A 57,671-nucleotide genomic window follows, 5' to 3' on the forward strand; every position below is an offset into this window, starting at 1 on the left:
GGTTGGTCGCGCCCACGCGGCGGAGCCGCACAGTGTCACAGCCCCGCGCCCCTGGGGGTGGTCGCGGATCGTCGCCGGGCGCGGGTCCCGTGGGGTTGGTCGCGCCCACGCGGCGGAGCCGCACAGTGTCACAGCCCCGCGCCCCTGGGGGTGGTCGCGGATCGTCGCCGGGCGCGGGTCCCGCGGGGCCGGTCGCGCCCACGCGGCGGAGCCGCACAGTGTCACAGCCCCGCGCCCCTGGGGGTGGTCGCGGATCGTCGCCGGGTGCGGGTCCCGCGAGGCCGGTCGCGCCCACGCGGCGGAGCCGCACAATGTCACAGCCCCGCGCCCCTGCCGGGGCGCCTTACGCGGTGCGGCGGATCAGGGCGAGGTACATCGCGTCCGTGCCGTGGAGGTGGGGCCACAGCTGGATGTCGGGGCCCTCGCCCAGGGTGGGGACGCCGGGCAGCAGCGGGCGGGCGTCGACGAGGTCGGTGCCGGGGAACTGCTTGCGGACGTCCGTGACGACGGCGCGGGTCTCCGCGAGGTGCGGCGAGCAGGTCGCGTAGGCGACGACGCCCCCGACCCGCACGGCCTCCAGGGCACTGCGCAGCAGCCCGCGCTGGAGCGGCGCGAAGCCGTCCAGGTCCTCGGGGCGGCGCCGCCAGCGCGCCTCGGGCCGGCGCCGCAGGGCACCGAGCCCCGTGCACGGCACGTCGACCAGGACGCGGTCGAAGCTCCCGGGCCGCCATGCCGGGCGGGTGCCGTCGGCGGCGATCACCTGGTAGGGGCCGGGATTGCCGTCCAGCGCCCTGGCCACCAGCCCGGCGCGGTGCGGCTGCTTCTCGGAGGCCAGCAGGAAGGCGCCCCGCTCGGCGGCGAGCGCGGCGAGGAGCGCGGCCTTGCCGCCGGGTCCCGCGCACCCGTCCAGCCAGCGCCGGTCCGGCCCGTCCAGCGGCGCGTTGGCGAGGGCCAGGGCGACCAGCTGGCTGCCCTCGTCCTGCACACCGGCGCGGCCCTCCCGCACGGCCTCGACGGCCCCGGGTTCACCGCCCTCGCTCAGCCGCACCGCGTAGGGCGACCAGCGCCCCGGTACGGCGGCCTCCTCGCCGAGCAGTTCCTCGGGGGTGGCCCGGCCCGGCCGCGCGACGAGGGTGACCTCGGGGCGTTCGTTGTCGGCGGCCAGCAGTTCCTCGATGCCGGTGCGGCCGCCGCCCAGCGAGTCCCACAGCGCGGAGACCACCCAGCGCGGGTGCGAGTGCACGACGGCCAGGTGGTCCTCGGGGTCCTCGTCGTAGGGCGGGGCAACGCGCTCCAGCCACCCGTCGAGGTCGTCCCGGGCCACCTTGCGCAGCACGGCGTTGACGAACTTGGCCCGCCCGTCCCCGAGCACGACCCGCGCCAGCTCCACGGAGGCGGAGACGGCGGCGTGGCTCGGGATCCGCGTCCCCAGCAGCTGGTGCACGCCCAGGCTGAGGACGTCGAGGACCGGCGGATCGACCTCGCGCAGCGGCCGGTCCACGCAGTCCGCGATGATCGCGTCGTACGTCCCCTGCCGGCGCAGCGTCCCGTACACCAGCTCGGTCGCGAGCGCCGCGTCCCGGGCGTCGAACTTCTCGGGGCCCTCCTTCTCCCGCGCCTTGCGCAGCAGCGGCGGCAGGACGAGGTTGGCGTACGCGTCCCGCTCGTCCACGGCCCGGAGCGCCTCGAAGGCGAGGATGCGGACGGGGTCCTTCTGCGGCCTGCGGTAGGGCTTGCGGGGACGGCGGGGCTGCTCGCTCACGAAAAAGGTGCTCCGGGTGTGGGATGAAGTGCGCTCACCAGCGTACGCCGGGCCGGTGAACGGTGGTGCGGGGGCGCGGGTCAGTCGCCGACCTGCTCGCCCTCGGTGATCCGCGCCCCGCGCGCCCAGTCCGCCGCCCGCATCGGCTTCTTGCCCTGTGCCTGCACCCACAGCAGCTCGACGGCGTGCGAGCCGGTGCCGACGTACACGTTGTTCTTCCCGGCGGCGAGCCGCCCCGGGGCGAGGTCGGTCCGGTCGGGCAGGGGGACGGCCTGCACGAGCTTGAGCCGCTCGCCGCGGAAGGTGGTCCAGGCGCCGGGGGCCGGGGTGCAGCCGCGCACCACCCGGTCCACGCGCAGCGCGGGGGCGGTCCAGTCGACCCGGGCGTCCTCGACGGTGATCTTCGGGGCGAGGGTGACGCCCTCGTCCGGCTGCGGTACCGCCTTCAGGCTGCCGTCCTCGATGCCGTCCATGGTGGCCGCGAGCAGCCCGGCACCGGCGAAGGCCAGCCGGGTCAGCAGGTCGCCGCTGGTGTCGGTAGGGCGGATGGTCTCGGTGACCGTCCCGTACACGGGCCCGGAGTCCAGGCCCTCCTCGATCAGGAAGGTGGACGCGCCGGTGATCTCGTCGCCCGCCATCAGCGCGTGCTGCACGGGGGCCGCGCCGCGCCAGGCGGGCAGCAGCGAGAAGTGCAGGTTGACCCAGCCGCGCGCGGGCACGTCCAGGGCGACGCGGGGCAGCAGGGCGCCGTAGGCGACGACGGGGCAGCAGTCGGGCGCGATCTCGCGCAGCCGGTCCAGGAAGTCGGGGTCGCGCGGCTTCGCGGGCTTGAGCACCTCGATGCCCGCCTCCTCGGCCCGCTCGGCCACGGGCGAGGCGACCAGTCGGCGCCCGCGCCCGGCCGGCGCGTCGGGCCGCGTGACGACGGCGGCCACCTCGTGACGCCCGGAGGCGATCAGGGCGTCCAGGGCTGGGACGGCGACCTCGGGGGTACCGGCGAAGACGAGCTTCATGGGTGGGACGGGCCTCTCGGGCGGGAACGTTGGCGGGCGACGCACCAGTCTACGAGCCCTCGGATCGCGGAAAGCCGCCGACGGCGCGGCGCCCCCACGGGAGAGCTCAGCCTCTCGACCGACTGGAAACGGGTGGTGCCCGGGTGGTGCGCGGGCGGGAGACCCCCGAGGCCGATGGCCGAGGGGGCGCACGACTCACCGCCCACGCCCCCCACCCGTGACCAACCCCCGCACCCGCACGTTGGTCAAGGAAGAGTTGACCGGGCCGCCCGCGCGGCCCGATTCCTTTCAACGCCGGTTCGAGAGGCTTGTTCATGGCCGACCACGCAACCCACGACGCCCAGGCTCGGGCCAGCCTGCACTTGCTGGTGCGGGACATCGAGCGGGTCCGCCGGCAGGTGGACGCACTGCGCACCCTCACCGCCCAGTTGGGCAACGTCTACCGCCCGCGCCGCTCCGGCCCCTCCGCGGGCTTCGTCGTCTACGGGCGCGCCCCCGCCCCGACGGTCCGTCTCGCGCAGGAACTGCGGGACAGTGTCGAGACCCTGGTCACGGCCGCCGTGGACTTCGACCGTTCACTCGGCTTCTCGTGGGACGCGGTGGGCTCGGCGCTCGGCGTCACCAAGCAGGCGGTGCACCGGCGCTACGGCTCCCGCCGCGCCGCGGCCCAGACGGCGCCCGCCGCCGAGACCACCGAGCACACTCCGGAGCCGACGGGCACGCGCCCGGTCAACGTGGGCTCGGGCCTCCCCCCGGTGCCCACGGTCCCGGCGGCCCGCTCCATGCCGACCCAGCCGACGTCGGGCAGCCCGTCCCTGCGCGACGAGGTCCGCCCGACCGCCTTCCCCGCCCCGCGCAACGGCTGACCCGCACCCACTGATCCGCACCGGCCGAGCCGCGACCTCGCACCGGCCCTCCGTCCCTCCCCGACCCCGGGAGACGGAGGGCCGCGGCGTGTACGCCCCTCACCCGATGTCGGGCGGATCGATCCGCACCCACACCGCCGCGTCGCTCCCGCGTGCCGTCCGCGCCGCCTGGGCGGCCTTCAGCGCACCGGCCAGCGCCGCCCCGCGCCCCGGCGGCACCCGGACCAGCGCGCGCTCCCAGTGCTCTCCTGGCGGCGGCGCACCCACCCGCCGCGGCCGTCCCGGTGCCGTGACCGGCAGGGGCACCGGTCCGAGCACCTCCGCCTCCCGCGGCAGGTCGACCGCGTCGAGGAAGCCGGTCACCGCCTCCGCCGGCCCCGCCACGGCCGCCATCCGCGACACCGGCGGAAAGCCCAGCTCGGCCCGTTCGGCCAGCTCCCGCAGCGCGTGGCCGACGGGGTCCCAGCGCACCAGCGCCTGCACCGGCCGCAGAGTCGGCTCGGCGACCGCGACGACGGTGCCCCCGGCGCCCTGCGGGCGCACCAGGGCGGCGGCGGCCAGCCAGCGCCGCAACGCGTCCTCACCGGCGCGCAGATCGGGACGGCCGAGCATCGCCCAGCCGTCGAGCAGCAGTGCCGCCGCGTAACCGCCCTCGGCCACGGGTTCGGCCCCCGGCGTGCTCACGACCAGCGCCGGGGCCTCGGACACGGTGTCCAGCACGTGCTCCCGCCCGGAGGTGCGCACGGGCACGGCAGGAAAGGCCCGCCCCAGCTCCTCCGCGGTGCGCCGGGCGCCCACGATCTGCGCCCGCAGCCGGAAGGCCCCGCACTCCGGGCAGTGCCAGGCGCTCTCCTCGCGCCCGCACCAGCCGCACCGCAGCGCGGGTCCGGACTCCTGCCCCTCCAAGGGGCCCGAGCAGTGCCGGCACCGCGCGGGTGTCCGGCACGCCGCGCAGGCCATCCGCGGTACGTAACCCCGCCGGGGCACCTGCACGAGCACCGGCCCGTGCCGCAGCCCGTCCCTGACGGCCTGCCAGGCGAGGGTCGGCAGCCGGGCGGCGCGGGCGGCCTCGTCCCGGGCCAGGTCCTGGTCCCCCACGGTCCGCACCAGGGGCGCGGTGGCCCGTACCTGCTCCCGCGCGGCGACCAGCGGCCGGGCCCAGCCGGTCTCCACCAGCTGGGCCGCCTCCACGGTGCAGCTCCAGCCGCCCAGCAGGAAGGCGCACCGGTCCTGCGCGGCGCGCAGCAGCAGCACCTCGCGGGCGTGCGGCTGCGGGGCGTGCGGCTCGCTGTGGCTGTCGTCGCCGTCGTCCCACAGGGCGACCAGACCGAGGTCCCGCACCGGCGCGAACATGGCGGCGCGGGTCCCGATCACGGCCCGTACCGCACCCCGGCGCACCGCGAGCCACTGCGCGTACCGCTTCTCGGGACCGGCGTCGGCGGTGAGCACCGCGTGCCGCCCCTCGCCGAGCAGCGCGGTGAGCGCGGCGTCGGCGCGGGCGACCGCCCGGCCGTCCGGCAGGACCACGAGGGCGCCTCGGCCGGAGGCCAGCGTCGCCGCGACGGCCCGCGCGAGCTCCTCGGTCCACTGCGGACCCGGCAGCGCGTTCCACACCGCGCGCGGAGCGCCGCCGGACGCGAGGGCCGCCACGAACGCGGCCCCCTGCTCGTAGCGCGCCCACGATCCCGGCTCGGGGACCGGCGGCGCGGGCAGCGGTTGCGGCGAGGCCCGTTTCTCGGCGCGCGCGTTGCGCGGGGGTACGGCGAGCTGGAGGACGTCCGCGACGCTGCCCGCGTACCGGTCGGCGACCGCCCGGACGAGGCCGAGCAGCTCCTCGCCGAGGATCCGCTCGGGCGAGACGACCTGGGCCAGTGCCGCCAGCGGCCCCGGGTAGTCGGACTCGGCGAGCCGCTCGACGAGGAAGCCGTCGATGAGCCCGCCGCCCTCGCGCCGCCCGTCCCGCACCCGGTGCCGTCCGGCTCCGAAGCGCACCCGCACCCGCACACCGGGCTGGGCCTCGGCGTCCAGTTCCTCGGGCACGGCGTAGTCGAAGTACCGGTCGAGGTGGAGCACGCCCTTGTCGACCAGGACCCTGGCGACCGGCAGTTCCTTGGCGAGCGCGGCTCCGCGCCAGGTGCGCGGCTTGGCCCGTGGGGTCTTCGCCTTGCGCACGGTCTCCCGGATGAGCGCGAGCTGCTCGGGCGGCGCGTCCCGCGCGTCGCCCTGCTCCGGTCCGTCCTCGCTGCTCACGCCTGCATTCTCGCAAAGACCACTGACAGCACGGCCGGGGCAGGGAGCATGCGGCGAGGCCCGGCGCCCCCGAGGGGGCACCGGGCCTCGTCACCTACCCGTCGGGCGCACCGCGCCCGGGTGCTTACAGGCCCGCCGCCTCGCGCAGCGCGTCCACGCGGTCGGTGCGCTCCCAGGTGAAGTCGGGCAGCTCACGGCCGAAGTGCCCGTACGCCGCGGTCTGGGCGTAGATCGGGCGCAGCAGGTCGAGGTCGCGGATGATGGCGGCCGGGCGCAGGTCGAAGACCTCGTCGATCGCCTTCTCGATCTTCTCGGGCTCGACCTTGGCGGTGCCGAAGGTCTCCACGAACAGACCGACCGGCTCGGCCTTGCCGATGGCGTAGGCGACCTGGACCTCGCAGCGCGCGGCGAGACCCGCGGCCACGACGTTCTTGGCGACCCAGCGCATCGCGTACGCCGCGGAGCGGTCGACCTTCGACGGGTCCTTGCCGGAGAAGGCGCCGCCGCCGTGCCGGGCCATGCCGCCGTAGGTGTCGATGATGATCTTGCGGCCGGTCAGGCCGGCGTCGCCCATCGGGCCACCGATCTCGAAACGGCCGGTCGGGTTGACCAGGAGACGGTAGTTCTCCGTGTCGATCTTGATGCCGTCCTCCAGGAGCGCCTTCAGCTCCGGCTCGACGACGAACTCCTTGATGTCCGGGGCCAGCAGCGACTCCAGGTCGATGTCGCTCGCGTGCTGGGACGAGACGACGACCGTGTCCAGGCGGACCGCCTTGTCGCCGTCGTACTCGATGGTGACCTGGGTCTTGCCGTCCGGGCGCAGGTAGGGGATGGTGCCGTTCTTGCGGACCTCGGACAGGCGCTTGGACAGGCGGTGCGCCAGGAAGACCGGCAGCGGCATCAGCGTCGGCGTCTCGTCGGACGCGTAGCCGAACATCAGGCCCTGGTCGCCGGCGCCCTGGCGGTCCAGCTCGTCGGTGTCGTCACCTGCGGCGGCTCCCCCGACCCGGCTCTCGTACGCCGTGTCGACGCCCTGCGCGATGTCCGGGGACTGGGCGCCGATGGAGACCGAGACGCCGCAGGACGCGCCGTCGAAGCCCTTCTTGGAGGAGTCGTAACCGATCTCCAGGATCTTGCCGCGGACCAGGTTGGCGATGTCCGCGTAGGCCTTGGTGGTGACCTCGCCGGCCACGTGCACCAGACCGGTGGTGATCAGGGTTTCGACGGCGACCCGGGAGGTCGGGTCCTCACGCAGAAGCGCGTCGAGAATCGTGTCGCTGATCTGGTCAGCGATCTTGTCGGGGTGACCTTCGGTCACGGACTCCGAGGTGAACAGGCGACGGGACACAACGCTCCCTGGGGTTGCAGCGGCTGCTGGCTGATCATTGGTGGACGGCACGGGGAGCTGCACCCGGCGACGTCCGAGAACAGTTTATCGGTCGCACTCTGCCGCGGGCCCACCTGTCTCAGCTCTCGGGAGGGCTGTGACCTGCGGCACGGGCATTCTGCCCAGAAGGAAGTGCCCTTGGCCAGGGGCGCCACGCTCGAATACGTCGTCTTCGCGGCTCCTTCGAGCAAATGGGTCATTCACTCCAGCCGCCGGGTGACGAGGTCCCAGACCGTGTCGGCCAGGGCTTCCTTCGGGCCGTGGGCGACCGGCGTCTCGCTGCCGTCGGCGCCCAGGACCACCGCCTCGTTCTCCTCGGAGCCGAAGGTCTTGCGCTCCCCCACCTCGTTCACCACGAGGAGGTCGCAGCCCTTGCGCTTCAGCTTGGCGCGGCCGTTGGCCAGGACGTCGTCGGTCTCGGCGGCGAAGCCGACGATCACCTGCCCGGAGCGGGCCCGGGTCGTGGAGATCTCCGCGAGGATGTCCGGATTACGTACCAGGGTGATCGGCTCGGGTTCCCGGTCGTCCTTCTTCTTGATCTTCCCCGTGGCGTAGGTCGCCGGCCGGAAGTCGGCCACCGCGGCGGCCATGACGACGGCGTCGGCGTCCGCCGCGGCGCGCAGCATCGCCTCGCGCAGCTCCACCGCCGTACCGACCGGCACCACGTCCACGCCGGCCGGGTCCGGCATCGACGTGTTCGCCGCGACGAGCGTGACGCGGGCGCCGCGGGCGGCCGCGGTGCGGGCGAGGGCGTAGCCCTGCTTGCCGGAGGAGCGGTTGCCGAGAAAGCGGACCGGGTCGAGGGGCTCCCGGGTGCCGCCGGCGCTGACCACGACGTGCCGTCCGGCGAGGTCGGGCTCGCGCACCCCCCGGGCGAGGACCCGGCGGCAGACCTCGAAGATCTCGCCCGGGTCGGGCAGCCGGCCCTTGCCGGTGTCGACGCCGGTGAGGCGGCCGACGGCGGGCTCGACGACGACGGCACCGCGGCGGCGCAGCGTCGCCACGTTCTCCTGGGTGGCCGGGTGCTCCCACATCTCGGTGTGCATGGCGGGGGCGAAGACCACCGGGCAGCGGGCCGTGAGCAGGGTGTTCGTCAGCAGGTCGTCGGCCAGGCCGTGGGCCGCCTTGGCGAGCATGTCGGCGGTGGCCGGGGCGACGACGACCAGGTCGGCGTGCTGTCCGATGCGCACGTGCGGGACCTCGTGGACGTCGTCCCACACCTCGGTCGACACGGGGTTGCCGGACAGGGCGGACCAGGTGGCGGCGCCTACGAAGTGCAGTGCGGAGGCGGTGGGGACGACCCGGACCTCGTGCCCGGACTCGGTGAGTCTGCGCAGCAGCTCACAGGCCTTGTACGCGGCGATGCCGCCGCTGACCCCCAGAACGACCTTGGGCTTGTCCACCGTCTCTCCCCGGTTCGGATGCCGCGCTCGGACTGCGCGTACGTCCCATCACACACCACAGGCCCGACAGTCGGGCTGCCGGGCCTGTGGATAAGTCAGCGCAAGGCTGAAGATATTACCGCCGATGCTGCTGGCACTACTGCGCCGGGCCCTCGATGGCCTCGGAGGTCAGCAGCCCCGCGTTGATCTCGCGCAGGGCGATCGAGAGCGGCTTCTCGTGGACGTGGGTGTCGACGAGCGGACCGACGTACTCGAGGAGGCCCTCGCCGAGCTGCGAGTAGTACGCGTTGATCTGGCGGGCCCGCTTGGCCGCGTAGATCACGAGGCTGTACTTCGAGTCCGTGGCCTCGAGGAGCTCGTCGATCGGCGGGTTGATGATGCCCTCGGGCGCGGAGATGGAAGAGGACACGCTCTACCTTCCGATGGATGGGAAAGATTCAGTCGGGATGACCGGGACGGCCACAGGGTGACCAGTGGCGATCACACGACGTTCGTCAAGGCTAGCAGCTCGCGGGCCACGTCCTCGACCGAGGTGTTCACCAGGGTCTGGTCGAACTCCGGCTCGGCCGCCAGCTCGACCTTGGCCGCGGTGAGGCGGCGCTCGATCACCTCGGGCGGTTCGGTGCCCCGGCCGGTGAGCCTGCGCACCAGCTCGTCCCAGGAGGGCGGGGCCAGGAACACCAGCCGGGCCTCGGGCATGGACTCGCGGACCTGCCGCGCTCCCTGGAGGTCGATCTCCAGGAGGACCGGCTCACCGGCCTCCAGGCGCTCCAGTACGGCCGTGCGCGGCGTGCCGTAGCGGTTGCCGGCGAACTCGGCCCACTCCAGCAGCTCGCCGTTGGCGATCAGCTTGTCCATCTCCTCGTCGCTGACGAAGAAGTAGTGGACGCCGTGCTGCTCGCCGGGGCGGGGGCTGCGGGTCGTCGCCGAGACCGACAGCCATACCTCGGGGTGTTCCTTGCGCATATGGGCGACGACCGTGCTCTTGCCGACCCCCGAGGGGCCGGAGAGCACGGTCAGCCGCGGACGTGCGTCCGGGGGTACGGGGGACGTCCCCCGGGGTGTTGCAGCCATGCAGCGATTATTCCAGCAATCCCGGAGTGGTCCGGACTCAGCTGCCGGTGCTGCCGAACTCGCGCTCCAGGGACGCGATCTGGTTGGACCCGAGACCGCGCACGCGGCGGCTCTCGGAGATGCCCAGTCGCTCCATGATCTGCTTGGCGCGGACTTTGCCCACGCCCGGCAGGGACTCGAGGAGGGCGGAGACCTTCATCTTGCCGATGACGTCGTTCTCCTGACCCTGCTTGATGACCTCGTGGAGGGAGGCGCCGGAGTGCTTGAGTCGATTCTTGACCTCGGCCCGCTCCCGGCGAGCCGCGGCGGCCTTTTCGAGCGCGGCTGCGCGCTGTTCAGGGGTAAGGGGCGGAAGAGCCACGCCTACGTCACCTCGGATGTCGAACTGTCGGATACGGACCGGTGAGGAACCTAGTCGCCCCTCACCTGGTGAGCCACGAGCAACACGCTTGCCCGTTGACTCTCGACGGAGACTAGCGGTCAAGTCCGCCAGAGTCAGCGAGAACAGCGGAAAAGTCCTGGTCAGCCTCCGTCAGGCCGGACATTTAGGACATACTCCCTCGGATTTGAGGATGTATCCAGAGTCAGGACGCCGTGACCGCGGTCCGGATCTCCCCCGCGAAACGGTCCGCGGCCCTCCGCAACGCGGCCACATCGGGACCGTGACGAAGGACACCCCGGCTGACGTTGGGCACCACGTCGCGCACCGCCGCACCGAAGACGCGCGGCAGGTCCGCGGGCGTGGCTCCCTGGGCACCGATGCCCGGCGCCAGCAGCGGACCGTTGATGCCCAGGTCGTACGAGGACAGGTCGCCGAGCGTGGCACCGACCACCGCGCCGAAGGAGCCCAGCGGCTCCTGACCCGCGTTCTCGGCGGCCAGGTGCGCCAGCATCGTCGCCCCGACGCTGCGCCCGTCGTCCCGGACGGCCCGCTGGACCTCGCCGCCCTCCGGGTTGGAGGTCAGCGCCAGCACGAACAGGCCCGCGCCGCTCTCGCGCGCCAGGTCGACGGCCGGCTTCAGGGAGCCGTAGCCGAGGTAGGGGGAGACGGTCAGCGCGTCCGAGAACAGCGGGGCGTCCTTGTGCAGGAACGACTCGGCGTACGCGGCCATGGTCGAGCCGATGTCGCCGCGCTTGGCGTCCATCACGACCAGCGCGCCGGCGGCGCGCGCCTCCCGGACCGACTTCTCCAGCACGGCGACGCCGCGCGAGCCGAAGCGCTCGAAGAAGGCGCTCTGCGGCTTGAGGACGGCGACCCGGTCCGCCATCGCCTCCACGACGGTGCGGCTGAAGCGCTCGAGGCCGGCCACGTCGTCGTTCAGGCCCCACTCGGCGAGCAGGGAGGCGTGCGGGTCGATGCCGACGCACAGCGGACCGCGCTCGTCCATCGCGCGGCGCAGCCGGGCGCCGAAGGGTTCCATCACCGTCATGAGTGCTTCCTTGCGTCGGCGCCGACCGCGTCGGCGAGGGTGGCGTACGGGCTCTGCCGCAGGCGCGCGGCGAGCCCCTTGTGGATGGCTCGGCCCCAGAAGGGCCCTTCGTAGATGAACGCGCTGTAGCCCTGGACCAGCGTGGCACCGGCCAGGATGCGCTCCCAGGCGTCCTCGGCGGTCTCGACGCCGCCGACGCCCACCAGGGTGATCCGGTCGCCCACACGCGCGTAGAGGCGGCGCAGCACCTCGAGGGACCGCGCCTTGAGGGGGGCGCCGGACAGCCCGCCGGTCTCCCCGACGAGGGCGGGCGGGGAGACCAGCCCGAGGTCCTCGCGGGCGATGGTGGTGTTGGTGGCGATGATGCCGTCCAGGCCCAGCTCCACGGCCAGGTCGGCGACCGCGTCCACGTCCTCGTCGGCCAGGTCCGGCGCGATCTTGACCAGCAGCGGGACACGCCGGGCGGTCACCGCGCGGTCGGCGGCCTCTCGGACCGCGCTCAGCAGCGGGCGCAGCGCCTCGGTGGCCTGGAGGTTGCGCAGGCCGGGTGTGTTGGGCGAGGAGACGTTGACGACCAGGTAGTCGGCGTGCGGGGCCAGCCGCTCGGCGGACTTCACGTAGTCGCCGACGGCCTCCTCCTCCGGGACGACCTTCGTCTTGCCGATGTTGACGCCGACGACGGTCCGGAAGACGGGCGTGCGGGAGGCCAGCCGGGCCGCGACGGCCAGTGAGCCGTCGTTGTTGAAGCCCATGCGGTTGATCAGCGCCCGGTCGCCCACCAGGCGGAACAGCCGCTTCTTGGGGTTGCCGGGCTGGGGCTCGCCGGTGACGGTGCCGATCTCGACGTGGTCGAAGCCGAGCATCGCCATGCCGTCGATCGCGACCGCGTTCTTGTCGAAGCCGGCGGCGAGCCCGAAGGGGCCGTGCATGCGCAGGCCGAGGGCCTCGGTGCGCAGTTCCTCGAAGCGGGGCGCGAGCGCGGCGGCGACGAAGGTGCGCAGGACGGGGACCCGCACGGCCAGGCGGATCCAGCGGAAGGCGAGGTGGTGGGCCTGCTCCGGGTCCATGCGGGAGAAGACGAGCTTGAAGAAGATCTTGTACATGTGTCCTCGTGAGGCCTCTGTGATGCGCTGGGGCTCATGAAGAGGGGGACACCGTTTCCGGTGTCCCCCTCGGGGCTGCTAGTCGCGGGCCGCGGTCAGGAATTCGGCGTGTTCCTGGAGTGAGCGCACTCCCACGTCACCGTGGTTGAGGGCGTCGATGCCCTGCACCGCCGCGGCCAGCGCCTGGACCGTGGTCAGGCAGGGCACGGAGCGGGCCACGGCCGCCGTCCGGATGTCGTAGCCGTCGAGGCGGCCGCCCGTGCCGTACGGGGTGTTGACGATGAGGTCGACCTCGCCGTCGTGGATCAGCTGCACGATGGTCTTCTCGCCGTTCGGGCCGGTGCCCTCGGACTGCTTGCGCACGACGGTGGCGCTGATGCCGTTGCGCTTGAGGACCTCGGCGGTGCCGGAGGTGGCCATCAGCTCGAAGCCGTGGGCGACCAGCTCGCGCGCCGGGAAGATCATCGAGCGCTTGTCGCGGTTGGCGACCGAGATGAAGGCGCGGCCCTTGGTCGGCAGCGGCCCGTACGCGCCCGCCTGCGACTTGGCGTACGCCGTGCCGAAGACGGAGTCGATGCCCATGACCTCGCCGGTGGAGCGCATCTCCGGGCCCAGCACCGTGTCGACGCCGCGGCCGTGGATGTCCCGGAAGCGGGACCACGGCATCACCGCCTCCTTGACGGAGATCGGCGCGTCCAGCGGCAGGGTGCCGCCGTCGCCGTTCGCCGGGAGCAGGCCCTCGGCGCGCAGTTCGGCGATGGTGGCGCCCAGCGAGATGCGGGCGGCGGCCTTGGCCAGCGGCACCGCCGTCGCCTTGGAGGTGAAGGGGACGGTGCGCGAGGCACGCGGGTTGGCCTCCAGGACGTAGAGGATGTCCCCGGCCAGCGCGAACTGGATGTTGATCAGACCGCGCACGCCGACGCCCTTGGCGATGCCCTCGGTGGAGGCGCGCAGCCGCTTGATGTCGAAACCGCCCAGCGTGATCGGGGGCAGGGCGCACGCCGAGTCGCCGGAGTGGATGCCGGCCTCCTCGATGTGCTCCATGACGCCGCCGAGGTACAGCTCCTCGCCGTCGTACAGGGCGTCGACGTCGATCTCGATCGCGTCGTCCAGGAAGCGGTCGACCAGGACCGGCCGGGACGGGCTGATCTCGGTCGACTCGGCGATGTACGCCTCAAGACGGGTCTCGTCGTAGACGATCTCCATGCCGCGTCCGCCGAGGACGTAGGAGGGCCGCACCAGGACCGGGTAGCCGATCTCGTCAGCGATGGCCTTGGCCCCGGCGAAGGTGGTGGCGGTGCCGTGCTTGGGGGCCGGCAGCCCGGCCTGCGCCAGGACCTGCCCGAAGGCGCCGCGGTCCTCGGCGGCGTGGATGGCCTCGGGCGAGGTGCCGACGACCGGCACGCCGTTGTCCTTGAGCGCCTGGGACAGGCCCAGCGGGGTCTGGCCGCCGAGCTGGACGACGACGCCCGCGACCGGTCCCGCCTGCTGCTCGGCGTGGACGATCTCCAGGACGTCCTCCAGGGTGAGCGGCTCGAAGTACAGCCGGTCGGAGGTGTCGTAGTCGGTGGAGACGGTCTCGGGGTTGCAGTTGACCATCACGGTCTCGTACCCGGCGTCCGACAGCGCGAAGGAGGCGTGGACGCAGGAGTAGTCGAACTCGATGCCCTGGCCGATGCGGTTCGGGCCGGAGCCCAGGATGATGACGGCCGGCTTCTCGCGCGGCGCGACCTCGGTCTCCTCGTCGTAGGAGGAGTAGAAGTACGGCGTCCTCGCGGCGAACTCGGCGGCGCAGGTGTCGACCGTCTTGTAGACCGGGCGGATGCCGAGGGCGTGGCGGACCTCGCGGACGACGTCCTCGCGCAGCCCGCGGATCTCGCCGACCTGCTGGTCGGAGAAGCCGTGCCGCTTGGCCTCGGCGAGCAGGTCGGCGGTCAGCTCGGGCGCGGCGGCCAGCTCGTCGGCGATCTCCTTGATCAGGAAGAGCTGGTCGACGAACCAGGGGTCGATCTTGGTGTACTCGAAGACCTCCTCGGGCGTGGCGCCCGCGCGGATGGCCTGCATGACGGCGTTGATGCGGCCGTCGGTGGGCCGGACGGCCTCTTCGAGCAGCGCCTTCTTGTCGCCCACCTCGCCGACGAAGGTGAACTGGCTGCCCTTCTTCTCCAGGGAGCGCAGCGCCTTCTGGAAGGCCTCGGTGAAGTTGCGGCCGATGGCCATGGCCTCGCCGACCGACTTCATGGTGGTGGTGAGGGTGGAGTCGGCGCTCGGGAACTTCTCGAAGGCGAAGCGCGGGGCCTTGACGACCACGTAGTCGAGGGTCGGCTCGAAGGAGGCCGGGGTCTCCTGCGTGATGTCGTTGGGGATCTCGTCGAGGGTGTAGCCGACGGCAAGCTTGGCGGCGATCTTGGCGATGGGGAAGCCGGTCGCCTTGGAGGCCAGCGCGGAGGAACGGGACACGCGCGGGTTCATCTCGATCACGATGACGCGGCCGTCGGCCGGGTTCACCGCGAACTGGATGTTGCAGCCGCCGGTGTCGACGCCGACCTCGCGGATGATCGCGATGCCCACGTCACGCAGGGTCTGGTACTCGCGGTCGGTGAGCGTCATGGCGGGCGCCACGGTGATCGAGTCGCCGGTGTGCACACCCATGGGGTCGAAGTTCTCGATGGAGCAGACGACCACGACGTTGTCGTTCTTGTCGCGCATCAGCTCCAGCTCGTACTCCTTCCAGCCGAGGATGGACTCCTCCAGGAGCACCTCGGTGGTCGGCGAGAGGGTGAGGCCCTGCCCGGCGATGCGGCGCAGCTCCTCCTCGTCGTGGGCGAAGCCGGAGCCGGCGCCGCCCATGGTGAAGGAGGGGCGGACGACGACGGGGTAGCCGCCGAGCGCGTCGACGCCCTTGAGGACGTCGTCCATGGAGTGGCAGATGTAGGACCGGGCGGACTCGCCGTGGCCGATCTTCTTGCGGACCTCCTCGACGACCTCCTTGAACAGGTCGCGGTCCTCGCCCTTGTTGATGGCCTCGACGTTGGCGCCGATCAGCTCGACGCCGTACTTCTCCAGGACGCCGTTGCCGTGCAGCGAGATGGCGGTGTTCAGCGCGGTCTGGCCGCCCAGGGTGGGCAGCAGCGCGTCGGGGCGCTCCTTGGCGATGATCTTCTCGACGAACTCGGGGGTGATCGGCTCGACGTAGGTGGCGTCGGCGATCTCCGGGTCGGTCATGATCGTCGCCGGGTTGGAGTTCACCAGGACGACGCGCAGGCCCTCGGCCTTGAGCACGCGGCACGCCTGGGTGCCGGAGTAGTCGAACTCGGCGGCCTGGCCGATGACGATCGGGCCGGAGCCGATGACCAGGACGGACTGGATATCGGTGCGCTTAGGCACGCTGGCCCTCCATGAGCTTCACGAAGCGGTCGAACAGGTAGGCGGCGTCGTGCGGGCCGGCTGCCGCTTCGGGGTGGTACTGGACGCTGAAGGCCGGCCGGTCGAGGAGCTGGAGCCCCTCCACCACGTTGTCGTTGAGGCAGACGTGGGAGACCTCGGCGCGGCCGTAGGGGGTGTCGGAGACCTGGTCGAGCGGGGCGTCGACGGCGAATCCGTGGTTGTGCGCGGTGACCTCGACCTTGCCGGTCGTACGGTCCTGCACGGGCTGGTTGATGCCGCGGTGGCCGTACTTCAGCTTGAAGGTGCCGAAGCCGAGCGCGCGGCCCAGGATCTGGTTGCCGAAGCAGATGCCGAAGAGCGGGGTTCCGCGCTCCAGGACGCCCCGCATGACGGAGACCGGGTGGTCGGCGGTGGACGGGTCGCCGGGGCCGTTGGAGAAGAACACGCCGTCCGGGTTGACGGCGTAGACGTCGTCGACGGTGGCGGTGGCGGGCAGGACGTGCACCTCGATGCCGCGCTCTGCCATGCGGTGCGGGGTCATGCCCTTGATGCCGAGGTCGACGGCGGCGACGGTGAACTTTTTCGCACCGATCGCCGGGACGACGTACGCCTCGGTGGTGGCGACCTCGGCGGACAGGTCGGCGCCGCTCATCTCGGGGGCCCGGCGGACCTCGGTGAGCATGGTGCCCTCGTCGGGCAGCGCCTGGCCGGAGAAGATGCCGACGCGCATGGCGCCGCGCTCGCGCAGGTGGCGGGTGAGGGCGCGGGTGTCGATGCCGGAGATGCCGACGACGCCCTGGGCGGCCAGCTCCTCGTCCAGCGTGCGCGTCGAGCGCCAGCTGGAGGGCACGCGGGCGGGGTCGCGGACGACGTAGCCGGAGACCCAGATCCTCTTGGACTCCATGTCCTCGTCGTTGATCCCGGTGTTCCCGACGTGCGGGGCGGTCATGACGACCACCTGGCGGTGGTACGACGGGTCGGTGAGGGTCTCCTGGTAGCCGGTCATGCCGGTGGAGAACACGGCTTCGCCGAAGGTGGCCCCCACGGCCCCGTAGGCACGGCCGCGGAAGATCCGGCCGTCCTCCAGGACGAGTACGGCGGGAGTCCGGTGGGCTCCCCTGCTGGAGGTCGTCATCGTGCGCCTTCCGTTTCCGTCTTGTTGATCATGTCGTTCAGGGTTTCGACCCATTCGTTGTGCTCGGCCGCGTGGTCGGAGCGGAAGCCGGAGTCGATCAGCTTGTCGCCGTGGGCCCAGGTGACGACCAGCAGGCCGCCCTCGGTGAGGACCTTGCCGGCGATGCCCTTGTCGAGACGGGCCTCGCGCAGCGCGGCGACGGGGACGAAGAAGTCGGCGGCGCCGGGGCGTACGACGTCCAGTCCCGCGTCGGTCAGGGTCAGCTCGACCCGGCTGCGGGTGCCCAGGCCGTGCGCGACGATGCGGTCCAGCCACTGCCCGGCGGTGGTGGAACCGTGGTAGCGACCGCTCAGCACCAGTTTCGCCGCACCCGGGTCGTCCGGCGCGCCGGGCAGTTCGGGGAGGTCGCCCTGGAGCGTGCCGCGCCACTTCCAGCCCTCGCGCATCAGCCAGTAGACGAGCGCGACGAAGAGGCCGAGGCCGACGACCCAGCCGACGCGGGCGGCCCAGTCGGTCACTTCCGCCGATTCCTTCTCGGCGGCCAGCAGGATTACCGGTGCTACAGATGTCACGTGAGCTTCCCGTCGACGAGCGTGGCCTTGCCCCGCAGCCACGTGTGCGTCACACGGCCCGGCAGCTCACGCCCCTCGTAGGGGGTGTTGCGACTGCGCGAGGCGAAGCCCGCGGGGTCCACCTGGCCACGGTATGCCTCCTCGACGAGGGTGAGGTTGGCGGGCTCACCAGCCGAGACGGGTCGGCCGTGTCCGGTGGCCTGTCCGATCCGCGCGGGCTTGAAGGACATCCGGTCGGCGACGCCGGCCCAGTCCAGCAGGCCCGTGTCCACCATGGTCGCCTGCACCACCGACAGCGCGGTCTCCAGGCCCACCATCCCCATGGCGGCGGCGGCCCACTCGCAGTCCTTGTCCTCGTGCGGGTGCGGGGCGTGGTCGGTGGCGACGATGTCGATGGTGCCGTCGGCGAGCGCTTCGCGCAGGGCCATGACGTCGCGCTCGGTGCGCAGCGGCGGGTTGACCTTGTAGACCGGGTTGTACGACCGGACCAGCTCGTCGGTGAGGAGGAGGTGGTGCGGGGTGACCTCGGCGGTGACGTCGATGCCGCGGGACTTGGCCCAGCGGACGATCTCGACGGACCCGGCGGTCGACAGGTGGCAGATGTGGACGCGGGAGCCGACGTGCTCGGCGAGCAGCACGTCCCGGGCGATGATCGACTCCTCGGCGACGGCGGGCCAGCCGCCGAGGCCCAGCTCGGCGGAGACGACGCCCTCGTTCATCTGGGCGCCCTCGGTGAGCCGGGGCTCCTGGGCGTGCTGGGCGACGACGCCGCCGAAGGCCTTCACGTACTCCAGGGCGCGGCGCATGATCACGGCGTCGTGGACGCACTTGCCGTCGTCGGAGAAGACGGTGACGCCGGCCGCGGACTCGTGCATGGCGCCCAGTTCGGCGAGCTTGGCGCCCTCCAGGCCGACGGTGACGGCGCCGATGGGCTGCACGTCGCAGTAGCCGGACTCCTGGCCGAGCCGCCAGACCTGCTCGACGACGCCGGCGGTGTCCGCGACGGGGAAGGTGTTGGCCATGGCGAAGACGCTGGTGTAGCCGCCGCTCGCGGCCGCGCGGGTGCCGGTCAGGACGGTCTCGGAGTCCTCGCGGCCGGGCTCGCGCAGGTGGGTGTGCAGGTCGACCAGGCCGGGCAGCAGCACCTTGCCGTCCGCCTCGACGACCTCCGCGCCCTCGGCGGACAGGTTCCGGCCGACCGCCTCGATGACGGCGCCGTCGATCAGCACGTCCTGCGGCTCGCCGCCGAGCACCTTCGCACCGCGGATCAGGGTCTTGCTCATCGTCTTACTTCTCCTCGGTGGGGCGGGCGTGGGACACGGCGGGCTCGTTGCCGCCGAGCAGCAGGTAGAGGACGGCCATCCGGATGGAGACACCGTTGGTGACCTGCTCGACGACGGTGCAGCGGTCGGAGTCGGCGACCTCGGCGGTGATCTCCATGCCGCGCACCATCGGGCCGGGGTGCATCACGATGGCGTGGTCGGGCATCCTCGCCATGCGGTCGCCGTCGAGGCCGTAGCGGCGGGAGTACTCGCGCTCGGTGGGGAAGAACGCGGCGTTCATCCGCTCGCGCTGCACGCGCAGCAGCATCACCGCGTCGGACTTGGGCAGCGTGGAGTCGAGGTCGTAGGAGACCTCGCAGGGCCAGGTCTCGACGCCGACGGGCAGCAGGGTGGGCGGGGCGACGAGGGTGACCTCGGCGCCGAGGGTGTGCAGCAGGTCGACGTTGGAGCGGGCGACGCGGCTGTGCAGGATGTCTCCGACGAGGGTGATCCGGCGGCCGTCCAGGTCCTTGCCGAGCCCGGTGTCGCGGCCGACCAGCCGGCGGCGCATGGTGAAGGCGTCGAGCAGGGCCTGGGTGGGGTGCTGGTGGGTGCCGTCCCCGGCGTTGACCACGGCGGCGTCGATCCAGCCGGAGGTGGCCAGGCGGTAGGGGGCGCCGGACGCGCTGTGCCGGATGACGACGGCGTCGACGCCCATCGCCTCCAGGGTCTGGGCGGTGTCCTTGAGGGACTCGCCCTTGGAGACGCTGGAGCCCTTGGCGGTGAAGTTGATGACGTCCGCGGACAGGCGCTTCTCGGCGGCCTCGAAGGAGATCCGGGTCCGGGTGGAGTCCTCGAAGAAGAGGTTCACGACGGTACGGCCGCGCAGGGTGGGCAGTTTCTTGATCGGCCGGTCCGCGACCCGGGCCATCTCCTCGGCGGTGTCGAGGATCAGGACGGCGTCGTCGCGGGTGAGGTCGGCGGCCGAGATGAGATGACGCTGCATCTGTCAGGCTCCGTAGGGCGAGTCATGCGGAAGAGCGGGATAATTCGGGCGGCCGGGCGCACGGAGGCGCGCCGAACAGGCGTACGGCACGGGCGGGCGCGTACGCGGGGTGCTACGGGTGGGCGCCCGGGGCGTCCGGCTTGGCACCGAGCAGCACGGTGTCGCGACCGTCCTCCTCGGCGAGCTGGACCTTGACCGTCTCCCGCAGCGACGTCGGGAGGTTCTTGCCGACGTAGTCGGCGCGGATGGGCAGTTCGCGGTGGCCGCGGTCGACGAGGACGGCGAGCTGCACCGCGCGCGGGCGGCCGATGTCGTTCAGCGCGTCGAGGGCGGCGCGGATGGTGCGGCCGGAGAAGAGCACGTCGTCGACGAGGACGACGAGGCGGCCGTCGATGCCGTCACCGGGGATCTCGGTGCGCGCCAGGGCACGCGGCGGGTGCATGCGCAGGTCGTCGCGGTACATGGTGATGTCGAGCGAGCCGACCGGCATCTTGCGCTCGGTGATCTGCTCCAGTTTGTCCGCGAGCCGCCGGGCGAGAAAGACGCCGCGGGTCGGGATGCCGAGGAGCACCACGTCGTCGGCGCCCTTGGCGCGTTCGACGATCTCGTGGGCGATGCGGGTCAGTACCCGCGCGATGTCGGGCCCTTCGAGAACGGGCCGGGCATCCTGCTGCTTGTCCATACGAAACGGACCCCCTTCTCCGCCTCACGGGACGGATCTTAAAGGACGTCGGATATGCGCCACCTACGGTAGCAGGCTCACAGAACCTCTCCGACGGCCCCCCTGGGACTCCCCCGTCACCCTTCTGCCGCACCCCGATCACCCGCTCGGCCCAACGGACGGCGAATACCACGGAAGAGTCGGTGCGGACCATTCGGCTTGACGCAGGAGAGTAACGCTGCGTAACCTCACAGTGAGTTACCAGCCGCGCGGCCGACAACAGAGCCTGCCGCGTCGACACCTTGTCCGGGGAGCCATATGTCCAGCGAATACGCCAAACAGCTCGGGGCCAAGCTCCGGGCCATCCGCACCCAGCAGGGCCTTTCCCTCCACGGTGTCGAGGAGAAGTCCCAGGGCCGCTGGAAGGCCGTCGTGGTCGGTTCGTACGAGCGCGGCGACCGCGCCGTGACCGTGCAGCGCCTCGCCGAGCTGGCGGACTTCTACGGCGTCCCCGTGCAGGAGCTGCTGCCGGGCACCACCCCCGGCGGTGCCGCCGAGCCGCCGCCGAAGCTGGTCCTGGACCTGGAGCGGCTGGCCACCGTGCCGGCCGAGAAGGCGGGCCCGCTCCAGCGGTACGCGGCCACGATCCAGTCGCAGCGCGGTGACTACAACGGCAAGGTGCTCTCGATCCGCCAGGACGACCTGCGCACACTCGCCGTCATCTACGACCAGTCGCCCTCGGTCCTCACCGAGCAGCTGATCAGCTGGGGCGTCCTGGACGCGGACGCGCGTCGCGCGGTGGCGTCCCACGACGAGCTCTGAGCCCCCACCGCCTCAGCAGAAACGTGCCGCCGGGGTGGCCGGAACCGTTCGTTCGGTTCCGCCCACCCCGGCGGTTTCTTGCGTGTGTGCGGCGCGGGCACGGCTCGTGGAGCTACTCCCGGCGCAGCGAGGGCTTGAGGTCCTTCAGCCGGCCCAGCAGGCCGTTGACGAACGCGGGCGACTCGTCGGTGGAGAACTCCTTCGCCAGCTGCACCATCTCGTCCAGGACGACGGCGTCCGGGGTCGCGTCGACCCAGAGCAGCTCGTACGCGCCCAGGCGCAGGATGTTGCGGTCGACGACCGGCATCCGGTCCAGCGTCCAGTCGACCGAGTACTGGGCGATCAGCTCGTCGATGCGCTTGGCGCGCTCGGCGTAGCCCTCGACCAGCTCCATCGTGTACTCGCTGACCGGCGGCTGCCGGGTGTCGGACCGGGAGTGCCGGACCCAGTCGGCGAGCACCGTCAGGACGTCGGCGCCGCGCTGGTCGCCCTCGAAGAGGATCTGGAAGGCGCGCTTGCGGGCCGTGTTGCGAGCAGCCACGGTTAGCTGTTCACCCGGCCGAGGTAGTCGCTCGTACGGGTGTCGACCTTGATCTTCTCACCGGTGGTGATGAAGAGCGGCACGTTGATCTGGTGACCGGTCTCCAGGATGGCGGGCTTGGTGCCGCCGGTGGAGCGGTCGCCCTGGACGCCGGGCTCGGTCTCCTTGACGGTCAGCTCGACGGCGGCCGGCAGCTCGACGAAGAGCACCTCGCCCTCGTGCTGCGCGACGGTGGCCTCGAAGCCCTCGATGAGGAAGTTGGCGGCGTCACCGACGACCTTGCGGTCGATCATCAGCTGGTCGTACGTCTCCATGTCCATGAAGACGAAGTAGTCGCCGTCCATGTACGAGAACTGCATGTCACGCTTGTCGACAGTGGCCGTCTCGACCTTGACGCCGGCGTTGAAGGTCTTGTCGACCACCTTGCCGGAAAGCACGTTCTTGAGCTTGGTGCGCACGAAGGCCGGGCCCTTGCCGGGCTTGACGTGCTGGAACTCGACGACGGACCAGAGCTGGCCGCCTTCGAGCTTGAGCACCAGGCCGTTCTTGAGGTCGTTCGTGGAAGCCACGGTTGCGGAATCTCCTGGACTGGACTGACGTGGACGACCCGGGAGCGTACGCGCAGCGCAAGGCTAGAGCGCGAGCAGCTCCTTGGTCGTGATGGTGAGTAGCTCGGGTCCGCCGTCCGCCTCGGGGCGCACGACGAGCGTGTCATCGATCCGGACCCCGCCCCGGCCCGGGAGGTGGACCCCCGGTTCGACGGTGACCGGCACACAAGCGTCCAGTTTACCCATGGCCGCGGGGGCCAATTGAGGGTCCTCGTCGATTTCGAGTCCGACACCGTGACCGGTGAGTGCCGGGAGGTTCTCCGCGTACCCCGCCGAGTCCAGTGCCTGGCGGGCCGCACGGTCCACATCACGGCAGGCGGCGCCGGGTGCGAGGGCCTCACGTCCGGCCCGCTGGGCGGCGAAGACGAGGTCGTACAGCTCGATCTGCCAGTCGGCCGGCGAGGTGCCGATGACGAACGTACGGCCGATCTCGCAGCGGTAACCGCGGTACGTCGCGCCCAGGCACACGGAGAGGAAGTCGCCCTCCTCCACCCGGCGGTCGGTGGGCCGGTGGCCGCGGCGTCCCGAGTTCGGGCCGGTGCCGACGGAGGTGGGGAAGGCGGGGCCGTCCGCGCCGTGGTCGACGAGGCGGCGTTCCAGCTCCAGGGCGAGGTGCCGCTCGGTGCGGCCGACCAGGATGGACTCCAGGAGCTCGCCGAGCGCCTGGTCGGCGATCTCGGCGCCGATGCGCAGGCAGGAGATCTCCTCCTCGTCCTTGACGACCCGGAGCTGCTCCACGGCCTGACCCAGGTCCGTCAGACGCAGCGTCGGCGCGACCGAGCGCATGGCGCGGTGCCGGACCACGGTGAGGTGGTGGTCCTCCGTGGCGAGGGACTCGGCGCCCTGGTCCGCGGCGAGGCCGGTGGCCGTGACGGCCGGATCACCGCCGGGGCCGGGCAGGGTGCGGACCTGGAGCGACTCGTCGGGACGGCCCTCGGTCGGCCGGTCGTCGGGCGGCCCCGAGCAGACCAGCAGGTCCTCGGTCCTGCCGAGGAGCAGCACGGCGCCGTGCGGGGCGGCGCCCGCGAGATAGCGCACGTTGGCGGGCCGGGAGACGAGCGCCGCCGCGCTGCCGCCCGCGTTGCAGCGTTCCCGTAGGCGCGTCCGGCGGGCCGCGTAGACCTCTGACATGAGCCGAGCGTATGGCTCCGCCGGTGGGGGCGCCGCTTGGGTGGGCCGAGTGGGCGGGGCCGGGAGATGCGGGGTGCGCCCAGCGGGGTGGGGCTTCTTGTCGTGTGGCGTCCGACCGCCCGGTGGGGGCTGGTCGCACCCCCGCGGCGGAGCCGCATGTCGATACAGCCCCGCGCCCCCTGGGTGGGCGCGGTCCCCTCTCTTACCAGTTCGGCGGGCTCGCTATCGAGCGGGAGAGGACCTCGTCGAGGAGGTGGGCGGTTTCCGGGATGTCGAGTTGGGAGTTGTCGATGATGGGGAGGCCGGAGCCGTACCAGCCGGCCATGCGGCCGTGGATGCGGGCGACCTCCTCGTCGGTGAGGCGTCGGTTGCCGCTGCGTTCGGCGTTGCGCTCCAGGACGATGTCCAGACCCGGCAGGAGCACGACCGGGAGCAGGCCGGGGCCGACGTGCCGCTTCCAGCCTCCGAGGCCGACGACCGGGCGGTCCGGGAAGACCGCGTCGTCGAGGATGCAGGAGATGCCGTTGGCGAGGAAGTTGCGCGCGGAGAAACCGCAGGTGCGGCGGGCGAGGCGGTACTGCGCCTCCGAGTGCTCGTTCCATCCGGTCTGGGGGTCGGCGAAGCCGGAGCGGACCCATTCACGGACGTCGTCGAGGCTGATGTGCGCGGTCGGGACCCGGCGGTGGTCCGCCCAGTACTTGGCCACGCTGGTCTTGCCCGCGCCCGCGGGGCCGATGAGCAGCACCGCGAGGGTGGTCGTGGTGGGGTCGGGCGCGGCGGCCGTGGCGGGGGGCACGGCGGGCACGGCCACCGGGCCGCCGGGCGGCAGCGGCACATGCCCGGTGGTGTCCGGCGCGGGCGGGGCGGGGGCCGGCTGATGGGGTGCCGGGGCGGGGGCCGGCTGGTGCGGTGCCGGGACGGGTCCCGGGTGCGCGGTGGGGGCCTGCCGCGGCGCCGTGGGGTACCCCGGCGCGGCAGGCGGTACGGGGGCGGGTCCCTGGGGCGGGCCAGGGTGGTGTGCGGCCGGGGACCAGCCGAGGGCCGGTCCGTGCCCCGGCTGGTGGGGCGGCGGCAGCGGAGAACCCACTGGGTGCTGCATCCGGTGCCACTCCGTCTCGTACAGGCGATGGGCGCTGGCGGCGGGAAGGGGGCCCGCCGTCTTGCTACCGAACGGTACCGCCCCCGGCCGTCGTTTGGTGAACGGCCGGGGGCGGCCCGAAGTGCCCGTCCCGCACGGCGAATCGGGCGGAACGGCGCACCGGGGTACTACTCGCCCACCTCGCCGTAGGCGGCGAGGAGGACGGCCGGGTCGGGGCCCTCCAGGACGGTGGGCTTGGCGAGGCCGTCCAGGACGATGAAGCGCAGCAGATCGCCGCGCGACTTCTTGTCGAGCTTCATGTTCTCGACCAGCTTGGGCCACTGGTCGTGGCGGTAGTGCAGCGGGAGGCCGACCGCTTCGAGGATGCTGCGGTGGCGGTCGGCGGTGGCGTCGTCCAGGCGGCCCGCGAGGCGGCCGAGTTCGGCGGCGAAGTGCATGCCGACCGACACGGCGGCGCCGTGCCGCCACTTGTAGCGCTCGTTCTTCTCGATGGCGTGGCCCAGGGTGTGGCCGTAGTTGAGGATCTCCCTGAGGCCCGCTTCCTTGAGGTCGGACGAGACGACCTCGGCCTTGACCTTGATGGAACGCACGATCAGCTCGGCGGTGTGCGGTCCGGCCGGGGTGCGCGCGGCCTGCGGGTCGGACTCGATCAGGTCCAGGATCACCGGGTCGGCGATGAAGCCGGCCTTGATGACCTCGGCGAGGCCCGAGACGTAGTCGTTGACCGGCAGCGAGTCCAGGGCGGCCAGGTCGCACAGGACACCGGCCGGCGGGTGGAAGGAGCCGACGAGGTTCTTGCCCTCGGCGGTGTTGATGCCGGTCTTGCCGCCCACGGCCGCGTCCACCATGGCCAGCACCGTGGTGGGGACGGCGATCCAGCGCACCCCGCGCAGCCAGGTCGCGGCGACGAACCCGGCCAGGTCGGTGCTGGCACCGCCGCCGACCCCGACGATGACGTCGGTACGCGTGAACCCGGACTGGCCGAGCGCCTTCCAGCAGTACGCGGCGACCTCGGCGGTCTTGGCCTCCTCGGCGTTGGGCACCTGGATGGCGATCGCCTCGTAGCCCTGCGCGGCGAGGTCGCCGCGCAGCGCGTCACCGGTCTCGGCGAGCGCCTCGGGGTGGATCACCGCGACCCGCTTGGCCTTGGCACCGATCAGGCCGCCCAGCTCGCCCAGGAGCTGACGGCCCACCAGGACCTCGTAGGGGTCGGATCCCGCGGTGCCGCCGACCTGGATCCTTGTCACGTCGTTCACCACAGCGTCCTCCGGCCGGGGGTCCGGGGGTTGTCCCCCGGGAGATACGGTCTTCAACTCCACTGCTTCCAGGACGGCTTGGGTGACTTCTTCCGGCGTGCGGCCGTCCGTGGTCACGACGGCCGCGGCGACCTCCTCGTAGAGGTGCCGGCGCGCCTCCATCAGCTCGCGCCACTGCTTGCGCGGGTTGACCGCGAGCAGCGGACGCGCCGCGTTCAGGCCGGTGCGCTTGACGGCCTCCTCGACGTCCATCGAAAGGTAGACGACCCGCTGTCCGGCGAGCAGCGCCCGCGTGTCGGCGTCGAGGATCGCGCCGCCGCCGAGGGCGAGGACGCCGTCGTGCTCGGCGAGCGCGGCGCGCACGGCCTCCTTCTCCAGGGCCCGGAAGGCGGCCTCGCCCTCGTCCACGAAGATCTCGGCGATGGCCCGGCCCTGGGCGGCGACGATGTCCTCGTCCGTGTCCCGGTAGCCCGTGCCCAGCCGGTCGGCGAGCAGCTGCCCGACGGTGGACTTGCCGACGCCCATCGGGCCGACCAGGACGATCAGCGGTGCGCTCATCGGATGGCCAGGTTGTCGAGGTAGGAGGTGACGTTGCGGCGGGTCTCGGTCACGCTGTCGCCGCCGAACTTCTCCGCCACGGCGTCGGCGAGGACGAGGGCCACCATGGCCTCGGCGACGATTCCGGCGGCGGGGACCGCGGACACGTCGGAGCGCTGGTGGTGGGCCTGCGCGGCCTCGCCGGTGGTCACGTCCACGGTCTTCAGGGCGCGCGGCACGGTCGCGATCGGCTTCATCGCGGCGCGCACCCGCAGCAGCTCACCGGTGGTGAGGCCGCCCTCGGTGCCGCCGGAGCGGCCGGAGACCCGGCGGATGCCGTCCTGCGTGCTCACGATCTCGTCGTGGGCCTGGGACCCGGGCACGCGGGCCAGCTCGAAGCCGTCGCCGAGCTCGACGCCCTTGATCGCCTGGATGCCCATGAGGGCGCCCGCGAGGCGCGCGTCGAGCTTGCGGTCCCAGTGGACGTGGGAGCCGAGGCCCACCGGTACGCCGTAGGCGAGGATCTCGACGACGCCGCCGAGCGTGTCGCCGTCCTTGTGGGCCTGGTCGATCTCGGCGACCATCGCCTTCGACGCGTCCGCGTCCAGGCAGCGCACCGGGTCGGCGTCCAGCCTCTCCACGTCGGCCGGCGTCGGGTACACACCGTGCGGCGCCTTCACCGAGGCCAGCTCGACGACATGGCTGACGATCTCGACGCCGGTCGTCTCCTTGAGGTACGACCGGGCCACCGCGCCCAGCGCGACCCGCGCCGCCGTCTCCCGGGCCGAGGCGCGCTCCAGGATCGGCCGGGCCTCGTCGAAGCCGTACTTCTGCATGCCGGCGAGGTCCGCGTGACCGGGGCGCGGCCGGGTCAGCGGGGCGTTGCGCGCGAGACCGGCCAGCACCTCCGGGTCCACCGGGTCGGCCGACATGACCTGCTCCCACTTGGGCCACTCGGTGTTGCCGACCATGACGGCGACCGGGGAGCCCATGGTCAGACCGTGCCGGACGCCGCCGAGGAAGGTGACCTCGTCGCGCTCGAACTTCATCCGCGCACCGCGCCCGTAACCGAGCCGCCGCCTCGCCAGGTGGTCCGCCACCATCTCGGTGGTGATCGGCACGCCGGCGGGCAGTCCCTCCAGCGTCGCGACGAGTGCGGGACCGTGGGACTCCCCCGCGGTCAGCCAGCGCAACCTGCTCAACGGTGCTCCTCAGTGCTCGCGCCCCGGTATGCCCCGCGTACGTGTCTTCTCCGCGTACGCGACGGTCCGACCGGGTGCGCGGCCCCGGTCCGCCGCCTCCGATCCTCCCACGTTCGGCCGCCGGACCCGGTCGCCGGTCCATTTCCCGGACGCGCGGGCGGACGCGCGCGCACGGGCCCGCGGACGAACCCGGGCGGTGTCAGGCGGGTCGGTCGCCCTGCCGCGGCGGAGCGTAGGAGCCGAGGAAGTCGGCGCCGCTCTCCTGCCGCCGCCCCGGAGCGTAGGGACCGAGGTGGTCGGCGCCGGTGCCCTGGCCCTGCCGCGCCGCCCCGGGCAGGGCCAGGCCCGCCCGACTCGCGCGCCGCCGGGCGATCCCGCGCCGCGCCTTGACCCCCCAGCTCGCGACGACGGCGAGCACGATCAGGGCGAGCACCGTGATCTGCACCCAGTCGGGCAGGAAGCCCAGGACGGCCTCGAAGATCTGGGACTTGGCCGAGGCCAGCGGCACGCCTGTGTACATGGATCGTCTTCCCCTCCCGTTCCGCCCCCTGCGGAACCGGAGGGATCCTAGCGATCCGCGAGCGCGTGCTCCCCCGCTTTTCGCATGGCGGCCAGCGGCGCGGGAGCCCGGCCGGTCATCTGCTCCACCTGGAGCACCGCCTGGTGGAGCAGCAGGTCGAGGCCGCTGACGACGGCACCGCCGTACGCCGACCAGCGGGCGGCGAGCGCGGTGGGCCAGGGATCGTAGAGCACGTCGAAGAGGGTGGTGGGCCGCTCGGGGACGGCGGCGGCGAGGGTGTCGGTGGCGCCGGCCGGCGTGGTGGCCACGACCAGCGGGGCGTGCAGCGCCTCCTCGGCGTCCGCCCAGTCCGCGATGCGCACGTCGACGTCCAGCCGCTCAGCCCAGCCCCGCATCTCGTCGGCGCGTGCCGCGCTGCGCACGTAGACGGCGATCTCGCCGGTGCAGATCCGGGCCAGTGCGGCCAGCGCGGAGGACGCGGTGGCCCCGGCGCCGAGGACCGCGGCGGTCTCGGTCTTCTCGATGCCGTGCTCGCGCAGGGCGGCGACGATGCCGGGGATGTCGGTGTTGTCGCCGGCCTTGTGGCCGTCCTCCCCGAACACGACGGTGTTCACCGCGTCCACGGAGGCCGCGGTCTCGCTGACCGAGTCGAGCAGCGGGATCACCGCCCGCTTGAGCGGCATGGTCAGCGACAGCCCCGCCCACTCGGACCCCAGCTCCTCGAAGAAGCCGGGCAGCGCCGCCTCGTCGACGTCGAAGCGGTCGTACGTCCAGTCGGTGAGGCCCAGCTCCGCGTAGGCGGCGCGGTGCAGCACCGGAGAGAGGGAGTGGGCGATCGGGGAGCCGAGTACGGCGGCCCTGCGCCGGTCAGTCGCCGGAGCTGGCATCGAACTTGTCCTTCAGCTTCAGGAACTCGTCGTGGGTCTTGGCGAACTCGGTCTTCTCCACGCCGTCGGTGGCCACGAAGTAGATCCAGCCGTCCGTGGTGGGGTTGAGCGCCGCTTGCAGGGCCTCGTCGCCGGGGTTGCCGATGGGCCCGGGCGGCAGGCCCCGATTGGTGTAGGTGTTGTACGGGTCCATGTTGCTGTTGATCTCGGACTCGCTGATGTGGATCTTGCTCTGGCCCATCAGGTAGTTGAACGTCGAGTCGAACTGGAGCTTCTGGTTCGTCTCGGTGTTGGACTCCTTGAGCCGGTTGTAGATGACCTCGGCCATCTTGCGGAAGTCGTCGTGCGTCTTGCCCTCCGCCTGCACCAGGCTCGCGGCGGTGAGCAGCTCCCACGGGCCCTTGAGGCCCAGGCCCTCCGCCTTCTCCTCGAGGCCGATCTTCTCGTACTGCTCGCTGGCACGTGCCACCATCTGCTTGAGCACGTCCTCGGGCTTCTGCCCCTTGGCCGCCGAGTAGCTGGACGGATAGAGGAAGCCCTCCAGGGGGTCCTTGACGCCCTTGTGGTTCAGCGCCCACTCGGGCAGGCCGAGTTCCTTGTACTCGGACTTGGCGACCTCGGCGGTGGTGCCCGCCTTCACTCCGAGGCGCTTGTCGATGAGCTCGTAGACGGCGGCGTTGCGCTTGCCCTCGGCGATGATCAGGTTGCTGCGGCTCTTCGGGCTGAGCAGGAGCTCGACCGCGCTGTCGGCCGACATCTCCTTCTGCAGCGTGTACACGCCGTCCTGGATGCTCTTGCCGCGCGGGTTGCTCTGCTGGGCGGCGATGAAGGCGTCGACGCTCTTCACCACGCCCTGCCGCTTGAGTTCCTGGCCGATCGTGGAGCCGCCCGCGCCCTTGGGGATGGTGACGGTCACCTGCTCGCCGTTGCCGTCGCCCGCGAAGTCCGGGGCCGTGCCGAAACGATCCTGGTAAAACTGGTACCCGAAATATCCGACACCTGCCACACCGCCGCCGAGCACCAGGCACACCACCAGGCAGGCGCATCCGCTGCGGCGTTTCTTGGGCTTGCCGCCGCCCCGGGACCTGCGGTCCTCACGACCGCCCCGGCCGTCGCCCGGCGCGTCGTCCTCGTCGGCGTCCCCGCCCGCGAAGAAGGCGTGCTCCCCCTCGTCGGGACCGGGGTCCCAGTCGGTGCGCTGCGGCTCGGGCTCGGCGCGCCGGCGGGTGGGCGGTTCCGGCGGCGGGTACGCCTCGGGGGTGCCGTAGAAGTCGGGCTGCTCGGCACCGTAGCCGCCGGCCTGCTGTCCGTAGGGGTCGGACGGGTCGGCCGGGTACTGCGCCTGGGGGTGTGCGCCGGCGCCCCAGCCGTTGTCGTGGACCTGCTGCGGCTGGGCCTGGGGCGCGTACTGCTGGTCGTACTGCTGCTGACCGTACTGGTGCTGGTCGTACTGCTGCTGGTCGTACTGCTGACCGTACTGGTCGTACTGCGGCTCGGGGTGCTGGTGGCCGTACTGGTCGTACTGCGGCTGCCCGCCGTCGTACGACGACTGGCCGCCGTTGCTCCAGTCGCCGTGACCCTGCTGCGCCTGCTGCTGCTCCGGATACTGCTGCGGCTGGCCGCCGTAGGGGGACTGCTGACCCGCATGGGCCTGCTGTCCGCCCCATCCGCCGTCCCCGTACAACGGGTCCTCGGGATGCCACGGTTCGGAGCCAGGGCCCCGGCCATACTCAGTCATCGATCCCCTAGAGCCGCGAGGCGACGGGGGGCGCGACCTGTGCCGAAGGGCTCGCTTCCGTTCCGCCTCTTGCTGTGCGGTGGCTGTTCGAATGCCTCCGCATCGCGCGGAACGTTACCGTACCGCGATCAGATGACCACTTCGACGCCCTCGCCGGGTGGCCTGCCTGACACCCGTTCGGATTCGAGGGCCTGCTGAAGGATGATCACAGCGGCGGCCTGGTCGATGACGGACCGGCCCTTCTTGGAGTTCACTCCCGAGGCGCGCAGCCCCTGGCTGGCGGTGACCGTCGTCATCCGCTCGTCGACGAGCCGGACCGGGACCGGGGCGATGCCGCGGGCCAGCTCCTGCGCGAAGCGCCTGACCTTGGCCGCGGCCGGGCCCTCGCCCCCCTTGAGGGAGCGAGGGAGGCCGACGACGACCTCGATGGGCTCGTACTCCGCGACCAGGTGCCTCAGGCGCCGGTGCGCGGCCGGGACGTCGCGGCCGGGGACGGTCTCCACCGGGGTGGCGAGGATGCCGTCGGGGTCGCAGGAGGCGACCCCGATCCGGGCGTCGCCGACGTCGACGGCCAGGCGGCGGCCGCGGCGCATCACCGGGCCGTCCGTCCGGCCGTTCTCGGGCGTGCTCACTTGGCGGTGTCCGCCACGAGGCGCTCGACGGCGTCGACGGCCTCGCCGATGGCGGCCGGGTTCTGGCCGCCGCCCTGGGCGACGTCCGGCTTGCCCCCACCGCCGCCGCCGAGGGTCTTGGCGGCGGTGCGCACCAGGTCACCGGCCTTGAGACCGCGCTCGCGGGCGGCCTCGTTGGTGGCGATGACCGTGAGGGGCTTGCCGTTGACCGTCGTGAACAGGGCCACGACGGCGGCCCGGCCGCCCTGGATGCGGCCGCGCACGTCGAGGACCAGCTTGCGCAGGTCGTCGGCGGTGGTGCCGTCGGGGACCTGCCCGGTCACCAGGGCCACGCCGCGCACGTCCTTGGCGGAGTCGGCGAGGCCGCCGGCGGCCTGGAGGACCTTCTCGGCGCGGAACTTCTCGATCTCCTTCTCGGCGTCCTTGAGCTTGCCGAGCATGGCGGAGACCTTCTCCGGCAGCTCCTCCGGGCGTCCCTTGATCAGCTCCTGGAGCTGGGCGACGACCGTGTGCTCGCGGGCGAGGAAGTTGTAGGCGTCCACGCCGACGAGGGCCTCGATGCGGCGCACGCCCGAGCCGATGGACGACTCGCCGAGCAGCTTGACCAGGCCGAGCTGGGCGGTGTTGTGCACGTGGGTGCCGCCGCACAGCTCCTTGGAGAAGTCGCCGATGGTCACGACGCGCACGCGCTCGCCGTACTTCTCGCCGAACTCGGCGATGGCGCCCTGCTTCTTGGCCTCGTCGATGCCCATGACGTCGGCGCGTACGTCGAGGTCGCGGGCGAGCACCTCGTTGATCTTCTGCTCGACGTCGGTCATCACCGCCGTCGGCACGGCGGACGGCGAACCGAAGTCGAAGCGGAAGCGGCCGGGCTGGTTCTCGGAACCGGCCTGCGCGGCCGTCGGGCCGAGAGCGTCGCGCAGGGCCTGGTGGGTGAGGTGGGTGGCCGAGTGGGCGCGGGCGATGGCCTTGCGGCGGCGGTCGTCGATGGAGGCCTGGGCCTTGGCACCGACGGTGACCTCGCCGACCTGGACGACACCCTTGTGGACGTAGACGCCCGGGACCGGCTTCTGGCAGTCGCGGACCTCGATCACGGCGCCGGTGTCGACCCGGATCCGGCCGGTGTCGCCGATCTGGCCGCCGCCCTCGGCGTAGAACGGGGTGCGGTCCAGGACGATCTCGACCTCGTCGCCCTCGGTGGCGGCCGGGGAGGAGGCGCCGTCGACGAGGATGCCGACGATCGTGGACTCGCTCTCGGTGTCGGTGTAGCCGACGAAGTCGGTGGCGCCGGCCTTGTCGGCGATCTCCCGGTAGGCACCAGCACCGGCGTGACCGGTCTTCTTCGCCTGGGCGTCGGCCTTGGCGCGCTCCCGCTGCTCCTTCATCAGGCGGCGGAAGCCGTCCTCGTCCACGGAGAGCCCCTGCTCGGCGGCCATCTCCAGGGTGAGGTCGATCGGGAAGCCCCAGGTGTCGTGGAGCAGGAACGCCTTGTCACCGGCGAGGACGCTGCCGCCCGCGGCCTTGGTGTCGCTGACGGCGGTGTCGAGGATGTTGGTGCCGGCCTTCAGCGTCTTGAGGAAGGCGTTCTCCTCGGCGAGGGCGACCTTCTCGATGCGCTCGCGGTCGGTGATCAGCTCGGGGTACTGCTGCCCCATCATCTCGATCACGACGTCGATGAGGTCCTTGACGACCGGACCGGTGGCGCCGAGGAGCCGCATGTTGCGGATGGCGCGGCGCATGATGCGGCGCAGCACGTAGCCGCGGCCCTCGTTGCCGGGGGTGACGCCGTCGCCGATGAGCATCACGGAGGTGCGCATGTGGTCGGTGACCACGCGCAGGGACACGTCCGAGGCCTGGGCGTCGCCGTAGGCCACGCCGGTCAGTTCGGTGGCCTTCTTGATGACGGCCATGGAGGTGTCGATCTCGTACATGTTCTGCACGCCCTGCAGAATCATGGCGAGGCGTTCCAGGCCGAGGCCGGTGTCGATGTTCTTGCTCGGCAGTTCGCCGAGGATCTCGAACTCCTCCTTGCCGATGCCCTCGCCCCGCTCGTACTGCATGAAGACGAGGTTCCAGATCTCCACGTACCGCTCGTCGTTGACGGCGGGGCCGCCCTCGACGCCGAACTCGGGGCCGCGGTCGTAGTTGATCTCGGAGCAGGGTCCGCAGGGGCCGGGGACGCCCATGGACCAGTAGTTGTCCTTCTTGCCGAGACGCTGGATGCGCTCGGAGGGGACGCCCACGACGTCGTGCCAGATGCGCTCGGCCTCGTCGTCGTCCTTGTACACGGTGATCCACAGGCGCTCGGGGTCGAGGCCGTAACCGCCCTTGTCCTGGGGGCTGGTGAGCAGCTCCCAGGCGTACTTGATAGCGCCTTCCTTGAAGTAGTCACCGAAGGAGAAGTTGCCGCACATCTGGAAGAAGGTGCCGTGGCGGGTGGTCTTGCCGACCTCTTCGATGTCGGGCGTGCGCACGCACTTCTGGACGCTGGTGGCGCGGTCGAAGGGCGGCTTGACCTCACCCAGGAAGTAGGGCTTGAAGGGCACCATGCCGGCCGGGACGAGGAGCAGAGTCGGGTCGTCCGCGATGAGCGACGCCGAAGGGACGACGGTGTGACCGCGCTCCTCGAAGAAGCTCAACCAGCGGCGACGAATCTCGGCCGACTCCATCAGTGGTCCTCATTCCGGTTGTACGAGTGCGTCGTCCTGTCGTCGACGACGTACTTCGGGTTGCTGCTGTCGCTGTTCTCGATGGCGTGGGGACGCCCGGGGGCGGCGAGTCCCCGGTCGACGGGGGCGTTCAGGCCCAGCGCGTCGTCCAGTTCGGCCTCCCGCTGGGCCATGTTGTCGCGGACGTCGAGCGCGAAACCCACCGCGCGGTCCCTGACCCGGGTGCCCACGTCGAGCGCCTTGTTCGCCGCGGTGGCGGCGAGGCTGTCGGGGGTGAGCTGCTTGAGCTTCCGGTTGACCTTGGTGGTGGCCCACACACCGGCGGCCATGCCGGTGCCGAACCAGAACGTACGGCGGAACATCGCTCGGTCAGCCCTTCTTCCGCTTCGTCCGCCGCGCGGCCGGGAGCGTGCGGCCCACGATCACCGTGCGCCGTGCCTGGGCAGCCGGGGCGGACATGTCCTCCTTGCGACCGCCGAGTGCCCGGCGCACGCCGTACCCGAACGCCGCGACCTTGACCAGCGGGCCGCCGAAGGTGGAGGCCACGGTGGTGGACAGCGCGGAGGCGTTCGAGGTGACCTCCTGGACGTCGGAGGCGATCGCGTCGACCCGGTCGATCTGGGTCTGCGCGCTGCGCACCGCCGCGGAGGCGTCGGCCAGCAGCGGGACGGCCTGGTCGGTCACGTCCGCCACGAGTTTGGTGGTCGTCCTGAGCGTCTGGGCCAGCCTCGCCAGTGCGACGGCGAGGAAGGAGACCAGGATCGCCCAGAAGACGGCCACCAGGATCCCGGCCACCTCGCCACCGGACACTGTGTGCACCCGCTCCCTGAAAGACGTGCCTGAACATCGGGAAAGTCGTGCACCGAGCCTATCGCGCCGGGCGCGGGGCTCCGTACCGCATTCCCCGTCCCGCGCGGCGCGGTGCGGTCGGGTTCGGTGAAGCGATTGTACGGAGTGAATATGGTTCAGTACGCTCCGTGTTCATGCGAGACCATCGGCGCGACGGCATCCCGCACGGCAATCTACCGCTGGAACTCGACACGTTCGTGGGCAGAGGGGCACAACTGGCGGAGCTGGCCAGGGCGCTGGACTCCGCACGGCTGGTGACCGTCACCGGCGCCGGTGGCGTCGGCAAGTCCCGGCTGGCCGCGCGGGCGGCCGCGCGCCGCTCGCCCCGGGACGGGGTGTGGCGGGTGCAACTGGCGCCGGTGCGGGACGAGGAGTTCGTCGACTACGCGGTCGTGGAGGCGCTGGGCCTGACCGACCACACGACCCGGCTGCCCCGCGAGACGCTGCTCGCGCACCTGGCCGAGCGGGAGCTGCTGCTGCTCCTGGACGGGGTCGAGCACCTGGTCGACGCCTGCGCGGCGCTGGTGACCGACCTGCTCGGCCGTGCCCCGGGGCTGCGGGTGCTGGCGGTGGGGCGCAGGCCGCTGGGCGTGGCCGGGGAGCGGCTCGTCCCGCTGGCGCCGCTGGGGACGGAGGAGGCGATGGAGCTGCTGACGGTCCGGGCCGGGCAGCGGAGCGTCACCTGCGGTTACGCCGCCGACCCGGACGCGGACCAGCGGGAGGTGCGCGAGCTGTGCCGGCGGCTGGACGGGATCCCGCTGGCGATCGAGCTGGCGGCGGGGCGCCTGGGCGCGCTGTCGCCGGGCCAGGTGCTGCGCCGCCTCGACGACCGGTTCCGGCTGCTGACCGGCGGGGACCGCACCGCGCTGCCCCGGCACCGGACGCTGCGCACGGCGATCGGCTGGAGCCACGAGCTGTGCACGCCGCCGGAGCGGCTGCTGTGGGCGCGGCTCTCGGTGTTCGCCGGGCCGTTCGACCTGGAGGCCGCCGAGTACGTGTGCAGCGGGGACGGGCTGCCGGCCGACGACGTGCTCGACGTCCTCTCCGCGCTGCTCGCGCAGTCCGTGCTGACCCGCGAGGAGACGCCGGCCGGGGTGCGCTACCGGATGCTCGACACGGTACGGGCGTACGGCGCCGACTGGCTGGAGGCGACGGGGGACGCGGACCGGCTGCGGCGGCGGCACCGGGACTGGTACGTGGGCCTGGCGACCTGGTGCGAGCTGGAGTGGTTCTCGCCGCGCCAGGGCGAGGTCGCCGCGCGGGTGGACGCCGAGCTGCCGAATCTGCGCAGCGCCCTGGAGCACTGTCTGGACGAGCCGGACGGTGCCCACCTGGGCCAGTACCTGGCGGGCGCCCTGTGGTTCCACTGGGTCGGCTGCGGACGGCTGTCGGAGGGGCGGCACTGGCTGGAGCAGGCGGTGCGGCTGGACGCGGAGCCGACGGCGGGCGAGCAGTCCCGGCTGAAGGCGCTGTGGGTGCTCGCCTACGTGGCGATCCTCCAGGGCGACACGGTCCCAGCGCTGGCGGCGCTCCAGGAGTGCCGGGAGGAGGCCGAGCGGTCGGCGAACCCGACGGCGGCGGCGTACGCGGAGCACCGCACAGGCTGTCTGGCACTGGTCACGGACGACATGCCGCGCGCTGAATCGCTCCTGCGCTCCGCGCTGCGCCGCTACCGGGAGATCGGCGAACTCAACAGCAATGTGCTGATGGGCCAGGTGGAACTGGCGATGACGCGGGCGTTCCAGGGCGATCTGCCGGACGCGGTGCGCCTGTGCGAGGACGTGCGCCAGGTGTGCGAGGACCACGGCGAGCGCTGGGCGCGGGGATACGCCCTGTACGTGCTGGCCTACGCGGCCTGGAGCGACGGCGAGCCGGTGCGCGCCCGCGAGCTGCTGGCCGACTGCCTGGGCAGTGCGCACCGCTTCCGCGACCAGCTGGGCTCGGTGCTGGCGGTGGAGCTGCTCGCCCTGGTCACGGTGGCGGAGGGGGACGCGGCGGAGGCGGCGGTGCTGCAGGGCGCGGCGGCGCGGATGTGGCCGTCGGTGGGGCTGCCGCTGTTCGGCTCGGCGCACTACAACGCCCCGCACGAGCTGTGCGAGACGGCGTCCCGGGACCAGCTGGGCGACGAGCGCTACGAGGAGTGCGTACGGCACGGGACGCGGCTGGGCCGCCGGGAGGCGGTGGCGCGGGCGCTGCGCCGGCCCGGGGTGCCGGTCTCGCTGCCGGGGCCGCGCCCGACGGCCGGGGGGCGGGCCGCGGCGGGCACCCGGACGGCGAAGCCCGCCGCCTCACCCACCCGGAAGGGCGGGGAGACGGCGGGCTGAGGTACCGCTGGTACTGCGCCTGCTCGTTTCGGCGTGTCCGCTGGATCAGCGGGCGTAGTACTCGACGACGAGCTGCTCGTCGCAGATCACCGGGATCTCCTTGCGGTTCGGCTCGCGGTCCAGGCGGAACGCCAGGGCCTTGAGGTTCACCTGGAGGTAGCGCGGGGTCTCGCCGTCGGGGGCGAAGCCACCCTCGCGGGCGATGGTGAAGAGCGTCTTCTCCTTGGAGCGCTCGCGCACCTGCACGACGTCGTCCGGGCGGACGCGGAAGGACGGCTTGTCGACCTTCTGGCCGTTGACCTGGATGTGGCCGTGCACGACCATCTGGCGGGCCTGGTAGATCGTGCGGGCGATGCCCGAACGCAGGACCAGCGCGTCGAGACGGCGCTCGAGCTCGATGACCAGGGCCTCGCCGGTCTTCATGTTGGTCTTGGAGGCACGCTCGTAGGCGCGGACGAGCTGGCGCTCGCTGAGGTCGTACTGCGCGCGCAGACGCTGCTTCTCGAGCAGACGGACCTTGTAGTCCGAGTTCTGCTTGCGGCCGCGGCCGTGCTCACCCGGCGGGTAGGGGCGGGCCTCGAAGTACTTGACGGCCTTCGGGGTCAGCGCGATGCCGAGGGCACGCGACTTCTTGACCTTGGGGCGGGGCTGGTTCGCCACTGTCTGTGTCTCTTCTCTAGGTTTCCGGCTTGTCAGGGTTGAGGGAGGTCGCAATCCGCAGCCGGGGAAACCCGCCGGGTCCGCTCGGGACCTGCCGGGCAGCCGCTCCCCTGGTCTGGGCACATACGTGCAGCACGCGAGTGGCCCACCGACCGCTCCCGGAAGCCGGGTGGTGGTGGGCTGCCCGCGACACCATCGACGGTGCGCGACGCTCCTGGAACCCGCGAGGGTTCCGGCCGGTCGTCCCGTTCTGACTGCACGGGACACGGCACTCCGAGGGAGTCTACAGGCTGCTCAGGACGGCTTGCGACCGAGGTGCCCGCGGGTCCACTCCACCGCGTCCGCGTACCGGGCCTCGGCGCCGTGCCGGGTCGGCGTGTAGTACGTCCGCTCCTTCAGCCCGTCCGGGGCGTACTGCTGGGCGGCGATGCCCTCGGGCAGGTCGTGCGGGTACACGTACCCCTGCCCGTGCCCCAGCTTGCCGGCGCCCTTGTAGTGGCTGTCGCGCAGATGGGCGGGGACCGGGCCGGCGTGCCCCTTGCGCACGTCCTCCAGGGCGGCGCCGATGGCGGTGGTCGCGGCGTTGGACTTGGGGGCCAGCGCCAGGGCGATGGTGGCGTGGCTGAGGGTGAGGGCGGCCTCGGGGAAGCCGATCATGGCGACGGCCTGGGCGGCGGCTACGGCGATCTGCAGCGCGTTGGGGTCGGCCAGGCCGATGTCCTCGCTGGCGGAGATCATCAGGCGCCGGGCGATGAAGCGGGGGTCCTCGCCGGCCTCGATCATCCGGGCCAGGTAGTGCAGGGCGGCGTCGACGTCGGAGCCGCGGATGGACTTGATCAGTGCGCTGGCGACGTCGTAGTGCTGGTCACCGTCCCGGTCGTACTTCACCGCGGCGCGGTCGACCGTCTCCTCCAGCGTGGTCAGGGAGATCTCCGGCTCTCCCTTGTCCAGCGCGGCTCCGGCTGCGGCCTCCAGCGCGGTGAGCGCGCGGCGGGCGTCGCCGCCGGCGATGCGCAGCAGGTGTTCCTCAGTGTCCTCGGGGAGCGTGACGGCGTCCTTCAGGCCGCGCTCGTCGCTCAGGGCGCGGCGCAGCAGGTCCCGCACGTCGTCGTCGGTGAGGGGTTCGAGGGTGAGCAGGAGGGAGCGGGAGAGCAGCGGGGAGATCACCGAGAAGTACGGGTTCTCGGTGGTGGCGGCGATCAGGGTGACCCAGCGGTTCTCGACGGCCGGGAGCAGGGAGTCCTGCTGGGCCTTGCTGAAGCGGTGGATCTCGTCGAGGAAGAGGACGGTCTCCTTGCCGTACCCGCCGACCGCGCGGCGGGCGCCGTCGATGACCGCGCGGACCTCCTTGACGCCCGCGGTGATCGCCGACAGCTCCACGAACCGCTTGTTGGTGGCCTTGGAGACGACGTACGCCAGGGTGGTCTTGCCGGTGCCCGGCGGGCCCCAGAGGATGACCGAGGAGGGTCCCGCGGGGCCGGACGCGCCCTCGCCGACCAGGCGGCGCAGGGGGGATCCGGGTTTGAGCAGGTGCTGCTGGCCGACGACCTCGTCAAGGGTGCGCGGGCGCATCCGCACGGCGAGGGGGCTGCCGGTCGGGTCCTTCTCCTGGCGTTCTTCGGCTGCGGCGGTGAACAGATCGGGCTCCACGCTCTGAACCCTAAAGGACCGCACCGACAAGCGAGCCGCCCGTCAGCTGGTCCAGAAGTCCCACCAGCGGGTGAGGATCATCATGCCGATGATGCCGATGTGCAGTACCGGCAGGACCCAGGTGAACTCGCCGAAGAACCCGCGCAGCCAGCCCGGCGCGGGCAGGAAACCCTTGCGGACGTTGAAGGACGTCACGTACCAGAACATCAGGATCGTGGCGACCCAGGCCAGGCAGCACCACAGGCACAGCGAGTTGATCCGGTACAGGGACTGGAACTGGAGCCACGAGACGAAGGCGACGCCGAACAGACAGCCGGCGTTGAAGGTGAGCCAGTACCAGCGCGGGTAGGTGGCGCGGGCGAGCAGGCTCATGCCGACGCAGATGACGATGCCGTAGGCGACGAGGCCGAGCATCGGGTTGGGGAAGCCGAAGGCCGAGGCCTGGTCGCTCTCCATGATGTTGCCGCAGGAGACGACCGGGTTGAGGCTGCAGCCGGGCGTGAAGGTGGTGCCGGCGACCTTGGCCTCGAGGATCTTCTGCTTGTCGATCGTGATGACCCACGCGGCGAGCAGACCGGCCGCGCCCGTGATCACCAGCAGCAGTGCGAGCGCGCGGCTGCCGCCCTCGGTGCGCGGGGTGCGGGTGCCGCTGGCCGGCGCGGACTCTGCCACGGTGGAGGCGTCCTTCACTGTCGTCTTGCTCATCACGCCGATTCCGTCACTGGGGAGTGGGACCTGCTTCGGGCAGGGGCCATTGTGCCGCACGACCCTGTAGGGGCACCGTTCGATGACCATATGAACGGATCGGCGATCACTCCGGAGCGGCGCATTCCGGCCAACGCCCGTTCTCCAGGGGCACACGCGAACGAAACGCGTGCCCCTGGAGGGGACACCGGCCCGCTAGCCGAGCCTCGACTCCAGCTCCGCCACGATCTCGTTGACGCCGATCGCAATCTGCTCGCCGGACTCCATGTCCTTGAGCTGGACGACGCCCTCGGCCAGGTCGCGCTCGCCCAGAACCAGGGTGTAGCGGGCGCCGGAGCGGTTGGCCGCCTTCATCGCGGCCTTGAGGCCCTTGCCGCCGTAGGAGAAGTCGGCCGCGACGCCGTTCTTGCGCAGCTCGGTGACCTTGGCGAACAGGATCCGGCGGGCCTCCTCGCCCAGCGGGACCGCGAAGACGGAGGTGGCGGACGGGATGTCCAGTTCGATGCCCTCCGCCTCCAGGGCGAGGACGGTGCGGTCGACGCCGAGCGCCCAGCCGACCGACGGCAGCGAGGGGCCGCCGATCATCTCGGACAGGCCGTCGTAGCGGCCGCCGCCGCCCACCGCGGACTGGGAGCCGAGGCCGTCGTGGACGAACTCGAACGTGGTGCGCGTGTAGTAGTCCAGGCCGCGGACCAGCTTCGGGTCGTCCTCGAAGACCACGCCCGCCGCCGTGATCAGCTCGCGCACCTCCTCGTGGTACGCCTTGCAGGCGTCGCACAGGTAGTCGCGCAGCAGCGGGGCGTCGGTGAGCTGCTTCTGGACGTCCGGGCGCTTGTCGTCCAGGACGCGCAGCGGGTTGATCTCGGCGCGGCGCAGGGTGTCCTCGTCCAGGTCGAGGCCGCGCAGGAAGTCCTGGAGCGCGGCCCGGTAGACGGGACGGCACTCCTGGTCGCCCAGCGAGTTGAGCAGGATGCGGAAGTCCTGCAGGCCGAGCGCGCGGTACGACTGGTCGGCCAGGATGATCAGTTCGGCGTCCAGAGCCGGGTCCTCGGCGCCGATCGCCTCGGCGCCGACCTGGGAGAAGTGGCGGTAACGGCCCTTCTGGGGGCGCTCGTAGCGGTACTGCGAGCCCGAGTACCAGACCTTCACCGGCAGGTTGCCCGCCTTGTGCAGGTTGGCCTCCAGGACCGCGCGCAGTACGGGGGCGGTGGTCTCCGGGCGCAGGGCGAGGCGGTCGCCGCCCTTGGTCTCGAAGACGTACATCTCCTTGGTCACGATGTCGGTCGACTCACCCACGCCGCGCGCGAACAGCTCGACGTTCTCGAAGCCGGGCGTCTCGATGTAGCCGTAGCCGGAGTTGCGCAGCGGGGCGGCGATCGCCTCGCGGACGGCCAGGTACTTGGCGGAGTCCGGCGGCAGCAGGTCGTACGTGCCCTTGGGGGCCTTGAAGGTGCTCACGGAAGGTCTCGTCACATTCCTCGTCGGGGAGCCTCGGGGGCGCCCTGGCCGGCTGCCACCTGCCGCAAGTACGGGTTGGTGGCACGCTCCTGGCCGATGGTCGTCTGGGGGCCGTGTCCGGACAGCACCACGGTCGAGTCGTCGAGCGGCAGGCACACGCGTGCCAGGGACTCGAGCATGTCGTCCATGGAGCCACCGGGGAAGTCGGTGCGTCCGATGGAGCCGGCGAACAGCAGGTCGCCCGAGAACATGACCGGCGGGATGTCCGCCGTCTCGGGCAGGCCGAAGGTCACCGACCCCTTGGTATGGCCCGGGGCGTGCGCGACGGTCAGCTCCAGGCCCGCCAGTGCAAGCCTCGCGCCGTCGGTCAGCTCCTTGACGTCGTCGGGTTCCCCGACGGTCAGCTCGCCCATGAGCGGCATGCCGATGGTGCGGCCGATGCCCTTCTCGGGGTCGCTCATCATGTAGCGGTCCTCGGGATGGATCCAGGCCGGCACGTCGTGGGCGCCGCACACCGGGACGACCGAGGCGACGTGGTCGATGTGGCCGTGGGTGAGGACGACGGCGACGGGCTTGAGCCGATGCTTGCGGATCGCTTCCTCGACTCCGGGGGCCGCCTGGTGGCCCGGGTCGATGATCACGCACTCCTCGCCGGCGGCGGGGGCGACGAGATAACAGTTCGTCCCCCAGGCACCGGCGGGGAACCCGGCAATGAGCACGATCGTCCTTCGTTTGGGTCGGTACGGGTGGGCTTGCGAACGTATCGCGCCCATGGTCAGAGCCTACCGGCGGTGCCGATTCCTCAGCGAACCCATATACGGTACGGGGCTACACGCCCACGGTCGGCTCATCGCACCCACGCGTACCGGTCGGCACACGAAGACGCATGAGGAGAGAACCCGGTGGTCACCCAGGAGCAGCGGCGGCGTCAGCTCGCCCGGGAGAAGTTCTTGCGGCAGCAGCAGCGACGCACCTCCGCGCGGCGCAAGGCTCGCATGCGCAACGCCGCGATCGCGTCGGTGCTCGGCGTGATCCTGATCGGCAGCGTCGCGCTGTACACGACCGGCGTGGTCCTGGGGGACGACGACGACAGCAAGACGAACGCGAACGCGGAGGTCACGCCGAGCGCCTCGGCTCCGAGCAAGGCGCCGGACCCGTGCGAGAAGCCCGCCGAGGGCAAGGTCAAGACGCAGACCTGGAAGAAGGAACCTGCGATGACCATCGACAAGTCGGCGAAGTACACGATGAAGCTGGCGACCACATGCGGTGACATAGACATCGCGCTGAAGGCGGAGGCGGCACCGCACACCGTCAATTCGTTCAACTTCCTGGCGGGCAAGGGCTTCTTCGACCACACCAAGTGCCACCGGCTCACCCCCGAGGGCATCTACGTCCTTCAGTGCGGTGACCCCCAGGGCACCGGCGCGGGCGGTCCCGGCTACACGATTCCCGACGAGAACCTGAAGGACAAGAGCCTCAAGGGCAACGTGTACCCGGCGGGGACGGTCGCGATGGCGAACCAGTACAACCCCCAGACGAAGCAGGGCCGTAACACCGGGGGCAGCCAGTTCTTCCTGGTCTACCAAGACAGCCAGCTGCCGCCGGACTACACGCCGTTCGGCACCATCTCCAAGGACGGCATGGCCGTTCTCAAGAAGATCGCGGCCGCCGGGGCCCAGGCGCCCGACCCCACGACCGGCAACACCGCCCCCAACGCGACGGTCGTGATCGACAAGGCCACGGTCACCACATCCTGACCCTCATCAGCGAAAGTTCGGTCGCGCGGGGTGCGGACAGGCCCCCCGCCGGTCGCCTATGTTGGCCGTGACGAAACTGTGGACGATGCCCGGGGGTAGCGAAGCCCTCCGCAGGCATCATGTGGAGGAGGCGCTGTGAGCAGCGACCCGTGGGGCCGCGTCGATGAGACGGGGACCGTGTACGTGCGGACGGCCGACGGCGAGCAGGTCGTCGGATCCTGGCAGGCAGGCTCCCCCGAGGAGGCGCTGGCCTATTTCGAACGCAAGTACGAAGGCCTGGTTGTCGAGATCGGCCTCCTCGAGAAGCGGGTGAAGACCACCGACCTGTCGGCCAAGGACGCGCAGGCGGCCATCGACCACCTGCGCGAGCAGGTGGACGCGCACCACGCGGTCGGTGACCTGGAGGCCCTGCGGACCCGGCTGGACCAGCTCGTCGCGCTCGTGGAGGCACGGCGCGAGGAGCGCAAGGCCCAGCGGGCCAAGCAGTCCGACGAGGCGCGCGGCGCCAAGGAGGCCCTGGTCGCCGAGGCGGAGGAGCTGGCGCGCTCGGACCAGTGGCGGGCGGCCGGTGAGCGGCTGCGGTCCCTGGTCGACACCTGGAAGGGCCTGCCGCGCCTGGACCGCAAGTCCGACGACGAGCTGTGGCACCGCTTCTCGCACGCCCGCTCGGCGTTCTCCAAGCGCCGCAAGCAGCACTTCGCACAGTTGGACGCGCAGCGCGAGGAGGCCCGCCGGACCAAGGAACGGCTGGTCACGGAGGCCGAGGCGCTGTCGAACTCGACGGACTGGGGACCGACGGCCGCGCGCTACCGCGACCTGATGTCCGAATGGAAGGCCGCCGGCCGCGCCCAGCGCGAGCACGAGGACGACCTGTGGAACCGCTTCCGCGGCGCCCAGGACGTGTTCTTCGCCGCCCGCGGCTCGGTCTTCGCCGAGCGGGACGCCGAGCAGGCGGAGAACCTGAAGCTCAAGGAGGAGCTGGCCGAGGAGGCCGAGAAGCTCGTCCCGGTCACCGACCTCAAGGCGGCCCGCGCCGCGTTCCGTTCGGTCAACGAGCGGTGGGAGGCCATCGGCCACGTGCCGCGCGACGCCCGGCCGAAGGTCGAGGGACGGATGCACGCGGTCGAGCGGGCCCTCCAGGAGGCCGAGGAGGCCGAGTGGCGCCGGACCAACCCGGAGGCACGCGCGCGTGCCGAGGGCCTGACCGGTCAGCTCCAGGCCGCCGTGGACAAGCTGCGCTCCCAGGTCGAGCAGGCGCGCGCCCAGGGCAACGACGCCAAGGCCGACAAGCTCGCGCGTGAGCTGGAGGGCCGCCAGGCGCTCCTGGACCAGGCGCTCAAGGGGCTGCACGAGTTCGGCGGCTGACGGTCGCGGACCGGACACGAGAGGGGCTCCCGTACACGCCGTACGGGAGCCCCTCTCGTGTGTGCGCCTGTACGGCCGCCTACGAAGGCCTGCGCGCCGACGTCACCCGGTACACGTCGTAGACGCCCTCCACGCCGCGGACGGCCTTCAGGACGTGCCCGAGGTGCTTGGGGTCGCCCATCTCGAAGGTGAAGCGGGAGGTGGCCACGCGGTCCCGGGAGGTCTGGACGGCCGCCGAGAGGATGTTGACGTGCTGGTCGGACAGCACCCGTGTGACGTCCGACAGGAGCCGGGAGCGGTCCAGCGCCTCGACCTGGATGGCGACCAGGAAGACGGAGGACTGGGTGGGCGCCCACTCGACCTCGAGGATGCGCTCGGGCTCGCGGGACAGCGAGTCCACGTTCACACAGTCGCTGCGGTGGACGGAGACGCCGCTGCCGCGGGTGACGAAGCCGATGATGGGGTCGCCGGGCACGGGCGTGCAGCAGCGGGCCAGCTTGACCCACACGTCCTCGACGCCCTTGACGACCACGCCCGGGTCGGCGCTGGTCCGCCGCTTGCGGCCACGACCGCGGGCCGGCGGGACCGACTCGTCGATCTCCTCGGTGGCCGCCTCCTCGCCGCCGAGCGCCGAGACCAGCTTCTGCACGATGTTCTGCGCGGAGACATGGCCCTCGCCGATCGCCGCGTACAGCGCGGAGATGTCCGAGTAGCGCATCTCGTGGGCGAGCGTGACCAGGGAGTCGCCGGTGAGGATGCGCTGGATCGGCAGGTTCTGCTTGCGCATCGCGCGGACGATGGCGTCCTTGCCCTGCTCGATCGCCTCGTCGCGGCGCTCCTTGGAGAACCAGCCGCGGATCTTGTTGCGGGCGCGCGGCGACTTCACGAAGCCCAGCCAGTCGCGGGAGGGGCCCGCGCCGGCCGCCTTGGAGGTGAAGACCTCCACCAGGTCGCCGTTGTCCAGGGTCGACTCCAGCGGCACCAGCCGCCCGTTGACCCGTGCCCCTATGGTGCGGTGGCCGACCTCGGTGTGGACGGCGTAGGCGAAGTCCACGGGGGTGGCCCCGGCGGGGAGCGCTATGACGTCGCCCTTGGGCGTGAAGACGAAGACCTCGTTGCGGGAGAGGTCGAAGCGCAGGGACTCCAGGAACTCGCCGGGGTCCTCGGTCTCCTTCTGCCAGTCGAGCAGCTGGCGCAGCCACGCCATGTCGTTGAGGTGGTCGTCCTTGCTCCTGCCGGACGACTTGGGGGCGTCGGTGCGCACCTTGGAGGCGCCGGCGACGGCCTCCTGCTTGTACTTCCAGTGCGCGGCGATGCCGTACTCCGCGCGACGGTGCATGTCGAAGGTGCGGATCTGCAGCTCGACCGGCTTGCCGCCGGGCCCGATGACCGTCGTGTGCAGCGACTGGTACATGTTGAACTTGGGCATCGCGATGTAGTCCTTGAACCGCCCCGGAACCGGGTTCCAGCGGGCGTGGACCGTGCCGAGCGCCGCGTAGCAGTCGCGGACGGTGTCCACCAGGACGCGGATGCCCACCAGGTCGTAGATCTCCGCGAAGTCACGGCCGCGGACGATCATCTTCTGGTAGACGCTGTAGTAGTGCTTGGGGCGGCCGGTGACGGTCGCCTTGATGCGGGCCGACCGCAGGTCCTGCTGGACCTCGTCGGTGACGACGGCCAGGTACTCGTCGCGCTTGGGGGCGCGCTCGGCGACCAGGCGGACGATCTCGTCGTACATCTTGGGGTAGAGGATCGCGAAGGCGAGGTCCTCCAGCTCCCACTTGATGGTGTTCATGCCCAGCCGGTGGGCGAGCGGCGCGTAGATCTCCAGGGTCTCGCGCGCCTTCTTCTCCTGCTTCTCGCGCTTGAGGTAGCGCATGGTGCGCATGTTGTGCAGGCGGTCGGCGAGCTTGATGACCAGGACGCGCGGGTCCTTGGCCATGGCGACGACCATCTTGCGCACGGTCTCGGCCTGCGCGGCCTCGCCGAACTTGACCTTGTCCAGCTTGGTGACGCCGTCGACGAGCAGCGTGACCACGTCGCCGAAGTCGCGGCGCAGGTCCTCCAGGCCGTACTCGGTGTCCTCGACGGTGTCGTGCAGCAGCCCGGCCATCAGCGTGGCCGGATCCATGCCCAGCTCGGCGAGGATGGTGGTGACGGCGAGCGGATGCGTGATGTACGGATCGCCGCTCTTGCGCTTCTGGCCGCGGTGCCAGCGTTCGGCGACCTGGTAGGCGCGCTCGATCTGGCGCAGGGTCGCCGTCTCGATCTTCGGGTCGTTGCCGCGCACTATGCGCAGCAGCGGCTCCAGGACCGGGTTGTACGGGTTGGCGCGCTGCACGCCGAGGCGGGCGAGACGGGCGCGGACGCGGTTGGAGGAGCCGGAGCGGGCGGGCTGCCCGGCGGGGGCGCGGACCACCGGCGCGTTCTGCGGGCGCTCCGCGGGCAGCGTCTTGGGGCGCGGCTGCTGCTCCGCGGGCTTGTCGACCGGCGCGGACGGGGCGTGCTGGATCGGCCCGCGCGTGTCGTTCTTCGCCTGGGGCGCGCTCGGCGCGGGCTTCGCCGCGGGCGCCGAGGCGGACTCGGGCTTTGCGGCGGTCAGTGGCTGGGCCTCGTCTGGCAAGAGGACTCCTCGTGCGCGATCCGGGTCCCCCGGTCAGGCTCCGGATACCCCATGGTAGCGATCCTGCCCTCCAGGATCGCCTTCTGGCCAATGTGAGGGCTGTCAACCCCTGCAACGCCTGGGGCGGGCGCCGGATTCCTCCGGGCCCGCCCCAGGGTGCGGTGTGCTCGGTTCAGACCGTGAGCAGCGCCTTCAGCGGTGCCCCGGCCAGTGCGGGCTCCAGGCGGGCCCGCCCGCCGAGGAAGCCCAGCTCCATCAGCACGGCGAGGCCCGCGACCTCGGCACCGGCCCGCCGGATCAGCTCCAGCGAGGCCTCCGCGGTGCCGCCGGTGGCGAGGACGTCGTCGACGACCAGCACGCGGTCGCCCGCGCTGAGGTCCTCGGCGTGCACCTCGATCTCGGCGGAGCCGTACTCCAGGTCGTACGCCTGGCTGAGCGTGGCTCCGGGGAGCTTGCCCGCCTTGCGTACGGGGATGAAGCCGAGGCCCGCCCTCAGGGCCACCGGGGCGCCGAGGATGAAGCCGCGGGCCTCCAGACCGACGACCTTGGTGGCGCCGGTGCTCCCAGCGACCTCGGCGAGCGCGTCGGTCAGGGCGGTGAACGCCGCCGGGTCCGCCAGGAGCGGGGTGATGTCCTTGAACACCACGCCCGGCTCCGGGTGGTCGGGCACGTCCCGGATGCGGCTGAGGAGCAGCTCGGTGATGTCGGTCGTGCCGGTCATCGGCGCTTCCCCGAGGGTCGGCCGCGGCCCCTGCCACGGGACGCGGGCTGGTTGCGGGGGCCGACGACCGCGGGTGCCGCGTCGTCCGGCTCGTCGGCGTCGTACGCCCCCTCGTCCTGCGCCGACTGCGCGGACTCGCCCTTGGCCGTCGCCTGGGCCCGCTTGGCGAGGACCCGCTTCTTGAGGGCCTTCATCTGCGGCTCGGCCTCCTTGAGGTCGGCGACGAGCGGCGTGGCGATGAAGATCGACGAGTAGGCACCGGCGGCGAGACCGACGAACAGCGACAGCGAGATGTCGTTGAGCATGCCGGCGCCGAGGACACCGCCGCCGATGAACAGCAGGCCCGCCACCGGCAGCAGCGCGACCACCGTGGTGTTGATGGAGCGGACCAGGGTGCTGTTGATCGAGCGGTTGGCGATCTCCGCGTAGGTCCAGCGGGTCTGCTTGGTGATGTCCCGGGTCTGCTCCTTGAGGCTGTCGAAGACGACGACCGTGTCGTAGAGCGAGTAACCGAGGATGGTCAGCAGACCGATCACCGTGCCCGGTGTGACCTCGAAGCCGACGAGGGCGTAGATGCCCACCGTGATGGTGATGTCGTGGATCAGTGCGACGAAGGCGGCCAGTGCCATCCGCCACTCGAACGCGATCGCCAGGTAGATCACCACGAGAACCATGAAGATCCCGAGGCCCTGCCAGGCCTTGTTCGCGATCTGGTCACCCCAGCTGGGGCCGACCAGGTCGGCGTTGATCTTCTCCGCGGGGACGTCCAGGTTCTTGGAGAGGTCCTCCTTGATCTGGTCCGACTGCTGGGTGTCGGTGCCCGCGATCTGGATGCGGAGGCTGCCGTCGCCGAGCTTCTGGACGATCGCGTCGTGGCCGGATGCCTCCTCCGACCAGGTTTCCGTCTGGGCGACCGAGGCGCTCATGTTCTTCGGGGTGGTGAAGACCGCGCCGCCCTGGAACTCGATGCCCATGTGCAGACCGCGCACCGCCAGGCCGACGATGGCCGTGATGGTGATGAGGATCGAGATGCCGTACCAGATCTTGCGGTTCTTGACGAAGTCGTAGCCGACCTCGCCGTGGTGCAGTCGGGCGCCGAGTGTGCCGAGCTTCGACATCTCTCACGCCTCCTTCGGGTCGACAGGGCCGGCGGCAGGACGGGACGGACGGCGGGTGCGGCGCAGCGGTGGCTTGGCACCCAGGGCCTTGGGGTCGAGGCCGGACCACTTGTGACCGCTGGAGAAGAACTTGCGCCGGGCCATCAGCGTCAGCAGCGGTTTGGTGAACAGGAACACCACGACCACGTCGAGCAGGGTCGTCAGACCGAGCGTGAACGCGAAGCCCTGCACCTTGCCCACCGTGACGATGAAGAGCACCGCGGCGGCGAGGAAGGACACGAAGTCGGAGACCAGGATGGTGCGCCGGGCGCGCGGCCAGGCCCGCTCGACGGCGGGACGCAGTGTGCGGCCCTCCCGGATCTCGTCGCGGACGCGTTCGAAGTACACGATGAACGAGTCCGCCGTGATGCCGATGGCGACGATGGCACCGCACACCGCCGGCAGGTTCAGCGCGAAGTTGATGGTCGGGCCGAGCAGCGCCATGATCACGTACGTGAGGCCGGCCGAGACCAGCAGCGAGCAGACGGCGATGAACGACAGGCCTCGGTAGTAGAACAGCAGGTAGAGGACGACCAGGGCGAGGCCGATCGCGCCCGCGATCAGACCGGCGTGGAGCTGCTCACCGCCGAGCGCGGCGGTGACGGTGGTGACGCTGTCCTCCTTGAAGGTCAGCGGCAGCGCGCCGTAGGACAGCATGTTGGCGAGGCTCTGGGCCTCCTCCTGGTCGAAGCTGCCGGAGATCTCCGCGTTGCCGCCGGTGAGCGCCTGGCTGACGTACGGGTCGGAAACGACCTCGTTGTCCAGGACGATGGCGAACTGGTTCTGCGGGGACTGGTTCTGCGCCAGCTTGCCGGTGATGTCCGCGAACTTCTCGCTGCCCTTGTCCGTGAACTTCATGGTCACGGTCCAGCCGGCGGCGGTCTGCGTGTTGTAGACGGCCTTGGCCTCGTCGACCTCGGTGCCGTCGACCGCGGCGGGGCCGAGGATGTACTTCTGCCACTGGCCCTGCGAGTTCTGGCCGCAGGCCACGGTCTGCTCGTCCGGCTTGGCGCCCTTGCCCGCCTTGGCGCGGGCGCCCTGGTCGGTGCAGTCCAGGGCCGCGTACTGCTGCTGCAGCTTGGCGGTGGCGTCGTCACCGGGGGCGCTGGCGCTCGGGGACGGGGAGGCGCCGTCGGAGCTCTTCGCGGACGGGCTGGGGTCGGCCTTCAGGGCGTCGCTGGCGGCGCGGCCCTGGGAGGTGGCGCTCGCCGACGCGGAGTCGGACGGCGTGCCGCTCGCCTTGTCGCCGTCCGTGGCCTTGTCGCCGTCGGTGGCCTTGTCCGTGGCCTTGTCGGTCGCCTTGTCCGTGGCGCCGCCGGCCTCGCTCGGCGAGGGGCTGCCGGTCGCGTTGGCGCCGGAGAGCTCGGTGGCGAGGACCGGACGGAAGTACAGCTTGGCGGTGGTGCCGACCTGCTGCCGGGCTTCCTTCGAGTTCGTCCCCTTGGGGATGTTGACGATGATGTTCCGGTCGCCCTGGGTCTGGACCTCGGCCTCGGAAACACCCAGACCATTGACACGGCGGTTCATGATCTCGACCGCGGTGTCCATGTTGGTCTTGTTGATCGCCGACTCCTGGCCCGCCTCCGGCACCGCGCGGAGCGTGATGCTGGTGCCGCCCGCCAGGTCGATGCCGAGACGCGGAGTCGTGTGCCCGGAGGCGAACATGCCTCCGGCGAGCGCCACGATGGCGATCAGGATCAGGGCCAGCGAGCGCCCGGGCTTACTCTGAGCGCTCGCATTCTTTCCCTTTTTAGGTGCTACCACCTTTGTGTACTCCCTCTCGGGCCGCTTCGCGCCCAGAAGGCGTCACCGGCGGCCATCACATGGTGTCCGGATCCGTGCGAGCCGCGCGTCGCGCGGGGTGCGCGGGAACCCGTCCCGCGCACCCCGGGGCACGGCCTACTTCGCCTCGGAACCGCCGTCGGACTTCTTCGCCTGCTCGTCCGTCTTCGCCTCGGCGGGCGCGGCGTCGGCCTTCGGCGCGTCGGCCGTCTCGTCGGCGGGCTCGACGGCCTTCTTGCCGAGGTCGACGGACTTGTCGTCGGAGGCGGCGTCGGCGGGGGCGTCGGTCTCGGTGAGGGAGGAGGCGTCGTCGGGGACGACGTCGGCGTCGGACTTCAGGTCGTACTCGATGCCGTGGACGATGCGGTTGTACTCGTCGTCGGTGAGGACGGCACCGATCGAGTTCTTGGCGAAGAGCAGTTCCACACCCGGGCCGGCGTCGAGGAGGACCGTGTCGTCGTTGACCTCCTTGACCGTGGCGTACATGCCCCCGATGGTGCGGACACCGGTTCCGGGCTGCATCTCGTTCCGCATGTTGGCGGCCTGCTGCTGCTTCTTCTTCGCCGACCGGGTCATCAGGAACATGGCCCCGATGAGCACGATGAACGGGAGGAGGGTCACGAGACTCACGGGTCGGTACTTCCTTCACACGACCGCGATGGTGAGCGGCCTGATGGTTGGGGGTGTGTACACCGCCGACAAGGGCGGCATCGGCGGAGTCTAGGCGAGTCCGCGCGCATGGAACAACGCCCAGCATGGCACCGGGGTTCCTGCTCCGGCGAATGTGCCTCGCGTGAGCGGGTCGTCACGCCCCGAACAAGTCCTGTTGTCCGTTTCCTGAACTCTGCGAACGAGGCGGGGTGAGGCCGAGATGCGCCCATGCGGCCGGAGTGGCCACCCGCCCGCGCGGGGTGCGGGCGAGCAGACCCTCCCGTACGAGGAAGGGTTCGGCGACCTCCTCCACTGTCTCACGCTCCTCCCCCACGGCGACGGCGAGCGTCGACAGGCCGACGGGACCGCCGCCGAACAGCTTGAGAAGGGCCTCCAGCACCCCCCGGTCGAGGCGGTCGAGGCCCCGGGCGTCGACCTCGTAGACGGCGAGGGCGGCCGCGGCGATCTCCTGGGTGATCAGGCCGTCGGCCTTGACCTGGGCGTAGTCGCGGACCCGGCGCAGCAGACGGTTGGCGATGCGGGGGGTGCCGCGGGAGCGGCCTGCGATCTCGGCGGCGCCGGTGGGGTCGATCTCGACGTCGAGCAGGCCGGCGGAGCGGTGGATCACGCGCTCCAGTTCCGCCGGTCCGTAGAACTCCATGTGGGCGGTGAAGCCGAAGCGGTCGCGCAGCGGGGGCGGCAGCAGTCCCGCGCGGGTGGTGGCGCCGACCAGGGTGAACGGGGGCAGCTCCAGGGGGATGGCGGTGGCGCCGGGGCCCTTGCCGACGATGACGTCGACGCGGAAGTCCTCCATCGCCATGTAGAGCATCTCCTCGGCGGGCCGCGACATGCGGTGGATCTCGTCGAGGAAGAGGACCTCGCCCTCCTGGAGCGAGGAGAGGATCGCCGCGAGATCGCCTGCGTGCTGGATGGCGGGGCCCGAGGTGATGCGGATGGGGGCTTCCATCTCGGCCGCGATGATCATCGAGAGGGTGGTCTTGCCGAGGCCCGGGGCGCCGGACAGGAGCACGTGGTCGGCGGTCGCCCCGCGCGCGCGTGCGGCACGCAGCACCAGGTCGAGCTGTTCGCGGACCTTCTCCTGGCCGATGAACTCACCGAGGTCCTTGGGGCGCAGGGCCGCCTCCACGGCCTGGTCCTCGCCGTCGGCGACAGCGCCCACCAGCCGCTCGGCGGCGGCCTCCGCGTCGGTCGTGTCGTCCCAGTTCACTTCGTTCTCCTTGCCGTGGCGCACCGGTCGGTGGTGGCGGGCGTGGTCAGCGGGCGCGGTTCAGCGTCTGCAGGGCGGCCTTCAGCAGCGCGCCCACCTGCGGCGTGCCCCCGGCGGCTTCCGCCTGCGGCGCCACGGCGGCGACGGCCTCGTCGGCCTCGCGGGTGGCGTACCCGAGGCCGATCAGGGCGGCGTGCAGCTGGTCGCGCCAGCCGGTGCTGACCGGGGCGCCGACGGCGGGGGCGCCGATGGGCTCGCCGAGCCGGTCCTTCAGCTCCAGGAGCAGCTTCTGGGCGCCCTTCTTGCCGATGCCGGGGACAGCGGTGAGCGCCTTCTCGTCGCCGGTGGAGACGGCTCTGCGCAGGGCGTCGGGCTGGTGCACGGCGAGCATGGCCTGGGCGAGGCGGGGTCCGACGCCGCTGGCGGTCTGGAGCAGTTCGAAGACCTGGCGCTCGTCGTCGTCGGCGAAGCCGTAGAGCGTGAGCGAGTCCTCGCGGACGACGAGCGAGGTGGCGAGCTTGGCGGGCTTGCCGAGCCGGAGGGTGGAGAGCGTGTTCGGCGTGCACTGGACGGCCATGCCGACGCCGCCGACCTCGACCACCGCGGCGTCGGGTGCGAGGGCGGCGACGGTGCCGCTGACGAAGGCGATCATGCGGGGCGGCCTTTCGACGGGTGGGAGGTCCGCGGGCGCTGCGGGCCCTGGGAGGCGTGCAGGGCCACGGCCTGCTGGAGGCGGTTCTGCGCGGGGGCGCGCCAGATGTGGCAGATGGCGAGCGCGAGGGCGTCGGCGGCGTCGGCCGGCTTGGGCGGGGCGGCGAGCCGCAGCAGGCGGGTGACCATGGCACCGACCTGCGCCTTGTCGGCGCGGCCGCTGCCGGTGACGGCCGCCTTGACCTCGCTGGGCGTGTGCAGCGCGACGGGGATGCCGCGGCGGGAGGCGCACAGGATCGCCACCGCGCTGGCCTGGGCGGTGCCCATGACGGTGCGGACGTTGTGCTGGCTGAAGACGCGCTCCACGGCGACGAACTCCGGCCGGTGCTCGTCGAGCCACCGCTCGATGCCCTGCTCGACGGCGACGAGGCGGTGGCCGAGGTCCGCGTCCGCGGGCGTGCGGACGACGCCGACGCCGATCATGGTGAGCGGCCTGCCCGCGACGCCCTCCACCACACCGACCCCGCAGCGGGTCAGCCCCGGGTCCACCCCCAGCACACGCACGTCCCCGGCCCCTCTCGTCGATCACCTGTTTGTGCAGGCTATCGGGTGCCACCGACAAAGCGACGGGCCGACGGAGTGTGTCCCCGTCGGCCCGCTGAGCAGGGACGCGTTACGCGTCGACCTTCTCCATGATCTCGTCGCTCACGTCGAAGTTGGCGAAGACGTTCTGCACGTCGTCGCTGTCCTCCAGGGCGTCGATGAGCCGGAAGATCTTCCGCGCGCCCTCCTCGTCCAGCTCGACCTGCATGGTGGGGACGAAGTTGGCGTCGGCGGACTCGTAGTCGATGCCGGCCTCCTGGAGAGCGGTGCGGACCGCGACCAGGTCGGTGGCCTCGCTGAGCACCTCGAAGGACTCGCCGAGGTCGTTGACCTCCTCCGCGCCCGCGTCCAGGACGGCGCCGAGGACGTCGTCCTCGCCCAGCTCGCCCTTGGGCACGATCACGACGCCCTTGCGGTTGAAGAGGTACGACACCGAGCCCGGGTCGGCCATGGAACCGCCGTTGCGGGTCATGGCGACGCGGACGTCGGAGGCGGCGCGGTTGCGGTTGTCGGTGAGGCACTCGATGAGCACCGCGACGCCGTTGGGGCCGTAGCCCTCGTACATGATCGTCTCGTAGTCGGCGCCACCGGCCTCCAGGCCGGCGCCGCGCTTGACCGCGGAGTCGATGTTCTTGTTCGGGACCGACTGCTTCTTCGCCTTCTGGATGGCGTCGTACAGCGTCGGGTTGCCGTCGATGTCGGCACCGCCCATGCGGGCCGCGACCTCGATGTTCTTGATCAGCTTCGCGAAGAGCTTGCCGCGCTTGGCATCGATGACGGCCTTCTTGTGCTTCGTCGTGGCCCATTTAGAGTGGCCGGACATCTGCCTGTCTCCTTCGCGTAACCCGTCTCTGTACGAACGGAGGAATCCTACAAGGACTCCGTCGCCCGGTTCGCGCGCACCATGTCGGCGAAGAGCCGGTGCACCCGGTGGTCGCCGGTCAGCTCCGGGTGGAACGAGGTGGCCAGCGCGTTGCCCTGGCGGACGGCGACGATGTGGCCGTCGTGCTCGGCGAGGACCTCGGCGGCGGCGCCCACGGACTCGACCCAGGGGGCGCGGATGAAGACGCCCTCCACGGGAGCGCCCTCGACGCCCTTGACATCGACGGCGGCCTCGAAGGACTCGTTCTGCCGGCCGAAGGCGTTGCGGCGCACGATCATGTCGATGCCGCCGACCGTCTCCTGCCCGGAGCGGGGGTCGAGGATCTTGTCGGCCAGCATGATCATGCCGGCGCAGGTGCCGTAGACGGGCATGCCGTCGCGCACGCGCGCGCGGAGGGGGTCCATCACTCCGAAGAGGACGGCGAGCTTGGAGATGGTGGTGGACTCGCCGCCGGGTACGACCAGGCCGTCCACCTCGGCGAGTTCTTCGGGGCGCCTCACCGGCCTGGCCACGGCGTCGGCCACGGCCAGGGCGATGAGGTGCTCCCGTACGTCGCCCTGGAGGGCCAGGACGCCGATGACGGGGGTGTCACTCATGGGTCCGGTGCCTTACCAGCCGCGGTTGGCGTAGCGCTCGGTCTCGGGGAGGGTGTCGCAGTTGATGCCGACCATGGCCTCGCCGAGGTTGCGGGACGCGTCCGCGATGATCTTCGGGTCGTCGTAGAAGGTGGTGGCCTTCACGATGGCGGCGGCGCGCTTGGCCGGGTCGCCGGACTTGAAGATGCCGGAGCCGACGAAGACGCCCTCGGCGCCGAGCTGGCGCATGAGCGCGGCGTCGGCCGGGGTGGCGACCCCGCCGGCCGAGAAGAGGACGACCGGGAGCCTGCCCAGCTCGGAGACCTCCTTGACCAGCTCGTAAGGGGCGCGCAGCTCCTTGGCGGCGGCGTACAGCTCGTTGTTGTCGCAGCCGCGCAGCCGGGCGATCTCGTTCTTGATCTGGCGCAGGTGGCGGACGGCCTCGACGACGTTGCCGGTGCCCGCCTCACCCTTGGAGCGGATCATGGCCGCGCCCTCGGCGATCCGGCGCAGGGCCTCGCCGAGGTTGGTGGCGCCGCAGACGAAGGGCGTGGTGAAGGCGAACTTGTCGCTGTGGTTGACCTCGTCGGCCGGCGTGAGGACCTCGGACTCGTCGATGTAGTCGACGCCGAGGGACTGCAGGACCTGGGCCTCCACGAAGTGGCCGATGCGGGACTTGGCCATCACCGGGATGGAGACGGCGCCGATGATGCCCTCGATCATGTCCGGGTCGGACATCCGGGCCACGCCGCCGTCCTTGCGGATGTCGGCCGGGACCCGCTCCAGGGCCATGACGGCCACGGCGCCCGCGTCCTCGGCGATCTTCGCCTGCTCAGGCGTGACGACGTCCATGATGACGCCGCCCTTGAGCTGCTCGGCCATGCCGCGCTTCACCCGGGCGGTGCCGGTCTCGGGTGCCTGGTTTTCGGAGAGGGTGCTGGACACGGGTACCTCGCTGAGGAGAAGGGGGTTTCTGCAGCAACGAGGAAACGTGAGGCGAGCAGGCCACAGCAAGGGCCAATGGGGAGGCTGTGGATCGTTTTCGGGCCGAGGCGCCGGCGGTACGGCTTACGCCGCCCGCTCGACCAGGGCGGCCGGTGACTCGTCGTCCATCTCGAAGGCCAGCGGGAAGGGCGCGTGCCCGGCGAGGCGGAACCAGCGGACCTTGCGGTGCTCGCGCAGTCTGCGCGCGGCGCCGACCGCGTCGTTGTGGAAGCGCCGGGCCATCGGCACCCTGCGTACCGCCTCGGCCAGTTCGTGGGCGGCCTCCTCTCCCCCGGGCGCCTCGCGCACCACGTCCACCTGCTGCGCGTCGCCGAACACGGCGCGCAGCGCCTGGCTCAGCTCGCTCTCGGCGACCTCCCGCATGTCCTCCTCGGCCTGCCGGGCGGCGTGTGCGGCCTCGTAGAGGACCATGGAGGCGGCCGGGTCGAGCACGCCGGAGGTGGCGAGTTCCTGGGCCACGGACGCCCTGCGCAGCAGCTGTGCGTCCAGGGCGGCGCGGGCGGCGTCGATCCGGGCGTGCAGCCGGTCCAGGCGGCCCGCCGTCCAGCTGAGGTACAGGCCGACGGCGACGAGGACGACCAGGATCCAGATGAGGGTTGCGGTCACGGGCGGCAACCCTATCGGTGGGCCGAGTGCCCCATGTGGGTCCGGTGGGCCCCGTGTACGCCGGTGAGCGCGAGACATCCGGCCCCGACCCGCCAGTGGCGGCGTCCGCGCGGCCGGGTCTCGGCCGCCGGTGGCGGCGTCGCGGGGTCGGCCCGCGCCCGCCGAGGGTCGCACGCACTCGTGGCTCCGCATGCGCGACGGCGGCCCCGTGCGCCCCGGTGGGTCAGTCCCTCGCCAGGCCGAAGCGGGCCCGCAGGCCCGTTGCCCGGTCGTCCGTCGCGACCGCCGCCGCTCCCGCGGTGACCGTCTCGTAGACGGACAGGATGTCCGCGCCCACGGTGGACCAGTCGAAACGCCGTACGTGGGCGCTGCCCCGCTCGCGCAGCGCGGCCCGGCGTTCCGGGTCGGCCAGCAGGCGTACGGCCGCTTCCGCCAGGGCGTCCGCGTTCTCGTTGGGGAAGAGTT

At 71.7% G+C, this 57,671-nt stretch carries 52 protein-coding genes (1 of these 52 running past the window's edge); 5 read left to right on the forward strand and 47 right to left on the reverse strand.

Features of this window, described 5'->3' with window-relative positions:
• Window positions 1–343: 343 nt before the first annotated feature.
• Window positions 344–1,762 carry an RsmB/NOP family class I SAM-dependent RNA methyltransferase gene (locus ACZ56V_RS26555; protein ID WP_468945720.1) on the reverse strand — a complete coding sequence of 473 codons (1,419 nt, stop codon included), beginning with the start codon at window positions 1,760–1,762 and terminating at the stop codon, window positions 344–346.
• A gap of 80 nt (window positions 1,763–1,842) precedes the next feature.
• Window positions 1,843–2,775, reverse strand: a complete 933-nt coding sequence (gene fmt / locus ACZ56V_RS26560; protein WP_468945723.1) for a methionyl-tRNA formyltransferase — start codon at window positions 2,773–2,775, stop codon at window positions 1,843–1,845.
• A 314-nt stretch (window positions 2,776–3,089) separates the two neighbouring features.
• Between fmt and ACZ56V_RS26565 the strand changes: the two genes are divergently transcribed.
• A complete protein-coding gene (locus ACZ56V_RS26565) occupies window positions 3,090–3,641 on the forward strand; it encodes a hypothetical protein (protein WP_356365083.1) in 552 nt (183 codons plus the stop codon).
• A 99-nt stretch (window positions 3,642–3,740) separates the two neighbouring features.
• Here the strand turns inward: ACZ56V_RS26565 and ACZ56V_RS26570 are convergent, their stop codons facing one another.
• From ACZ56V_RS26570 to pyrR, 14 genes are all read right to left on the reverse strand, one after another.
• Window positions 3,741–5,891: a primosomal protein N' gene (locus ACZ56V_RS26570; RefSeq protein ID WP_468945726.1), complete on the reverse strand. Its 2,151-nt coding sequence runs from the start codon at window positions 5,889–5,891 to the stop codon at window positions 3,741–3,743.
• Between the two features lie 124 nt (window positions 5,892–6,015).
• Window positions 6,016–7,239, reverse strand: a complete 1,224-nt coding sequence (gene metK, locus ACZ56V_RS26575; protein ID WP_104636269.1) for a methionine adenosyltransferase — start codon at window positions 7,237–7,239, stop codon at window positions 6,016–6,018.
• Window positions 7,240–7,478: 239 nt separating this feature from the next.
• Complete coding sequence (coaBC, locus tag ACZ56V_RS26580; protein ID WP_398917115.1) at window positions 7,479–8,681, reverse strand: bifunctional phosphopantothenoylcysteine decarboxylase/phosphopantothenate--cysteine ligase CoaBC; 1,203 nt, start codon at window positions 8,679–8,681, stop codon at window positions 7,479–7,481.
• 136 nt (window positions 8,682–8,817) lie between these two features.
• Entirely contained in the window at window positions 8,818–9,090 is a 273-nt protein-coding gene (rpoZ, locus tag ACZ56V_RS26585; protein ID WP_003977348.1) for a DNA-directed RNA polymerase subunit omega, read from the reverse strand.
• 71 nt (window positions 9,091–9,161) lie between these two features.
• Window positions 9,162–9,755 (reverse strand): guanylate kinase, encoded by a 594-nt coding sequence (gene gmk / locus ACZ56V_RS26590; RefSeq protein WP_059299513.1) that lies wholly within the window; start codon window positions 9,753–9,755, stop codon window positions 9,162–9,164.
• 37 nt (window positions 9,756–9,792) lie between these two features.
• Window positions 9,793–10,116, reverse strand: coding sequence for an integration host factor (locus tag ACZ56V_RS26595; RefSeq protein WP_003977346.1), 324 nt, complete (start codon window positions 10,114–10,116; stop codon window positions 9,793–9,795).
• Window positions 10,117–10,339: 223 nt separating this feature from the next.
• On the reverse strand, window positions 10,340–11,185 hold the full coding sequence (gene pyrF / locus ACZ56V_RS26600) for an orotidine-5'-phosphate decarboxylase (protein ID WP_398917117.1): 846 nt from the start codon (window positions 11,183–11,185) through the stop codon (window positions 10,340–10,342).
• Window positions 11,182–12,288 carry a quinone-dependent dihydroorotate dehydrogenase gene (locus tag ACZ56V_RS26605; RefSeq protein ID WP_398917119.1) on the reverse strand — a complete coding sequence of 369 codons (1,107 nt, stop codon included), beginning with the start codon at window positions 12,286–12,288 and terminating at the stop codon, window positions 11,182–11,184. The genes pyrF and ACZ56V_RS26605 overlap by 4 nt, the downstream gene beginning before the upstream one ends.
• A 78-nt stretch (window positions 12,289–12,366) precedes the next feature.
• Window positions 12,367–15,675 (reverse strand): carbamoyl-phosphate synthase large subunit, encoded by a 3,309-nt coding sequence (gene carB, locus ACZ56V_RS26610; protein ID WP_356365092.1) that lies wholly within the window; start codon window positions 15,673–15,675, stop codon window positions 12,367–12,369.
• A complete protein-coding gene (gene carA / locus ACZ56V_RS26615) occupies window positions 15,668–16,810 on the reverse strand; it encodes a glutamine-hydrolyzing carbamoyl-phosphate synthase small subunit (RefSeq protein WP_468945734.1) in 1,143 nt (380 codons plus the stop codon). The genes carB and carA overlap by 8 nt, the downstream gene beginning before the upstream one ends.
• Complete coding sequence (locus ACZ56V_RS26620; RefSeq protein WP_398917124.1) at window positions 16,807–17,382, reverse strand: PH-like domain-containing protein; 576 nt, start codon at window positions 17,380–17,382, stop codon at window positions 16,807–16,809. Before ACZ56V_RS26620 ends, carA begins: the two co-directional genes overlap by 4 nt.
• Window positions 17,379–18,665: a dihydroorotase gene (locus tag ACZ56V_RS26625; protein ID WP_398917126.1), complete on the reverse strand. Its 1,287-nt coding sequence runs from the start codon at window positions 18,663–18,665 to the stop codon at window positions 17,379–17,381. Before ACZ56V_RS26625 ends, ACZ56V_RS26620 begins: the two co-directional genes overlap by 4 nt.
• A gap of 4 nt (window positions 18,666–18,669) precedes the next feature.
• Complete coding sequence (locus ACZ56V_RS26630; RefSeq protein WP_398917128.1) at window positions 18,670–19,650, reverse strand: aspartate carbamoyltransferase catalytic subunit; 981 nt, start codon at window positions 19,648–19,650, stop codon at window positions 18,670–18,672.
• Window positions 19,651–19,762: 112 nt separating this feature from the next.
• On the reverse strand, window positions 19,763–20,332 hold the full coding sequence (pyrR, locus tag ACZ56V_RS26635) for a bifunctional pyr operon transcriptional regulator/uracil phosphoribosyltransferase PyrR (RefSeq protein ID WP_059299521.1): 570 nt from the start codon (window positions 20,330–20,332) through the stop codon (window positions 19,763–19,765).
• Window positions 20,333–20,629: 297 nt separating this feature from the next.
• On the opposite strand from pyrR, the gene bldD reads away from it, so the two are divergent.
• The gene (bldD, locus tag ACZ56V_RS26640) at window positions 20,630–21,133 is read left to right on the forward strand and encodes a transcriptional regulator BldD (protein ID WP_003977337.1); all 504 of its coding nucleotides are present in this window, start codon (window positions 20,630–20,632) and stop codon (window positions 21,131–21,133) included.
• Window positions 21,134–21,245: 112 nt separating this feature from the next.
• On the opposite strand, the gene nusB is transcribed toward bldD, so the two are convergent.
• The 13 genes from nusB to ACZ56V_RS26705 all read right to left on the reverse strand — a co-directional run bounded on the left by nusB (window position 21,246) and on the right by ACZ56V_RS26705 (window position 34,772).
• Window positions 21,246–21,674 carry a transcription antitermination factor NusB gene (gene nusB, locus ACZ56V_RS26645; protein WP_087810361.1) on the reverse strand — a complete coding sequence of 143 codons (429 nt, stop codon included), beginning with the start codon at window positions 21,672–21,674 and terminating at the stop codon, window positions 21,246–21,248.
• 2 nt (window positions 21,675–21,676) lie between these two features.
• Window positions 21,677–22,243 (reverse strand): elongation factor P, encoded by a 567-nt coding sequence (gene efp / locus ACZ56V_RS26650; protein WP_356365105.1) that lies wholly within the window; start codon window positions 22,241–22,243, stop codon window positions 21,677–21,679.
• Window positions 22,244–22,306: 63 nt separating this feature from the next.
• Window positions 22,307–23,413 carry an aminopeptidase P family protein gene (locus tag ACZ56V_RS26655; protein WP_356365107.1) on the reverse strand — a complete coding sequence of 369 codons (1,107 nt, stop codon included), beginning with the start codon at window positions 23,411–23,413 and terminating at the stop codon, window positions 22,307–22,309.
• Between the two features lie 202 nt (window positions 23,414–23,615).
• Complete coding sequence (locus ACZ56V_RS26660; RefSeq protein ID WP_398917132.1) at window positions 23,616–24,512, reverse strand: Pro-rich N-terminal domain-containing protein; 897 nt, start codon at window positions 24,510–24,512, stop codon at window positions 23,616–23,618.
• A gap of 167 nt (window positions 24,513–24,679) precedes the next feature.
• Window positions 24,680–26,326 (reverse strand): 3-dehydroquinate synthase, encoded by a 1,647-nt coding sequence (gene aroB / locus ACZ56V_RS26665; RefSeq protein WP_398917134.1) that lies wholly within the window; start codon window positions 26,324–26,326, stop codon window positions 24,680–24,682.
• Entirely contained in the window at window positions 26,323–27,507 is a 1,185-nt protein-coding gene (gene aroC, locus ACZ56V_RS26670; RefSeq protein ID WP_356365112.1) for a chorismate synthase, read from the reverse strand. Before aroC ends, aroB begins: the two co-directional genes overlap by 4 nt.
• 199 nt (window positions 27,508–27,706) lie before the next feature.
• Window positions 27,707–28,027: a hypothetical protein gene (locus tag ACZ56V_RS26675; protein ID WP_468945742.1), complete on the reverse strand. Its 321-nt coding sequence runs from the start codon at window positions 28,025–28,027 to the stop codon at window positions 27,707–27,709.
• 47 nt (window positions 28,028–28,074) lie between these two features.
• A complete protein-coding gene (locus tag ACZ56V_RS26680) occupies window positions 28,075–28,914 on the reverse strand; it encodes a shikimate dehydrogenase (RefSeq protein WP_398917138.1) in 840 nt (279 codons plus the stop codon).
• Window positions 28,895–30,652 carry an endolytic transglycosylase MltG gene (mltG, locus tag ACZ56V_RS26685; RefSeq protein ID WP_398917139.1) on the reverse strand — a complete coding sequence of 586 codons (1,758 nt, stop codon included), beginning with the start codon at window positions 30,650–30,652 and terminating at the stop codon, window positions 28,895–28,897. Before mltG ends, ACZ56V_RS26680 begins: the two co-directional genes overlap by 20 nt.
• Window positions 30,653–30,780: 128 nt before the next feature.
• A complete protein-coding gene (ruvX, locus tag ACZ56V_RS26690; RefSeq protein WP_356365170.1) occupies window positions 30,781–31,245 on the reverse strand; it encodes a Holliday junction resolvase RuvX in 465 nt (154 codons plus the stop codon).
• A 35-nt stretch (window positions 31,246–31,280) separates the two neighbouring features.
• Window positions 31,281–33,953 (reverse strand): alanine--tRNA ligase, encoded by a 2,673-nt coding sequence (gene alaS / locus ACZ56V_RS26695; RefSeq protein WP_398917141.1) that lies wholly within the window; start codon window positions 33,951–33,953, stop codon window positions 31,281–31,283.
• Window positions 33,953–34,315: a hypothetical protein gene (locus ACZ56V_RS26700; RefSeq protein ID WP_398917143.1), complete on the reverse strand. Its 363-nt coding sequence runs from the start codon at window positions 34,313–34,315 to the stop codon at window positions 33,953–33,955. Before ACZ56V_RS26700 ends, alaS begins: the two co-directional genes overlap by 1 nt.
• A 7-nt stretch (window positions 34,316–34,322) precedes the next feature.
• On the reverse strand, window positions 34,323–34,772 hold the full coding sequence (locus ACZ56V_RS26705; RefSeq protein WP_076973493.1) for a DUF948 domain-containing protein: 450 nt from the start codon (window positions 34,770–34,772) through the stop codon (window positions 34,323–34,325).
• A 164-nt stretch (window positions 34,773–34,936) separates the two neighbouring features.
• On the opposite strand from ACZ56V_RS26705, the gene ACZ56V_RS26710 reads away from it, so the two are divergent.
• A complete protein-coding gene (locus ACZ56V_RS26710; RefSeq protein WP_468945747.1) occupies window positions 34,937–37,126 on the forward strand; it encodes an ATP-binding protein in 2,190 nt (729 codons plus the stop codon).
• A gap of 45 nt (window positions 37,127–37,171) precedes the next feature.
• Here the strand turns inward: ACZ56V_RS26710 and rpsD are convergent, their stop codons facing one another.
• The 5 genes from rpsD to ACZ56V_RS26735 form a co-directional block, all read right to left on the reverse strand.
• Window positions 37,172–37,786 carry a 30S ribosomal protein S4 gene (gene rpsD, locus ACZ56V_RS26715; RefSeq protein ID WP_003977321.1) on the reverse strand — a complete coding sequence of 205 codons (615 nt, stop codon included), beginning with the start codon at window positions 37,784–37,786 and terminating at the stop codon, window positions 37,172–37,174.
• A 294-nt stretch (window positions 37,787–38,080) separates the two neighbouring features.
• On the reverse strand, window positions 38,081–39,436 hold the full coding sequence (locus ACZ56V_RS26720) for a replication-associated recombination protein A (protein WP_104634805.1): 1,356 nt from the start codon (window positions 39,434–39,436) through the stop codon (window positions 38,081–38,083).
• Between the two features lie 42 nt (window positions 39,437–39,478).
• The gene (locus ACZ56V_RS26725) at window positions 39,479–40,141 is read right to left on the reverse strand and encodes a vitamin K epoxide reductase family protein (protein ID WP_398917149.1); all 663 of its coding nucleotides are present in this window, start codon (window positions 40,139–40,141) and stop codon (window positions 39,479–39,481) included.
• Window positions 40,142–40,336: 195 nt separating this feature from the next.
• The gene (gene hisS, locus ACZ56V_RS26730; RefSeq protein WP_467381894.1) at window positions 40,337–41,599 is read right to left on the reverse strand and encodes a histidine--tRNA ligase; all 1,263 of its coding nucleotides are present in this window, start codon (window positions 41,597–41,599) and stop codon (window positions 40,337–40,339) included.
• An 11-nt stretch (window positions 41,600–41,610) separates the two neighbouring features.
• On the reverse strand, window positions 41,611–42,318 hold the full coding sequence (locus ACZ56V_RS26735; protein ID WP_398917153.1) for an MBL fold metallo-hydrolase: 708 nt from the start codon (window positions 42,316–42,318) through the stop codon (window positions 41,611–41,613).
• Window positions 42,319–42,501: 183 nt separating this feature from the next.
• On the opposite strand from ACZ56V_RS26735, the gene ACZ56V_RS26740 reads away from it, so the two are divergent.
• Both ACZ56V_RS26740 and ACZ56V_RS26745 read left to right on the forward strand, forming a co-directional pair.
• Window positions 42,502–43,356 carry a peptidylprolyl isomerase gene (locus ACZ56V_RS26740; protein ID WP_467381896.1) on the forward strand — a complete coding sequence of 285 codons (855 nt, stop codon included), beginning with the start codon at window positions 42,502–42,504 and terminating at the stop codon, window positions 43,354–43,356.
• A 135-nt stretch (window positions 43,357–43,491) separates the two neighbouring features.
• Window positions 43,492–44,721 (forward strand): DUF349 domain-containing protein, encoded by a 1,230-nt coding sequence (locus ACZ56V_RS26745; RefSeq protein WP_398917157.1) that lies wholly within the window; start codon window positions 43,492–43,494, stop codon window positions 44,719–44,721.
• Window positions 44,722–44,800: 79 nt separating this feature from the next.
• Here the strand turns inward: ACZ56V_RS26745 and relA are convergent, their stop codons facing one another.
• The 13 genes from relA to ACZ56V_RS26810 all read right to left on the reverse strand — a co-directional run.
• Window positions 44,801–47,344: a GTP pyrophosphokinase gene (gene relA / locus ACZ56V_RS26750; protein ID WP_398917159.1), complete on the reverse strand. Its 2,544-nt coding sequence runs from the start codon at window positions 47,342–47,344 to the stop codon at window positions 44,801–44,803.
• 172 nt (window positions 47,345–47,516) lie between these two features.
• Window positions 47,517–48,065, reverse strand: coding sequence for an adenine phosphoribosyltransferase (locus ACZ56V_RS26755; RefSeq protein WP_104634799.1), 549 nt, complete (start codon window positions 48,063–48,065; stop codon window positions 47,517–47,519).
• Window positions 48,062–49,183, reverse strand: coding sequence for a protein translocase subunit SecF (gene secF / locus ACZ56V_RS26760; RefSeq protein WP_398917162.1), 1,122 nt, complete (start codon window positions 49,181–49,183; stop codon window positions 48,062–48,064). Before secF ends, ACZ56V_RS26755 begins: the two co-directional genes overlap by 4 nt.
• Before the next feature lie 3 nt (window positions 49,184–49,186).
• Window positions 49,187–50,986 (reverse strand): protein translocase subunit SecD, encoded by a 1,800-nt coding sequence (gene secD, locus ACZ56V_RS26765; protein ID WP_398917164.1) that lies wholly within the window; start codon window positions 50,984–50,986, stop codon window positions 49,187–49,189.
• Window positions 50,987–51,121: 135 nt separating this feature from the next.
• Window positions 51,122–51,634: a preprotein translocase subunit YajC gene (gene yajC, locus ACZ56V_RS26770; protein ID WP_467381901.1), complete on the reverse strand. Its 513-nt coding sequence runs from the start codon at window positions 51,632–51,634 to the stop codon at window positions 51,122–51,124.
• A 175-nt stretch (window positions 51,635–51,809) separates the two neighbouring features.
• Window positions 51,810–52,883, reverse strand: coding sequence for a Holliday junction branch migration DNA helicase RuvB (ruvB, locus tag ACZ56V_RS26775; protein WP_059299546.1), 1,074 nt, complete (start codon window positions 52,881–52,883; stop codon window positions 51,810–51,812).
• A gap of 46 nt (window positions 52,884–52,929) precedes the next feature.
• On the reverse strand, window positions 52,930–53,535 hold the full coding sequence (gene ruvA / locus ACZ56V_RS26780) for a Holliday junction branch migration protein RuvA (RefSeq protein WP_398917167.1): 606 nt from the start codon (window positions 53,533–53,535) through the stop codon (window positions 52,930–52,932).
• Window positions 53,532–54,098 carry a crossover junction endodeoxyribonuclease RuvC gene (gene ruvC / locus ACZ56V_RS26785; RefSeq protein WP_356365151.1) on the reverse strand — a complete coding sequence of 189 codons (567 nt, stop codon included), beginning with the start codon at window positions 54,096–54,098 and terminating at the stop codon, window positions 53,532–53,534. The genes ruvA and ruvC overlap by 4 nt, the downstream gene beginning before the upstream one ends.
• Window positions 54,099–54,207: 109 nt before the next feature.
• Window positions 54,208–54,960: a YebC/PmpR family DNA-binding transcriptional regulator gene (locus ACZ56V_RS26790; RefSeq protein WP_052837848.1), complete on the reverse strand. Its 753-nt coding sequence runs from the start codon at window positions 54,958–54,960 to the stop codon at window positions 54,208–54,210.
• Window positions 54,961–55,007: 47 nt separating this feature from the next.
• Window positions 55,008–55,616 (reverse strand): pyridoxal 5'-phosphate synthase glutaminase subunit PdxT, encoded by a 609-nt coding sequence (gene pdxT / locus ACZ56V_RS26795; RefSeq protein WP_398917168.1) that lies wholly within the window; start codon window positions 55,614–55,616, stop codon window positions 55,008–55,010.
• A 12-nt stretch (window positions 55,617–55,628) separates the two neighbouring features.
• On the reverse strand, window positions 55,629–56,540 hold the full coding sequence (gene pdxS / locus ACZ56V_RS26800; RefSeq protein ID WP_030184980.1) for a pyridoxal 5'-phosphate synthase lyase subunit PdxS: 912 nt from the start codon (window positions 56,538–56,540) through the stop codon (window positions 55,629–55,631).
• Window positions 56,541–56,663: 123 nt separating this feature from the next.
• Entirely contained in the window at window positions 56,664–57,206 is a 543-nt protein-coding gene (locus tag ACZ56V_RS26805) for a hypothetical protein (protein WP_398917172.1), read from the reverse strand.
• A gap of 223 nt (window positions 57,207–57,429) precedes the next feature.
• Window positions 57,430–57,671: the 3' portion of a glycosyltransferase family 4 protein gene (locus tag ACZ56V_RS26810; RefSeq protein WP_468945763.1), read on the reverse strand. The gene runs 922 nt beyond the window's last position; 242 of the gene's 1,164 nt are visible here — the last part of the coding sequence; its start codon lies off the right edge, out of view; its stop codon occupies window positions 57,430–57,432.

Source organism: Streptomyces sp. NPDC034099 (assembly GCF_055575415.1).

Coding starts and splice junctions, on each gene's coding strand:
- ACZ56V_RS26725 (WP_398917149.1), bottom strand. CDS start 40,141: ATGAGCAAGACGACAGTGAAGGACGCCTCCACCGTGGCAGAGTCCGCG.
- bldD (WP_003977337.1), top strand. CDS start 20,630: ATGTCCAGCGAATACGCCAAACAGCTCGGGGCCAAGCTCCGGGCCATC.
- ruvA (WP_398917167.1), bottom strand. CDS start 53,535: ATGATCGCCTTCGTCAGCGGCACCGTCGCCGCCCTCGCACCCGACGCC.
- ACZ56V_RS26755 (WP_104634799.1), bottom strand. CDS start 48,065: ATGACCGGCACGACCGACATCACCGAGCTGCTCCTCAGCCGCATCCGG.
- ACZ56V_RS26790 (WP_052837848.1), bottom strand. CDS start 54,960: ATGTCCGGCCACTCTAAATGGGCCACGACGAAGCACAAGAAGGCCGTC.
- pyrF (WP_398917117.1), bottom strand. CDS start 11,185: ATGACGGTGATGGAACCCTTCGGCGCCCGGCTGCGCCGCGCGATGGAC.
- pdxT (WP_398917168.1), bottom strand. CDS start 55,616: ATGAGTGACACCCCCGTCATCGGCGTCCTGGCCCTCCAGGGCGACGTA.
- secF (WP_398917162.1), bottom strand. CDS start 49,183: ATGTCGAAGCTCGGCACACTCGGCGCCCGACTGCACCACGGCGAGGTC.
- ACZ56V_RS26565 (WP_356365083.1), top strand. CDS start 3,090: ATGGCCGACCACGCAACCCACGACGCCCAGGCTCGGGCCAGCCTGCAC.
- mltG (WP_398917139.1), bottom strand. CDS start 30,652: ATGACTGAGTATGGCCGGGGCCCTGGCTCCGAACCGTGGCATCCCGAG.
- ACZ56V_RS26625 (WP_398917126.1), bottom strand. CDS start 18,665: ATGAGCAAGACCCTGATCCGCGGTGCGAAGGTGCTCGGCGGCGAGCCG.
- pyrR (WP_059299521.1), bottom strand. CDS start 20,332: ATGGACAAGCAGCAGGATGCCCGGCCCGTTCTCGAAGGGCCCGACATC.
- gmk (WP_059299513.1), bottom strand. CDS start 9,755: ATGGCTGCAACACCCCGGGGGACGTCCCCCGTACCCCCGGACGCACGT.
- ACZ56V_RS26675 (WP_468945742.1), bottom strand. CDS start 28,027: ATGTACACAGGCGTGCCGCTGGCCTCGGCCAAGTCCCAGATCTTCGAG.
- ACZ56V_RS26680 (WP_398917138.1), bottom strand. CDS start 28,914: ATGCCAGCTCCGGCGACTGACCGGCGCAGGGCCGCCGTACTCGGCTCC.
- ACZ56V_RS26605 (WP_398917119.1), bottom strand. CDS start 12,288: ATGTACAAGATCTTCTTCAAGCTCGTCTTCTCCCGCATGGACCCGGAG.
- carA (WP_468945734.1), bottom strand. CDS start 16,810: ATGACGACCTCCAGCAGGGGAGCCCACCGGACTCCCGCCGTACTCGTC.
- fmt (WP_468945723.1), bottom strand. CDS start 2,775: ATGAAGCTCGTCTTCGCCGGTACCCCCGAGGTCGCCGTCCCAGCCCTG.
- ACZ56V_RS26655 (WP_356365107.1), bottom strand. CDS start 23,413: ATGTCAGAGGTCTACGCGGCCCGCCGGACGCGCCTACGGGAACGCTGC.
- ACZ56V_RS26630 (WP_398917128.1), bottom strand. CDS start 19,650: ATGCAGCGTCATCTCATCTCGGCCGCCGACCTCACCCGCGACGACGCC.
- ruvX (WP_356365170.1), bottom strand. CDS start 31,245: ATGCGCCGCGGCCGCCGCCTGGCCGTCGACGTCGGCGACGCCCGGATC.
- alaS (WP_398917141.1), bottom strand. CDS start 33,953: ATGGAGTCGGCCGAGATTCGTCGCCGCTGGTTGAGCTTCTTCGAGGAG.
- ACZ56V_RS26700 (WP_398917143.1), bottom strand. CDS start 34,315: ATGTTCCGCCGTACGTTCTGGTTCGGCACCGGCATGGCCGCCGGTGTG.
- ACZ56V_RS26660 (WP_398917132.1), bottom strand. CDS start 24,512: ATGCAGCACCCAGTGGGTTCTCCGCTGCCGCCGCCCCACCAGCCGGGG.
- ACZ56V_RS26710 (WP_468945747.1), top strand. CDS start 34,937: ATGCGAGACCATCGGCGCGACGGCATCCCGCACGGCAATCTACCGCTG.
- aroB (WP_398917134.1), bottom strand. CDS start 26,326: ATGAGCGCACCGCTGATCGTCCTGGTCGGCCCGATGGGCGTCGGCAAG.